Consider the following 56,895-nt stretch of genomic DNA (forward strand, 5'->3'; position numbering starts at 1 on the left):
ATCGCCTGGACCAGGCTGAACTTGGCCTGGCCCGCGAAGGGATGGTTCTCCTCGTCCTCGTGCTCGTCGGGCGTCCCGGCCGGAGCCGGCACATGGGTGTTGTAGCCATGGATGTCGGCGCCGAGCGTCGTCGGAACGATTCCGGCGGCGATTGCCTTCTTCGCAAGCCGATACGAGAAATGGCTGCCATGGCCGACATCGACTTTCAGGCCGCGGTCGAGCGCGGCCCGGATCACCGGATGCACCTCGCCTTCGCGGTTGACGAAACCGCCGGGATGGCGCGTGAAGGGATGGGCGAGGATGTCGCCCTCGCGCAGCAGCGGGATCACGCGGGTGAGGATGGTGTCGGCATCCTCGCCATTGGCGCCGCTCTCGGGCAGGCCCCAGAGCTGGCCGAAATGCACGTAGACCGGCAGGTCCGCCCGCTTGCCGATCTCCGCCGCCATCTCGATGACGCGAATGCCCCAGCGCGCGAAGCCGCCGATCTCGGCGTGAGCCTTGATACCACGCACGATGTCGAGATTGGCCGTCGCCGCTTTCACGGTCGCATCGATGTCGACGCCATCGGGGCTATAAAGCTGCGGATAGAAATGCCCCTCGAGGCCGCCGACGAGATAGGCGGAAAGGAACGCATAGACGCGCGAGATCGACGGCTCCGCGATGAAGTGACGAAAGCCGGGCAACGTCATGCAGGACGGGCCGCCCTGGTCGACCAGCGTCGTCACGCCCGACTGCACACCGACCATGTCGGGGTTCATGCCGAAGCGGCCGGAGACATATTGATAGACATGCGCGTGGGTGTCGATCAGTCCGGGCAACACGAGCTTGCCGCTGACGTCGACGACCTCCTTCGCGCTGGTCGGCAGGATGTCGGATGTGACCGCCGCGATCTTGCCGTTGCGGATGGCGACGTCCCTGATGCCGTCCACGCCCGAGGCCGGACAGATCACGCGGCCGCCTCGCAGCAGAAGGTCAAAGCTGGCAGTGACGGACATGCGGCTCTCCTCTATTCGGCACGAGCGGTCGACTCCGACGCTCGAATTGCGAAGCATGCTTCGTATTTTGACAAAAGCAAGCATCGTGCCATGATCAGGCGGTGGCGGGCGCACTCGAATCGAGCTAAGCGCGACGGAGTTTTGGTTTGGGAGAGCGTGCATTGCGGCAAGCGCAGAAGCGTCGCGGCGGGAGCAAGCACCGCCCTTGGCCATTGTCGCAACGTCCCGGCTATCTGATCCGGCGACTGCATCAGATTCACGTCGCGCTGTTTCAGGACGCCTGCGGTGCGTTCGAGGTCACGCCGCTGCAATACAGCCTGCTATCGGCGCTGGCGGTGCGCGAAACCGCCGATCAGACCACTTTGGCGGCCGATATTGCCCTCGATCGCACCACGACGACCGGCGCCTTGAAGCGGCTCGCCGCGCGACACCTGGTCGAGCGTGCGGTCAACAAGGACGACCGGCGGGCGCGATTGTGCCGATTGACACCGGCCGGCGCCGCCCTGCTGGTCAAAATCGAAGGTGCGGCACGACGGGCGCATCGTGCCACGCTCGGTGATCTGAGCGAACGGGAACAGGCGCTCTTCATCGAAATGATGCAGCGCATCGTGGCCGGCAACCCGAGTCGCGACAGTTCCGCTGCCCTATTCGATTGAGCGGCACTTGCTGCACGCTTGAGATCGATTGCTCAATTTATCATCGTACCGCTGCCCGGTCGTGCAATGGCACGATTTATGCTGCGACAATGCGAAGCGTGCTTCCTATTGGGGGATGTCATGACGGATTCCGAACTTCGCGCCGATCTTCATAGCATCGAGCCAATCCCGGATGCGGACCGGGACTCGACGGGGCCGCAGCAGATGTGGATCTGGGCCGGCGCCAACATCGCGCCGGTCAACTGGGCGCTCGGCGCGCTCGGCATCATCCTGAAACTCGGCCTGATGGAAACCATCGCTGTCATCGTGCTCGGCAACGTCGTCGGCTGCGCGATCTTCGCAACGTTCACGGTGATGGGGCACAAGACCGGCGTCAACCAGATGGTGCTGAGCCGATCGGCGTTCGGAGTCCGCGGCGCCCGGCTGCCGAGCATCCTGATGTTCCTGATGACGCTGGGCTGGATCGGCGTCAACACCTACTTCCCGGTCAAGGTCTCGATGGGCATCCTCGGCCAGTTCGGTGTTCCCGACACCTGGCTGGTCGAGATGATCGTCATCACACTGGTGATGATGGTGCAGGTGCTGATCGGGATCTACGGCTTCTATGCGATCCGCACCTTCGAGAAGTACACGGTGCCGCCGACCATCGCCATCATGGTGCTGATGAGCGTGCTGGCATGGACGCGTCCCGGCGTCGTCAATTGGAGCCTGACCACCTCGCTGCCGCCCGGCGCGCATCTGGCGATGCTGACGATGCTGATGACTGCAATCGGCGTCGGCTGGGGGATTTCCTGGGTCACCTGGGCCTCCGACTATTCGCGCTTCGTGCCGCGCTCGACGCCGTCGAAAGCCGTGTTCTGGTACAGCTATGTCGGCATGTTCGTGCCGACGGTCTGGCTCGGCATTCTCGGCGCGACCATCGCCTCGACGACGCTGGACACCGATCCCGCGAAGATGGTCAGCGCGGTGTTCGGCGGTCCCGTCAGCATCCTCGTTCTCCTGATGGTGCTGCATGGCCCGATCGCCACCAACATCCTCAACGTCTACTCGGCGACGCTGGCGGCGCTGAGTGCGGGGCTGAAACTCTCGCGCTTCTGGCTCACCATCATCGTCGGCGTCGCCGGCTATCTGGGCACCCTCTACTTCATCTTCGCGCCGTCGTTCGCGAAGGCGTTCGACCATTGGATGATCAGCCTCTTGTTGTGGATGAGCCCGTGGGCCGGCGTGGTGCTCGCCGACTTCTTCATCAAGCGCAAGGGCAGGATCGACGTCGCCGAGCTCTACCGCTCGCCGCAGACCAGCGCCTATGGCGACATCAACTGGGCCGGCATGATCGCGTTCTTCGCCGGCCTCGTCGCCGGATGGCTGGTGCAGGACGGTCTCGTCAGCGCGCTGCAGGGGCCGATCTCGATCAACCTGCTCGGCGGCGCCGACCTGAGCTGGCTGTTCGGGATCGGGGTCTCGGGCCTCGTCTATCTTGCGCTGGGCAAGCTCGTCACATCGCCCTCCTCGGTCGTTGCGAGCAGCACAGGCAGGTAGCGACGGCAGCAGCGGCATCGCCGCCCGGCCGGGTCGCGCGCAGGATCAGATCAGGCTGGACTTGCCGCGGCTGAGAACTTCGCCGGCGCCCTTTGCCCCCACAATCCGCCCCTGGTCACACACGACCCGGCCGCGGGCGATGGTCGTCACGGGCCATCCCGTGATCTCGAGTCCCTCCCAGGGCGTATAGTCCGCGCCGTGGTGCAGGTCGGCCTGCCGGATCGGCTTCTTCAGCTTCGGATCCCACAGCACGATGTCGGCATCGAAGCCGATTCCTATCGAGCCCTTGCGCGGATAGAGGCCATAGATCCGCGCATGGTTGGTCGCGGTCAGCTCGACGAACTTCTGCAAGCTGATCCGTCCCTTCGACACCCCCTCGGAGAACAGGATCGGCAGCCGCGTCTCGACCCCGGGGATGCCGTTCGGCACCCAGCGGAACGAGGTGCGCGCATTCGGCGTCAGCTTGCCCTTGGGATCGTCGTAGCGGAACGGACAGTGGTCGGACGAGAAGGTCTGGAACACGCCTGATGTGATGCCTTCCCAGATCGCCTGCTGGCTCTCGGCATCCCGCGGCGGCGGCGAGCAGACATACTTCGCGCCTGAAATGTCCATGTTCAGGCCCTTCATGTCGTCGGCCGTGAGCGTGATGTATTGCGGACAGGTCTCCGCATGCACCGGCAACCCGCGCTGCTGGGCCCAGCGCACCTGCTCCATCGCCTCGCGTCCGGAGACGTGGACGATCATGATGGGAACGCCGATCACCTCGGCATGGCTGATGGCACGATGCGTCGCCTCGCGCTCGACCGCCTGGGGCCGCGACACGCCGTGATAATAGGGCGCGATATGGCCTTCACGCTCCAGCCTGGTGGTGAGGAAGCGGATGGCGTCGTAGCCTTCGCAATGGACCATCACCAGCGCCTCCTCGCGGCGCGCGACATCGAACACCTCGAGCAGCTGCTTGTCGCTGAGCACGAGGTCGTCATAGGTCATGAACACCTTGAACGAGGTGTAGCCGTCCTTGACCAGCGCCGGCAGCTCCTGCCCGAGCACGACCGCGGTCGGATCGGAGATGATGAGATGGAACGCCGTGTCGATGTAGCACTCGCCCTCGGCGAGCGTGCGGTAGTTCTCGACACAGGTTCGCAGCGAGGTTCCTTTCTCCTGCAGCGCGAAGGGCAGCACCATGGTGTTGCCGCCGGCCGCCGCCGCGCGCGTCGCCGAGGCAAAATCGTCAGCCATCACCACGTCGGGACCCGACGGCTGGGAGATGTGCACATGGCTGTCGATGCCGCCCGGCAGCGCCAGCAGGCCGGTCGCGTCGATCTCGCGCGCCGCGCCCTCGATGCTGTCGGCGATGCCGACGATGCGGCCGTCACGAATGCCGATATCGGCGCGAAACTGGTCGCTGGCCGTCACGATGGTGCCGCCGCGAATGGCGAGATCGAGCTGCGTCACAGAAGTCTCCGTCACTTGATGACCGCCGATGTCTGGAATATCCGGCCCCACTTCGCAAGGGCCGCGATGTCGCCGCCGGCAAGGCCGAGGGTCCGCCACAGCGTGACCGCGACCGAGTCGAGCACGGCGATATCCAGCTCCCGTTCCAGCGAGGCCGCAAGCGCAGCACCGTCGAGATTGGTGCAGAGGATCACCACGGCGTCGGCGCCCTCCGCCGCCACGGCGCGAACCATGTCCGCGATCGTGGCAGGCGTGACCTCGCCGAAGGAGAAATTGTCGCGCAGGCCAAGATGCCGCTCGGCATGCGGGGTGATTCCCTCCTCCGCCCAGACATCGGCGATGCGCCGCTGCACGTCATCCGTATAGGGTGAGACGAGGCCGACACGTCCGGCGCCGAGCGCGCGCGCGGCCTCGATGCAGGCGAGCGTCGACGTCGTCGTCGGCGCGCCCGTGCGTGCCGTGATCGCCTCGCAAAAGCTCCTGTCGCGGCCGATCCCGAGCCAGCTCGCGGAGGTGCCATTCCAGGCGATGGCGTCGACCCTGGCATCGGCCAGCAGGTCCGCCGCCGGCAACATCACCGAGGCGTCAAATTGGCTCAGAGCCGCAGCATCGAGCGCAATCTCCGTGACGCGAAACCGCGAGAAATGCGCGGTGACATCAGCCACGTCGTGCAGCATGGCATTGGTGACGGGCTCCAGCACCGAGTTGGAGGACGGCGTGATCATGCCGAGGCGCTTGCGCATGTCTCTACCTTACGACGCCTGCGCAAGGCGCGTCGACTCCTCCCGGATCAGGGACAGGATGCGGCGCTTTGCGTCGTTGAATTCTGGACTCGTGATGTCGCGCGGGCGCGGCAGGTCGAAATTGACGGCCTCGCGGATCCGGCCCGGCCGCTTGGTCATCACCACGATCTTGTTGCCGAGCACCAGGGCCTCGTCGACGCTATGGGTGACGAACACGATGGTGCAGCGGCGCTTCTGCCAGATCGCGACAAGCTCCTCCTGCATTTCGAGCTTGGTCTGGGCGTCCAGCGCCGCGAACGGTTCGTCCATCAGGATGACGCTCGGGTTCATCAGCAGCGCGCGGGCGATGCCGACCCGCTGGTTCATGCCTCCGGACATCTCGGAAGGATGGTGATGCTCGAAACCGCGCAGGCCGACGAGATCGATGAATTCCATGGCCCGTTCGTGGCGCTCGGCCTTGGCGACGCCCTTGAGCTTGAGGTGGAAGGCAATGTTGTCGATCGCCGTCAGCCACGGCATCAGGGTCGGCTGCTGGAACACCACGCCGCGATCCGAGCCGGGCCGTTCCACCTGCTCTCCATCGACCAGTGTGCGGCCGGAGGTCGCCTGCTCGAAGCCCGCGATGATGTTCAGGAGTGTCGACTTGCCGCAGCCGGACGGGCCCAGCAGGCAGACGAAATCATTGGCCTCGATGTCGAGATCGATGTTGTCGAGCGTGAGCAGGTCACGGCCGCGCCGCTTGTCGGAAAACACCTTGACGATGTTGCGAAGCTCGATTGCCGCCATCAGCCCGCCCTGCCTTGCACGGTGGTCGTCTGCTGCCAGCGCAGCGTGCGCGCCATGATCGCCTTGAGGCCGAGATCGGAGAGATAACCGAGCAGCCCGATCGATATCATCGCCGCGAGCACGATGTCGTAGCGCAGGAAGTAATAGGAATCCCACAGCACGTAACCGAGTCCGCTTTTCACCGCGACCATCTCGGCCGTGACCGTCAGCATCCAGGCCGATCCGACCGCGATGCGCAGACCTGCGAAGATCGAGGGCAGCGCCGCCGGCAGCACGATGTCGGTCAGCATCTGCCGTCCGTTGGCGCCCATCATCGCCCCGGCGCGCACCAGATTGTGGTCCACGGTCTTGACGCCGTGGATGCTGTTCATCAGCACGGGAAAGAAGGCGCCGAGGAAAACGAGGAAGATCGCCGGTTTGTCGGCGATGCCGAACCAGATGATGGCGAGCGGGATCCAGGACACCGGCGGGATCGGACGCAGCATCTGCAGGGTCGGCTCCAGCGTCTTCTCGAACAGGCGCGACCAGCCGATCGCGACACCGGCGAGAATGCCGAGCAGGCTTGCCAGTGCGAAGCCACCGAAGACGCGCAGGGCGCTGGCCACCGCGTCGCGCAGCCAATGGCCGGAATAGGTCTGCGTGGTCTCGTCGAAGCCGAACACCCAGTCGCCGAGCGCATGCAGCACCGCGCTCGGCGCCGGCAGCAGCGCGGGCGGAAGCATGCCGCTGCGCGCGAAGGCTTCCCAGCCCGCGATCAGCAACCCAGGCACGACGAGGCGCTCGAGCCCCTGGAACGCCCGTGTCAGCCGAAGCCCACCCCTTGCCGGCGAGGCGTCAGTAACCGAGGTCATTCTTGACCTTTGCGGTGGCCTTTTCCAGGAACGAATAGTCCATGTTCTTCTCGGCTTCCGCGGAGACGTCCTTCGAGATGTACTTGAGATCGCGCATCATCGCGGCAATCGCGAGCGTCTGCGAACGATGGATGGCGGGATCGGGCGATGCATTTTTCAACGCCTCCGTCGCCACCGTCTTGTCGAGGCCCGTCAGCTTGTTGATGACCTCGATCCACGGTCCCTTGTCGGCGATCAGCTTGTTGTCGAGTTCGACCACGGCGCTGACGACGGCCTGCACGCCGGCGCGCTGGCTCGCGATCACGTCGGAACGGGTCACGATCAAATTGGTCAGATTTCCCGCGGCCTGGTCGTAAGGAAGCACGAAGTGCTTGCCGGCCCCCGCAAGCCTGATCTGCGAGGCGAAGGGCTCGACCGAGCAGATCATGTCGACCTCACCGCGCTGCAAGGCCGGCAGATGGTCCGACGGATTGGGAATGTTGATGAACTGGATGTCCTTGTTGGGGTCGATGCCCTGCTTGAGGAACGCGCCGCGCATGTGGATGTCCTGCGCGTTGCCGCGCGAGGCCGCGACCTTCAGCGGCTGACCGTCGCTCTTCGCCTTGAGAGCGGTTGCCTTGAACGCGGCCCAGTCTTCGGGCGGCAGGTTCAGCTTCGCGGAGGAGAGGCATTCCGAGCCGCCGTTGATCTGGCCGGACACGGCGACGACGTCAAAGCCTTTGTCGAGTGCGGTGATGTAATGGAGGTAGGTGACCTGCGCGACGTCGATGCTCTTTGAGACCAGGGCGGTCAGCACGTCGTTGCCGGAGTTGAAGCCGGTGGCCTCGACCTCGACATTCCTGGCCAGCCCCGGGATCAGCGACATCGGCAGGCAATGCGCGCATTTGGCAAAGCCGAGCTTGATCTTCGCGGTCTGCGCGATGGCGAGGTCGCCTCCGCCGAACATCGCCGCCATCACCACGAGGCCCAGTCGCAAACCCGTCCGCATCGCTTACTCCGTTTCGAAGGCGCGAGATCCGCGCGTCGCGCAAGATCATCGGTCGGGCTTCGCGGCAGCGCAACAGGGTTTTTGCATGCTGCATACAATTTACGCGTTGTGCCATTGTTTTCAGCTACATGTGTCGGTATTTTCGGCAAGCCAAGGAGCCGGAAACGGCTAGGATGAACTCGAAGCAACGAGGCGCGCGTGCAGCAGAAGTTGGACACCCCGAAGGGTCGAAAGTCGCCCAAACTCAAGCGGATGGGTCTGCACGAGCGCGCTGCCGCGCGGATGCGGACGATGATCATCCGGGGCGAGCTGCCGCCGGGATCGCAGACGCAGGAGACCAGGCTGTCGAAAGAGCTCGGCGTGTCGCGCACGCCGCTGCGCGAGGCGATGAAGGTGCTTGCCGCCGAAGGGTTGATCGAGCTCCGCCCGAACCGCAGCCCGCGCATCGCCGACATCGCAATTGAGAGCATCTCGGAATTGTTCGAGGCCCTCGCCGGCATCGAGCGGTTGGCCGCCGAGCTTGCCGCCGTCCGCGCGACCGATCGCGACCTCGCCCGCCTGCGCACGCTCCAGACCCGCATGGAGGGTCATCATCGCAACGGCAAACTCGACGAGTACTTCGCCATCAACGGTGAGATCCACAACACCATCGTCCGCATGGCGCGCAACACGCCGCTGCGCGAAGCGCACGAGACGCTGATCTCCCGGGCCGAACGCGCGCGCTATCTCGCGTTGGGTGCCGACAAGCGCTGGAGCAATTCGGTCGACGAACACGCCGGCATCCTCGCCGCCCTCGAAGCGCGCGACAGCGAAGCCGCAGGGCGCCTGCTCGGAGCCCATGTCCGCCAGACCGGCACCGCGCTGCTCGAGACGCTCGCTCCCAAACCCAAGCTGACGGCAGCGTGACCATGAAGCTGCTGCTGCTCAATCCCAACACCAGCGCGGGGGTCACCCAGTTGATGACCGATGTCGGGCAGCGGGCCGCCGCGCCCGGCACCGAGGTCGTCCCCTGCACCGCGACGCGCGGCGTGCCCTATATCGCGACGCGGACCGAGGCGCAGATCGGCGGCGCGATCGCGCTGGAAATGCTGGCCGAGCAGCACAGGAAGGTCGATGCCGCGATCATCGCCGCCTTCGGCGACCCCGGCCTGTTCGCCGCACGCGAGACGTTCGACATTCCCGTGATCGGCCTCGCGGAAGCCGCGATGCTGACGGCCTGCATGGCCGGGCGGCGCTTCGCCATCGTCACTTTCGCGCAGGCGCTGGGGCCCTGGTACGAGGAATGCGTCCGCGACCACGGGCTGCGCGAGCGCTGTGCCGGCATCCGCATGCTCGACACGCCGTTCCAGGCGATCTCCGAGGTCGGCACGGAGAAGGAGGACCTTCTGGTCGAACTCGCACAGCGCGCCGTCGTCGAGGATGAGGCCGATGTGCTGATCTTCGCCGGTGCGCCGCTCTCGGGACTTGCCGAACGCGTCGCCGACCGAATCCCCGTCCCCATCGTCGACCAGGTCGTCGCCGCCGTGAAGCAGGCCGAGGCGTTGGTGGCCTTGCGCCTGCGCAAGGCTACGGCGGGCACATACCGCCGGCCCGCTGCCAAGCCCACCATCGGACTCGCCGGCGCGCTCGCCGCCCGGCTCGAGCATCGCGACAGCTAGGGGAGCTTTGGCCGGCGATGCGAAAATCCCAATTCGTTTTCGATGGTACGGCCGAAGGCAAACAGGCGGGACTCGCCCCCCGGTGGCGCGATGATCTGGATGCCGAAGGGCAGCTCGCTCTCCCCTCGCGGCACCGGCAGGGTCAGGACCGGGAAACCGACCAGCGACACGATGAAGGTGACGGCGAGATAATCGATCGGTGTCTCCAGCGCCGCGCCATCGATCGCGGTGACATCGCTGACCTCGTTCGGCCACGGGAAGACCGAAGCCGCGGGCGCGACCAGGAAATCGGCACGCGCGAACAACTCGCGAAAGCTGCGGTAGATCGCAGTCCGCCGCCGCTCGGCGTTGAGGTAATCCTCCGCCGAGAGCTTGGCGCCCGCCTCGATATTCCAGATCACGGTGGGCGTGAGCTCGCCGCGGCGCGTTCTCAGCAGCTCACCATAGCTGTTGGCGATGTGGGCGGCACGAAGGGTTCGGAAGGCTTCGATCGCCCCGCCGCAATCGGGCGAGGACGAGACGATCTCGCCAGCACGCGCGAGCGCTTGGCAAGCATCGGCAAAACGAGCGCGGACGTCGCGCGAAACCGGCGCAACACCGAAATCAGGCGTGACTGCGATCCGGGAACGTCCAGCCAGGGGACGATGGTCCGCGGCGACGCCAGTCGAGAGCGGATCCTGCGCATCGCCACCAGCGCAGACCGACAGCGCCAGTTCGAGATCATCGACATCGCGGGCGAGGAAGCCGTGGCTGGCCAGCATGTCCCAGCCGAGCGGACGGCGCGGCGACGGGATTCGGCCGGGTGTCGGACGGATCGAGGCGACGTCGCAGAAGCTTGCAGGCGTGCGCACCGAGCCGCCAAAATCGGTGCCATGCGCCAGTGGTACCATACCGGCTGCGACGGCGACGGCGGAGCCGCCGGACGATCCGCCGGAGGTCAGCACACGATGGAACGGGTTGCGCGTCGGCCCGCACAATTTATTGGTGCAGACCGCGCCGAAGCCGAATTCCGGCGTGTTGGTCTTGCCGAGAATAATCGCGCCGGCGCGCCGCAGCCGCGCGACCACGAGATCGTCCTCGGCCGGCACGTGATCGCGAAACAGGACCGAGCCGTAGGTGGTCGCAAGCCCCGCGGTGTCGGTGAGGTCCTTGATCGCAATGGGCACGCCATGCAGCGGGCCGGTCGGCGCAGCCGCCGCGTCGCAGATGTCCGCCGCACGGCGGGCCCCTTCCGCATCAACAGTCACGAACGCCGCCAATTGCGCGTCCTTGCGTGCAATCCGCGCCAGATGCGCCTCGACGGCGTCACGCGAGGACAGCTCGCCCTTCGCAATGGCGCGCGCAAGGGCTGTGGCGGTGAGGTCGCAAATCGATCGAACCGAGGTCATCGGACTACAATGCCAAAACGCGCCGCAAAAAGCGACTGCGCCGGGCACGAGACTTGCTTTCTCCTCTGGGGCAACGGGAGGCAGCATCATGGCTGAAGCGCAAGGCGGACGTTCTCTCGTCGTGGACGCGGTCACCCACCGTTATCCGAGCGGCGCGCTCGCGGTCGAGAACATCAATCTCGACATCAAGGGCGGCGAGATCATCGCCCTGCTCGGCCCGTCCGGCTGCGGCAAGACCACGCTGCTGCGCATCATTGCCGGCTTCATCGCGCAGACGCAGGGACGCATCATCATCGGCGACGACATCGTCGATACGCTGCCACCGAACCGCCGCGCGGTGGGCATCGTGTTCCAGAACTACGCGCTGTTCCCGCATCTGTCGGTTATCGAGAATGTCGCTTACGGGCCCGCCGCGCGCGGCGTCGACAAGGCGACGCGCCAGCGCGAGGCGCAGCGCCTGCTCGAGCTCGTGCAATTGCCTGCGATGGCCGAACGGCTGCCGCGGCAGCTCTCCGGCGGCCAGCAGCAGCGCGTGGCGCTCGCCCGCGCGCTCGCGATCAAGCCGTCGATCCTGCTGCTCGACGAACCGTTTGCCGCGCTCGACAAGAATCTGCGGCTCGACATGCAGATCGAGATCAAGCGGCTGCAGCGCGTCTCGGGCATCACCACCCTGATCGTGACGCACGACCAGGAAGAAGCACTGTCGATGGCCGATCGCGTCGCCGTGCTCAGCCACGGCACGCTCGAGCAGTTCGGCACGCCATCCGACGTCTACGACCGTCCACAGACCCTGTTCGTCAATACCTTCGTCGGCTCCACCAACCGCATGCCCGGTGTCGTCGTGTCGGCGGATCGTACCGCCGCCAAGGTACGCCTCGACGCCGGCGCGGAGATCATCGCGCGGCCAGCGGCCGGCTCTCTCACCGAAGGCGGCCGCGTCACCGTCTGCATCCGCCCCGAACATCTGCAATTCGTCGGCGACGAGGCCGGCTTTGCCGGCGTCGTCGGCATGTCGCTGCCGCTCGGCGCCACCGTCGTCCACGAGGTCACCACCGCCGACGGCTCCGGCGTAAAAGTCTCCCAGGCGCGGATCGGCGAGACGCGTGCGCTGGAGAGTGGCGCTGCGGTCCGTCTCGCACCGCTCGCCCCGTCGCTCGCAAATGCCTTTCCTGCAACACTTTGAATCCAGTCTTTGTATAGAAGGAGTTCGACATGATCATGAACCGCCGAAGCCTGATGACGACCGCACTCACACTCGGCGCCATGAAGGCGTTTCCCGGACTGAGCTTTGCCCAGGCCCGTCCGCTGGTGTTCGCGACCTTCACCGGGAGCTGGGAGGAAGCGCACAAGGCCGTGCTGGTGCCGGCGTTCCGGAAGGCCAACGCCGATGCAGCGATGGTGCTCGACCCCATGCTTTCGGTCGACCAGATCGCGAAGGTGAACGCAGCCAAGGCCAATCCGCCGATCGACGTCATGCTGCACGATCCGGGTCCTGCCCTCGTCGCGGTCGGCCAGGACCTCGTCGAGCCCTACCCGGTCGAGAAGAGCACCTATTACAAGGACCTGATCGCCGAGGCGCAGGAACCGATGGGCCCCGCCCCGTTCTTCCAGGTGGTCGGCCTCACCTACAACCCGGAATCCGTCAAGACACCACCGACCTCGTGGGCCGATCTCTGGAAGCCCGAGTTCAAGGGCCGCGTCGGCATCACCAACCTCAACTCCACGCTCGGCACCGGCTGGCTGGTCGAGATCGCCAAGATGCGCGGCGGCTCGGAAGCCAATGTCGATCCCGCTTTCAAGGCGCTGGAGGAGCTGAAGCCCAATCTCGCCGCGGTCGCGGCCAACCCCGGTGCGCTCGCCACCTTGTTCCAGCAGGGCCAGATCGACATCTCGCCCGGCAACTTCAACGCCATCCAGATCCTGAAAGCGCGCGGCGTGCCGGTCGAGTTCGTGGCGCCGAAGGAAGGCGCCATCGCCTTCAAGACCACGATCCACATCGTCAAGAACTCGCCGAACCGCGAGCTTGCCTTCAAGTTGATCGAGGCTGCGCTGACGCCGGAGGTGCAGACCACTCTGATGAACCCGCCCTATCTGATCGTGCCGACCAATTCCAAGGTGACGATGGGCGGCGAGATCGCGCGCGTGCTGGCCAAGGATACCGCCGAGCTGAAGCAGAAATTCGTGTTCCAGGACTGGAAGAAGATCAACGAGCAGCGCTCGGCCTGGATCGAGCGCTTCAACCGCGAGATCAAGATCTAGCATATCGGGGGATCCGGCGATGGGCGCAGCACCGGCATCACGCGACGTGACATCCCACGGAATGGGGTTGGCAGCGCCGCTGGCGCTGTTCTTCCTGCTGTTCTTCGTCGCCCCGCTGCTGCAACTGCTCTGGCTCTCGCTGCACAACGACACGGCCGGGCTCCATTGGGGGCTCGGCCAATACCTGCACTTCCTCACCGATCCTTTCAGCCTCAGCGTGCTCGGCTCGACGCTGCTGCTCGGCGCCGAGGTGACGGCCGTGTGCCTCGTGCTCGGCTTTCCCGTCGCGTGGCTCTACCAGCGGGTCGGACCAAAGCTCCAGACCGTCATCATCCTGATCGTGCTGCTGCCGCTTCTGACCAGCGTCGTGGTCCGCACCTTCGCCTGGATCGTGATCCTGGGCCGCCAGGGCATCATCAATGCGACGCTGCAGTCGCTCGGCATGATCGATACACCGCTCAAAATGCTCTACACCCAGTTCGGCGTCGTCATCGCGCTGGCGCAGGTGCAGATGCCGTTGATGACGCTTCCGCTGATCACCGCGCTCGGCCGGATCGATCCCAATCTCGACGACGCCTCCTGCTCGCTCGGCGCCGGGAGCTGGCGTACCTTCTTCAGGGTCGTGCTGCCGCTGTCGCTGCCCGGGGTGATTGCCGGATGCACGCTGACCTACGCGGCCGCCATCACGGCCTTCATCACGCAATCGCTGATCGGCGGCGGGCAGATGCTGTTCATGCCGATGTATCTGTATCAGCAGGCCTCGACACTGCAGAACTGGCCGTTTGCGTCCGCGATCTCGATCATCTTCCTGCTCGCCGTGCTCGCGGTCGTCTCCGTCTTCACCACGCTCGGCCGCCTCTCGCGCGGCTATGGAGGCGCGTGATGGCCGGCCGCAAGCGCACTCTGGAAGCGATCAGCTTCGAGCTCGTGATGACGCTGATAGCTCTGATCGCGCTGATCATCATCATCGCGCCCTCGCTCGTGGTGCTGATCGTCTCCTTCACCAGCGGATTCTCGCTGCGATTCCCCCCGCCCGGCTATTCGCTGCGATGGTATGTCGAGCTGTGGAATGCCTGGCAGCTGCACTTCGCGGCGAAGAACAGCCTCATCGTCGCGCTGTGGGCAACCAGCCTGTCGGTCGTGCTCGGCGTCACGGCCGCGCTGGCGATCTCGCGGTCGCGGACGCTGTCGGCACGGCTGCTCGATTCCCTCTTCATGTCGCCGCTGGTGCTGCCGGCGCTGGCCTTCGGCCTTGCCGCCCTGATGCTGTTCTCGCTGGTCGGCCTGCCGGTGTCGCCGCTGACGCTGGTGATCGGCCACACCGTGGTCTGCGTGCCCTATGTCGTGCGCAACACGGTCGCGGCGCTCGCCCAACTGGAGCCGACCCTGCTCGAAAGCTCGGCGGTGCTCGGCGCCAGCCGCCTCTACACGTTCCGCCGCATCGTGCTGCCGCTGATCCGGCCGGGCATCATCGCAGGCGCCTTCATCGCCTTCATGTCGTCCTTCGACAACGTGCCGGTGTCGCTGTTCCTGCGCGATGCCGCGACCGACATGCTGCCGATCCGGATGTGGCAGGACCTCGAGGGCAAGCTCGACGTCACCATCGCGGCGCTGTCGGGCGTGCTGATCATCGCGACCGTCGCGCTGGTCGCGATCATGGAGCGCGTGACGGGCCTGTCGCGGCGGCTGACGAACTGATCAGGCGCCCCGAAACAGCGAATAGCCCCAGCGCGTGAATTTCAGCGGCAGGTGGAAATGCTCGTCAACGTTCTTGATGCGAAAGCGAAACGGCGTCACGGTCAGGAAGCCATCGCTGTCGCCGAAGAACTCGCCGAGATGAAACATCACCTCGTACTCGCCTGCCGAGATGCCCTCGCCTTGCGCAATGGGATGATCGAGCGCGCCGTTGCCGCCGAGCCGTCCGTCGGCGAGGCGCAGCTGCTCCGGATCGATCCGCCATATCTCGACGCGCAGCCCCTGCGCAGGCCGTCCGCTCGCCACGTCGACCGCATGAATGGAAATGCCGCCTGCCACCAAATTCCTCCCGTGAACGCAGCGCCATGGTAGACGCAAACACAGCCGTTCGGCCAGAGCCCGCGCTGCTGCCGGCCCTGGCAGCGATGACATGGCTCCAGGCCCTGGTGGCGCTTGCCCTGTTCGCGCCCGGCGTGATCGCGCCGCGCGCCCATATCGAGGTCTGGCAGCTTTCGCTGTTCTCCTGCGCAGTGTTCGCGGTCGGCATCCCCGCTTCGTTCTGGGGCGGCGGCTTCATCGCGAGCATGGGCTCGCTGCGGATGGCAAGCCTGTGCGCAGCGGCCATCATCGTCAGCATGGCGCTGGCCTCGCTCGGTTCGACGGCGGCGCTGCTCGCCGCCGGCCTCTGCCTGGGCCTCGCCTTCGGACCGGAAACACCTGCCAGCGCGGCGTTGCTGGCTCGGCTCGTGACGGCCGAGCGCCGCGCCTTCGTGTTCTCGGTCCGCCAGACCGGGAATCAGATCGGCGCCGTCTGCGGCTCGCTGGTCTTGCCCGCGATCGCCATCACGCTGGGACCTGTCTGGTGCTATGCGGCGGTCGGCGCGTGCGCGCTGCTGGCAATCCTGCTGTTCGAGCGACTGCGTCCGGCTTATGGCGCCAAGGCCGCACCGCCGCCGAAACTCGACCTCCGTGCGCGACTGGCGCTGGTGACCGCGGACCGGCGGATCGCGATGCTCGCGCTGGCCTCGATGCCGTTCAGCGCGATGCAGGTGTCGCTGAACACCGTGTTCGTCACGCTCGGCACCCGCGAGCTCGGGCTCAGCCATATCGAGGCCGGCATGGCGCTCGCCTGCGCGCAAGCCGGCGGCCTCCTCGGCCGTCTGGGCTGGGGCTATGTCGCGATGCGGCTCGACGCCTCACGCGGCGTCCTCGTCGTGATCGGGCTCGGCATGGCGTTCTGCGCCGCGCTGCTCGGCCTCGACGGCGCATCGCTCGGTCGCACCTGGCAGTTTGCGGTTGCAGCGCTGTTCGGCCTGACAGCCTCGGGCTGGAACGGCGTCTTCATCGCGGAGATCGCCCGCCTCGCCCCGCAGGACCGGATCGGCGACACCGCGGGCGCGGTGCTGACCGCCTCCTATGCCGGCCTGCTGGCGGCGCCTGCGCTGGTGTCGATCCTGGACGGTGTGGCCGGCCTTGGCGCGGCCTTCTTTGCCTTGGCGTGCCTGGCTCTCTGCGGCACAGTGGCGCTGATCCGGGGAGGCCATGACGAAGCCGGCACATAGCGCCCGCGAGATCGCAGCCGATGTCGCGGCCGGGCGGACGAGCGCCGCCGAAACCGCAAAGGCCGCGCTCGCGCGCATCGAGGCCGCCAAGGCGCTGAACGCGGTCGTCGCAACCGATCCTGCCCGCACGCTGGCCGATGCCGCGGCTGTCGACGAGCGCCTGCGCGCCGGCGAGACGATGGCGCTCTCCGGCGTCCCCGTCGTGGTCAAGGACAACATCTGGGCCGGCGGCTGGCGGGTGACGCAAGGCTCGCGCCTGTTCGCCGATTTCATCGCGCCGCAGGATGCGATTGCGATCGAGCGGCTGCGCCGGGCCGGCGCCGTCATCGTCGGCATCGGAGCGACGTCCGAGTTTGCCTGCAAGGGGGTGACGACCTCGCCGTTATATGGCCCGACCCGGCATCCTCTCGATCCCTCGCTGACGCCCGGCGGCTCATCGGGCGGTCCCGCCGTCGCCGTCGCGGCCGGCCTCGTGCCGCTCGCGATCGGCACCGATGCCGGCGGCTCCAGCCGCCGGCCCCCGGCCCATGTCGGCGTCGCCGGCTTCAAGCCGTCCTATGGCGCGATCCCCTATGGGCCCGGCTTCGCCGAGCCGTTCTTCGGCCTCTCCGTCATTGCACCGATCGCCGCCGACATTGCCGATATCGCGCTCGCGTTCGAAACGATGGCCGGCGTCGATGCGCGCGATCCGGATGCCGCGACGATCGCTCGCGACAGCGGCGAGCTCTCGGGCTTGCGCATCGCCTTCTCGCCGCGCCTTGGACTTGATGCCGCCGTTGATCAGGCCGTCGCCGACGGCGTCTCTCTGGCCGTCCAGCGTCTCGCCGCGGCTGGGCTACGGATCGCCGAATGTGATCCCGCCTGGCCTGCGGTCGCGACCGAAGAAGCCATCATGCCACTTCAACATGCCGGCCTCGCGGCGCTTTATGGCGATGTCTTCCGCCAGGATCCGAGCCTGTTCGATCCTGATATCGCCAACCAGATCGAGCGGGGGCTGTCGTGGTCGGGCGCAGAGGTCGCCGGCGCGCTGGTCGCAAGCGCTGCAATCGCCAGGGCATTTGCGGCGTTCCTTGGCGCGTTCGACCTGCTGCTGACGCCAACCGTTCCATGCGTCGCGTGGCCATTGACGCAGCTCGGCCCGGACACGATCGGCGGAAAGGCCGCAAGCCCGCGCGCCCACGCGACGTTCACGCCCTTTGTCAATCATGCCTGCCTGCCGGCGATTTCGATTCCATGCGGAACGGATCGGAGCGGACTGCCATTCGCCCTCCAGATCATCGCTGCGCGCGGACAAGACCGAATGCTACTTGGAGCAGCGCGACAGATTGAGGCGGTGCTGCGAACGCAAGTGCCGCCGTAGATGTTTCTCCCAACGCCTGCTCACATTGGCGGCCGTGGATCTCCCGGCGTACCGGTTGCGCAAAGCGACCTTCTAACCAGTTGAAAAAATTGAACTCTAAGCTCCAACCCGTCACGGGCAAGTTTGAGCTGGCTTCAGCCGAGAAAATCCAGGTTAATCAAGCGTCGGTGGCACGTCAGACGCTGAGGTTCGAGCCGGATGCGCAACACGTTTCCCGCGAAACTGTAGCATGGAAATTGCATCGAAGTCGGGCGAAACGAGCGCCGAATGAACCTTATCAGTCTCGACATCCGCATGCTTCGGTCCTTGATCTCGGTCGTGGAGACCGGCAGCATCACCGAGACGGCGCGGCGGCTCGGCCGGACCCAACCAGCCATCACCCTGCAATTGCAGCGGCTGGAGGTGCTGACCGGCAAGCAGCTCTTCCTGCAGGGCGGCCGCAGGATGACACTGACCGAGGACGGCACGACCGTCCTCACCTACGCCAAATCCATCCTGAGGTTGCATGACGAGCTGATTTCGCAGCTTGCGTCGCAGGAGATCGAGGGACAGGTCGTGCTCGGCACGCCCGACCTCTACGCGGCATTCATGCTGCCGCAGATTCTCAGCGTGTTCCGAAAATCCTTTCCGCGCGTCCAGGTCGAGCTCAACTGCGCGCTGTCGACGCCGCTGGTCGGCCTCGTCAAGCGCGGCGATGTCGACATCGCGCTCGTCACCCGGATGAACGATTTCACCGGCGGCCAAGTGGTGCGGCGCGAGCAGCTGGTCTGGATGACCGGCGAGCAGTCCGCCGCGCATCAGGAACGGCCGATCCCGCTCGCGCTATTGCCGCCGGGCAACATCTATCGCGACTACGCGATCGATACGCTGGAACGCGGGAATTTGCGCTGGCGCATCGCCTGTGTCAGCGAAAGCGTGGGCGGACTACAAGCCGCGGCCTTCGCCGGTATGGCCGTCACCGTGCTCGGCCGCAGCGCGCTGGTGCCGGCGATGCGCGAGATCGGGCCGAACGAGGGCCTGCCGCCGCTGCCGAAGATCGAGTTGCTGCTCTACAAGTCGAGCGGCGCCACGTCGAAAGCGGCCACCGCCCTGCACGACTATCTCGCGCACTATCTGCGCCTCAACGAAGAGCTCAGCGGCCGCGGGCCGATCGAATTGTCCTAGCGCAACGCCAGCTGCGGCCAGAACTTCGCCCAGGGCTGCGCCGCTTCGAACGCGGCGGCGATGCGGAAAAGCATGGGCTCGTCGAGCCAGGGCGCGATGATCTGAAGCCCGATCGGCATGCCATCGCGATCGAAGCCGCAAGGCAGCGTCGCCGCCGGAAGGCCGGCGAGATTGATCGGCCACGTAAAAGGTGACCAGCCGAGATGCTGATCGACCTTGCGGCCGTCGATCGTGCCGACGCCGATCTGCCCGGCCTCGAACGCGGTGACGGCGACTGTGGGCGTCACCAGCACATCCACACGCTCGAACAGTTTGACGAAGGCACTGCGCGCCTGACCGCGGCGGTAACTCGCTTCGATATAGTCCGTGCCGCTGTAGCTCCGTCCAGCGCTGACGACATCGCGATAGTCGGCTTCCGAACTTGCAAGATCGGCAGCAGTCTTGGTCGCGACGGCGGCCGCCTGCTCGGTGAACGCGATCGGCTTCAACGTATGCTCCAGGATGTCGGGATCGAGACCCGGGCCGTCCATGGTGACCTGTGCGCCGCAGGAATCGAGAACGGCGAGCGCCTTGCCAAAGGCCGCGCAGACATCGGGGCTGACGGCGGCGTAGCCGAGATCGGCGCTGGCTGCGATACGAATCCCATCCAAGCGCCCTGCGTCCGTATTGAAGCGACGCGCGGAGACGGGAACGCTTGCCGCATCGCGCAGATCGTAGCCCGCGATGACCTGCAGCGTCAGCGCGGCATCGGCGACGGTCCGCGTGATCGGCCCGGTATGCGCGAGCGAAGCCCAGGACGGCGGCGAGAAGCCCGGCGAGCGCGGCACGAGGCCGAAAGTCGGCTTCAACCCGAACACACCGCAAAACGACGACGGCACACGGATCGAGCCGACGCCGTCGGTGCCTATCGCGATCGGGCCGCAGCCGGCAGCGACGCCGGCCGCTGCGCCGCCGCTCGACCCACCGCTCGTGCGACCGGGATTCCACGGATTGCGCGTCGTGCCGGTGACCGGACTGTCGGCCGTTAATTTGTAACCGGACTCGCAGGTGGTGGTTTTGCAGGTGATGATCGCGCCCGATGCCTTCAGCGCCGACACGACGGCGGCATCCATCTCGGGCACAAAACTCTTGTTCATCGGCGAGCCGGCATAGGCTGGCACGCCCGCGACGAAGACCAGATCCTTGATCGTGACGGGCACGCCTGCGAGCGGACCTTTGGCTTCGCCCGCGCGCATCTCCCTGGTAAGTCGATCAGCCTCCGCCCTCGCCTGCTCGTACATCGGCGTCACCACCGCGTTGCAGGTCTCGTTCGCCGCCTGAAGGGCTGCAATCGTGTCGTCAACAACGTCACGCGGAGTGAATTCCCCGCGCCGGTAGCCGGCCATGATCTCGGTTGCAGAAAGCGCGCCGAGGCCAGTCGGCGCCGGCGGAAAGGCCGTTCGGCCGGAACCATCAGTCATCATCAACCCTAAAGAGCTAGCTTAGCGCCGCGTCGACGGCGCGCTTGGCCATGACCGTGACGAGATGCGCACGGTAGTCGGCTTCGGCGTGGATATCGGAGGTGAGACCGTCGGTGTCGATCTTGATCGCGGCGACCGCGGATGGATCGAAATTGCCCGAGAGCGCCGCCTCCATCGGTGGCACACGGAACACGCCGGAGCCCGCTCCGGTCACGGCCACGCGAACCTCGTCAGCGAACTTCGCGACGAACACGCCGACCAGCGCATAGCGCGAAGCCGGCGCCTTGAACTTCGCGTACCCCGCCTTGGTCGGCACTGGGAAGCGAAGCGCCGTGATGATCTCGCCGGGTTCGAGCGCGGTTTCGAACAAGCCGCGGAAGAACTTGTCGGCCGCGATTTCGCGCGTGCTCGTGACGATGGTCGCACCGAGACCGAGCACGGCGGCGGGATAGTCGGCCGCCGGATCGTTGTTTGCGACCGAGCCGCCGATCGTGCCGCGGCTGCGCACCGCGGGATCGCCGATCATGGACGCGAGAGCCGCGAGACCGGGGATCTTCGCCTGCACCAGCTTCGAGGCCGCCACCACCGCATGCGGTGTCATCGCGCCGACGACGATGGTGGCGTCGTCGTCGGTGATACCCTTCAGGTTTTCGAGCTTCGAAAGGTCGATCAAGGCAGGCGGACTGGCCAGCCGCTGCTTCAGCGTCGGGATCAGCGTCATGCCGCCCGCAACGAGCTTGCTGTCCTCGATGGAGGTCAGCAGCTTCGCGGCGTCGGGAAGCTGGTGCGGCTGGTGATAGGCAAATGGCCTCATTGATATTCTCCCTATTCCGCGGCGACCGGCAGCGACGCGTTTTGCAGCAGGCGCCAGATCCGGTTCGGCGTCGCCGGCATGTCGACATGGGTGACGCCGAGATGCGACAGCGCATCGACCACCGCATTGATGACGGCGGCCGGCGAGCCGATGGTACCGACCTCACCGCACCCCTTCACGCCCATCGGCGTATGCGTGCACAGTGTCGAATGGGTCGCGACCTTCATCATGGGCATGTGGTCGGCGCGCGGCATGCAGTAGTCCATCAGAGAACCCGACAGCAATTGGCCGGAGCCCTCGTCATAGACCGCGTTCTCGAACAGCGCCTGGCCAACGCCCTGCACGATGCCGCCGTGCAACTGGCCCTCCACGATCATGGGATTGATGACCGTGCCGACGTCGTCGACGGCCGTGTAATTGACGAGCGTCACCGTGCCGGTCTCCGGATCGACTTCGACCTCGGCGATGTGACAGCCGCCGGGATAGGTGAAGTTGACGGGATCGTAATAGGCTTGCTCTTCCAGCCCCGGCTCAAGCACTTCGAGCGGATAATCATGCGGCACGTAGGCGGCGCCCGCGATCTCCTCGAACGTCTTCATGCGGTCCGTGCCGGTGACGGAAAACCTGCCCGCCTCGAACTGGATATCGACCTCGGCAGCCTCGAGCAGATGGGAGGCGATCTTCTTGCCCTTGGCGATCACCTTGTCCGTCGCCTTCGACAGTGCCGCGCCGCCGACCACCAGGGAGCGCGAGCCATAGGTGCCCATGCCGAACTGCACGCGATCGGTATCGCCGAACACAATGTCGATATTCTCAAAGGCCACGCCGAGCTTCTCGGACACGATCTGCGCGAACGTGGTCTCGTGGCCCTGGCCGTGGTTGTGGGTGCCGATCATGACCGTGACCTGGCCGGTCGGATGCACGCGCACCGTCGCGCTCTCGTAGAGGCCGCCACGCGCGCCCAACCGGCCCGCAAAGCGCGATGGCGCAAGGCCGCAGGCCTCGACATAGGTCGAGTAGCCGAGCCCGCGGAATTTTCCCTTGCTGGCCGACGCCGCCTTGCGCACCCCGAAACTCTTCACGTCTGCCGCAACCAGCGCGCCGTCGAGACAGCCCATCGGATCGCCGGAATCGTACTGCACGAGCACCGGGGTCTGATACGGATAGGCTTCCTTCGGGATCATGTTGCGGCGGCGGATCTCGACGCGGTCAATGCCCATCTCGCTGGCTGCGACATCGACGATGCGCTCCAGCACGAAGGTGGCCTCGGGCCGGCCCGCGCCGCGGTAGGCGTCAACGGGCACGGTGTTGGTGAAGACGACCTTCACGTTGCAGTAGATCGCGGGCGTAGTATAGACGCCGCCGAGCAAGGGACCGTAGAGATTGGTCGGAATGTTCGGCCCGAAAGTCGAGAGATAGCCGCCCATATTGGCCAGCGTATTGACACGGAATGCGAGAAACTTTCCGGTCTCGTCAAGTGCGAGCTCGGCTTCGGTCACGTGATCGCGCCCGTGGCGGTCCGAGACGTAGCCTTCCGAGCGGCTTGCCACCCACTTGATCGGACGATGGACGCGTTTGGCGGCCCAGGTGATTACTGCTTCCTCGCCGTAATGGAACTGCTTGACGCCGAAACCGCCGCCAACGTCGGGGGCGACCACCCGCAGCTTGTGTTGCGGGATGTTGAGGACCAGCGCGCCCATCAGAAACCGCACGACATGCGGAAACTGGCTCGTGGTCCACAGCGTAAAGCGATCCGTGCCGGGTTCGTACTCGGCGATCGCCGCGCGCGGCTCCATGGGGTTGCCGATCAGGCGATTGTTGACCAGACTGAGCCTTGCGACGTGTGCCGCCTTCCGGAACGCCGTCTCGACCGCGGCCTTGTCGCCGAGCTCCCAGTCGCAGCAGATATTGTTCGGCACGTCCTCGAACAATTGCGGCGCGCCAGGCCGCACCGCTTCGAGCACGCCGACCACGGACGGCAACACCTCGTAGTCGACCTTCAATAGCTCGGCCGCGGCATTCGCCTGCTCCGGCGTCTCCGCGACGACGAAGGCCACCATGTCTCCGACAAAGCGCACCTTGTCCTGCGCAAGCATCGGGAAAGGCGGCTCCTTCATCGGAACGCCCTTGGCGTCGGAGATCCCCCAGCCGCAGGGCAGCGTGCCCAGCTTGTCGGTCGCGACATCCTCCCCGGTCAGCACGGCGACGACGCCGGGTGCGGCCAGCGCCGCGCTCTTGTCGATGCCGCGCAGCACCGCGTGGCCATGCGGCGAGCGCACGAACACGCCCGCCGTCATGCCGGGGCGCTTGATGTCGGAGACGTAATTTCCGCGTCCGGTGAGGAAGCGCTGGTCTTCCTTGCGCTTCGGTGCGGCGCCGATACCGATCACATTGCCCATGGTCACTCTCCCTTGGCGGCATTCATGGCGGCGGCGCCTGCCATCACCGAGACGACGATGTTCTGGTAGCCGGTGCATCGGCAGATGTTGCCTTCGAGACCGTGACGGACATCGGCCTCGGTCAGATCAGGCTTCCCGGCCGCGAGCGCGACCGCCGTCATCAGCATGCCGGGCGTACAGAAGCCGCATTGCAGGCCATGATGCTCGCGAAAGGCCTCCTGCATCGGATGCATCTGGTTCGAGCCAGGTGCGCCCTGAAGACCTTCGATCGTGAGCAACGTCGCGCCAACAAGCGCTGGCGCCAGCAGCGTGCAGCTTTTCACCGGCAAGCCGTCGAGATGGACCACGCAGGCGCCGCACTGGCTGGTGTCACAGCCGATATGGGTACCGGTGAGGTTGAGCTGCTCGCGCAGGAGCTCGGTGACGAGCGTCGCCGGCTCGACATCGACTGTGGTAGGCCGTCCGTTGAGTGTGAAGGATATCTGCACGATCAGCTCCTGTGCGCGACGGCTCTCTTAGGCGAGTGGAAGGGCGCTGCCCGTGGCCCAGGTGGCCATCACGACATCGCCGACGGTGAAGGGATCCGCGAAGAAGGTCTTTTCCGGCACATAGGCGACGAACCCGTCGTCCGGCACGGTGTCGAGCATGACCTTGACGAAATAGCCCTGGTATTCGATCGCCAGGACGCGGCTCGGCAGCGACGTCGTGCAGCCGGGCGGCAATTCCTTGCCCGACCTGACCAGCACCACGTCGTCGCGGCGCACGGCGATATCGACCTTGTCGCCGACGCTGACGGTCGAGCGCGCCTGAAGCGGCACCTCGATGCCATCGGGTGCGGCCTGCGCCAGCGTAAAGCTCGCACCGTTGACCTTCTCGACCCGCCCCGACAGCACATTCTGTCCGCCCATGAACTCGGCCACATAGCGATCGTGCGGATGCGCGTAGACCTCGCGCGCCGGCCCCGCCTGCTTGATCTTGCCCTGCTCCATCACCACGACGAGATCGGCGAGGGCAATCGCCTCGAGCTGGGTGTGGGTGACATGGATGAAGGTGATTCCGAGCTCCTGCTGCATCCGCCGCAGCTCCTGGCGCATCTGCACCCGGAGCTGCTCGTCGAGCGCGGAGAGTGGCTCGTCAAGCAGGAGCACGCGGGGCTCGGTGATCGCGGCACGCGCCAGCGCCACGCGCTGTTGCTGACCACCTGAGAGCTGCGCCGGCAGCCGGTCGGCGAATTGCGTCAGGCGCACCTTCTCGATCATGGCGTCGGCCGAACGCAGGCGATCGGCCTTCGGCATGCCGCGCACCCGCAGTGCAAAGGCGATGTTCTCGCGCACGGTCAGGTGCGGGAACAGCGCGTAGGACTGGAACATCATCGCGGTACGCCGCTGCACCGGCGCCAGCCCGACGACATTCTGGCCACCGATCACGATCTCGCCCGCGGTCGGATCCTCATGGCCGGCGATCATGCGCAGGATGGTGGTCTTGCCGCAGCCGGAGGGGCCGATGAAGCAGCAATAGGCGCCATCCGCGATCTTCAGGTTGACGGCATCGACCACGTAGGTCGCGCCGTCAAAGCTCTTGCAGACCCCTGCCAGTTCGATATCGCCGCGATCTCTCTTCATTCCCAGCTCAACCCTTTGCCTGGCCGCCGCGCTTCGTCTGGATCAGCACGATGCTGCCCAGGCTCGCACCGATGACGATGAAGGAGATGACGGTCGTCACCGTGCCGAGCGCGTAGAGCGATGGCGAGGTGACGTTCAAGGTCATGCTCCAGATTTCCAGCGGCAGCGTATTCAGCGAGCCCGCGGTCTGGAGACTGCGTGCGAACTCGTCGTAGGACAGCGTGAAACCGAACAGCGCGACTGCGACGAGGCCGGGCGCCAGCACCGGGATCATCACCAGCCGGATCGACTGCCAGCGGTTGGCGCCGAGATCGTAGGCGGCCTCCTCCCAGACGTGATTGAAGCGCGACATCACCGCGAACATCACCAGCACGCCGAACGGCAACGTCCAGGAGAGCTGCGCGCCGAGTGCGGACGTGTACCAGCTCGCGTTCAGCCCGAGGGCCTGGAACAGCAGGCCCGTGCCGAGGCCGAGCACGAGGCCCGGCGCAACCAGGCTGCCGATCATCATATAAAGGACGACAGTGTCGCCGCGGAAGCGTTTGCGAAAGCCGAGCCCGGCGAGGAACGAGACCACTACGGTGATGATGGTGACGATGACCGCCAGCTTGATGGAGCGGTCGAACGAGCCCTTGACGTCGCCGGTGCGTACCTGGGTGAAGAGATCGACGAACCAGTGCAGCGAATGGCCCTTCATCGGAAAGACGAGCCCGCCTCGGATATCCTGGAACGAGAGGATGTAGATGCAGAACATTGGACCGTAGAGAGCGAGCACGTAGAGCACAAACAACGTCGCCAGCACGTAGAACGTCCAGGGCCGGCCGCCCTTGTCCGGCGCGATCGCCTTGGTGGTGGCCGGCGCGACCGTCCGGGACGCGTCGGTTTTTGGCGTGTCGGCAAGAACGGCACTCATCGCGCGATCTCCTGCCTGATGTCGACGGTACGCAGGATCAGCGAGACGAGCGCGACCAGCACCAGCGTCAGCAGCACGGCACTTGCGGCTGCGGTCGGATATTGCAGCACGCCGACATCCTCATAGAACGCGCTCACCACCGAGGCCGAGCCGCCGCCGGACATCACCTTGACCACGAAGAAGTCGCCCATCACGATCGAGACCACGAAGATGGTGCCGAGCGCGATACCGCTCTTGGACATCGGAACCACGATCAGGCGCATGATGTCGAAACGGCTGGCACCGGCGTCGATCGCGGCCTCGATCAGCTTCTTGTCGATCCGTGCCATGGAATTGAAGATCGGCACGATCATGAAGATCGTGAGCTGGTGGACATAGGCGATGACCACGGCGAGGTCGGAGAACAGCAGCACTTCGAGCGGCTGGCGGATCACGCCCATTCCCAGCAGCACCTGATTGATCAAGCCCTCCTTGCCGAGCAACGGGATCCAGGAGATCATCCGGATGATGTTCGAGGTCCAGAACGGCACGGTGCAGAGCAGGAACAGGCCGATCGCAAACAACTGATTGCGGACGTGGAACGCCAGGAAATAGGCAACGAAGAAGCCGATGGCGAGCGTGAAGATCCAGGTCAGCACCGTGAATTTGATGGTCGCCAGGTACAGCTTCAACGTCAGCTGCGAGTGCAGCACTTCGGCATAGCTTGCCAGCGTGAATCCCGGCGTCAGCCCGCCGAAACCGTCGGTGGCGAAGAAGCTCGCAGCCAGCACGACCAGGATCGGCGCCACGAAGAACGGCACGAGCGCCAAGACGAGCGGCGATACATAGAGCCAGCCGGCGAGATTGGCGCGTGACGGAGTTTGAGCTGGATTTGGCTGCATAGCGGCAAACGCCTCGAAGTCGATCTTCTCGCACCGGCGCGTCGCCGCGCCGGCGCTAAGCTACGTGAGGGAAGCAGATTTCAGGCCACCTTGAAGTCGTTCCAGCGCTTGTTCATGTAGGCGGCCTCGTCCATCAGCGTGTTCCAGCACGAGATGTTCTTGACGCGATCGAGGAACGAGCCGCCGTCGCGCTTGGTGCCGGCCTTTTCCATGGGTACGCCGTAGGGGTCGTTGACCGCCTCCGGCGCGGGCTGGCCTTCGTACCAGAACGCCCATTCGGCCGGCGTCAGGAATTTCTTCGCGGTCGAGGGCACCGGGCTGTAGTAGCCGTAGCGCGCGACGAAGCCGCCCTGCCAACCCGACAGATACCAGTTGAGATATTCATAGGCGGCGTCGAGCTTCTTGCCGGAAAGGTGCTTCATCAGGCCCATGCCGTTGCACCAGCCGCGATAGCCTTCCTTGCCGTTCTTGACGTTCACGGGCGCGTAGACGCAGGGGATTTCCTTGACGCGCACCGCGGCAACCGCCGGCGACCACATCGACTGGATCACCACCTCACCCGCCGCCATCAACTGCACCGACTGATCGAAGGTGGTCCAGGTCGCGCGGAACTGGCCCTGCTTCTTCAGCTCGATCAGCTTGTTGCAGGTGAAGTCGATCTCCTCCTTGGTCATGTTGCCCTTGTTACCGTACTTGATCAGCCCGGCGCTTTCGAAGCAGAGCGCAGCGTCCATGATGCCGATCGCTGGCACGTCGAGGATTGCGGCCTTGCCCTTGAACTTGGGGTCGATCAGATCCTTCCACTCGGTCACTTCATGGCCGACGAGGTCGGGCCTGTAGCCGATGGAGTCGGCGTTGTAGACCTGCGGCAGGAAGGTCGCCCATTCGGTGACGCCGTCGTTCAGGTCGGTCGAGTCGGGCTTGGCGATGTACATGGCCTCATAGGGCGAGATGCCCTGGCGCGGGATCTTGTGGCCGTCGATCTCGCCCTTGGTGAAGATCGGAAGGATGTTGTCGAACTCCTTGATCTTCTTGACTTCGATGCCCTGGATCACGCTGCGCTTGGCGGCGAGCTTGGCCTGCCAGCCCTCGAGATCGGCGATGTCGACCGTATTAGGCTGGCTTATGAAGCGGTTGATCGCGGCGGAGGTGTCGAGGTTCTGCATCGTCACCTTGAATCCGAGATCCTTGGCGGCCTGGTCGCCGATCGCCTTCACCACCGAGTAGGACACGCCGACATGGCGCAGCTCGATGTCCTTGATCTCCTGCGCCCAGATGGTCGGAAATCCGCGGATCGCGTCCGACCCTGCGGCCGCGCCCGCAATTGCGGCCGCCCCCTTCAACAGCGTGCGCCGGCTCAGTTTTTTCGCCGATTTGTCGCTCGTCCCCGCCGGACCGGCAGTGGATTTCCCCTCGTCCCTGTCAAGCATGGCAACCCTCGTTGGCTACAATGAACGCTCGCTCCGATCGCCATTGATCGATCGCGACATATGATCAGTTGCGCGTGAGGCTATGGCTGGGATCTTGCGATGTAAAATTGGAAGTAAAAATTCGCGACATAAGCGCGACTAATGGTTCTGCGCTCTGCATTTCATCTCGGCATCCAGCCTAGGAAGGCAGCAACCGCCGGGCTGTCGACCGCCCCGCCCGCGCCTGCGCGACGATCGCACCGAGCTGCGTGTTCTGCGTCTTGCGGCCGTCAGCATCTTCGGTCGCTGACAGGCCTTCCACAGCGCTAGATGCCGCGATAGCGCTCGATACTGGACAGATCAGGCGCGATGCCGAGCCCCGGCTCGTGGTTCAATTCGACCGCGCCGTCCCTGACATTGAGGATGGGGCCGCATAGCAGATCGCGCAACGGATTGTCGTTGGCATCGACTTCCAACCAGCCATCGCCTCCGACGCCGGCAAGGAGGTGCGCGGACGCGAGTAGGCCGATGCCTCCGCCGAGATAATGCGGGCAAAACGTCTTGCCCGCCTTCAGGATGTCGCGAGCCAGGCCGGCACAGACGCTGAGGCCGCCCCATTTCGCGATGTCGGGTTGAACCACGCCGAGCACGTCGTCGGCCAGAACCTCCTTGAATGCGTCGAGGCTCGGAATGTTTTCGCCTGCTGCAATCGGCATCTTCGCCAAAGCGTGCAGCCTGCGCCATTCCTCGCGCGGACGATCGGCGCGGATCGGCTCCTCCAGCCAGCGCAGATCGAATTCGGCAAGCCGCGGCAGCATCTCCATGGCCTGCTCGACCGACCAGCCCTGATTGGCATCGCTCGCAAGCATGCCGGCGCCGACGATACCGCGCAGCGCGGCCAGATTGGCGAGATCGATCTCGGCGCCAAAGCCGACCTTCAGCTTCAGCGCACGATGGCCGCGCCTGAGCGCAGTTTCCGCCGTCTGCGCGGCGCCACCGGGATTGATGCCGCTGGCATAGACCTTGATCTTGTTCGATTGGCCGCCGAGGAACTGCCACAGCGGCAACTTCTCACGGCGCGCTGCGAGATCCCACAGCGCAAGGTCGATGCCTGAAATCGCCTGCGCGAACGGGCCGGGCTCGCCACATTGCAGCGCCAGCACCTCGGTCCCCCCTGTCAGCACCTCGAACGCCTGGACAGGACCGTCGAACTTGCGCCCGACAAGACCCGGCGCCAGCACCTCGTTGACGAGCCGGACGCGATGCTCCGCACCTGGCGCCGGAAAGTTCGACCAGGCTTCGCCCCATCCCTCGACGCCGTCTTCATCGACGGCGCGAACGAAGACGGCGGGACGGTTGAGCATCTTGCCGAACGATGTCACCACCGGCGTCGCCAGCGGATAGCGATAGCAGAACGCCTCGATCGATCGGATGGTGAAGCCGTCAGTCATGTTGCCGAGCCTGCGATGGGATGAACACGCAGAGCCACTATCTCAGTAGGCGCGCGCGAAGTCACCTTCCTGCTTGATATCAGCGAATGCCGGGAAACGCGCCTTCCACGGCGTGCCCTTGGCGGTGGTGAGTTTGTTGAGCCGTTCCAGCACGCCGAGACCGTCCTTGCGCAGGCTCGCGGACACCGCCGCACGGTCCGGGAAATTCTTCAGAACGGCGTCGAGCCAGATGGTGCGGCCGGCGAGGAAGCCGCTCGCCCCCGCGGCATAGGAGTAGTCGAGAACGCGCTCGAACTTCTCAGGGACGGCGCCGCCCGACAGCAGCACCCAGGGGATGCTCCGTTCGCGACAGATGTCGCCGATCGCATCGAACTCCTTCTGCGCGGCCTTCGCCTCCGCGCTGCCGTCGCGGGCCGGCAGGCCGCCCGCCGCAAGCGGGCTCTCCAGCTTGAGGAGGTCGACGCAATATTCCGGCTTGGCAAACTCGCGTACGCTGTCGATGACGAGGCTCGGCAGCTTGCCCGGCGATTCCGCATAGTCCGCGGTGTGGTTGGCGCTGCCGAGGAACGGATAGACCAGCAGCTCGAGCACATAGGGAATATCATGGCGGGCGCAGTCCTCGCCGATCTCGCGGACGAAACGCTTCTGATGCTCATTCACCGCGGCATCTGCATCCGGCCGGTACCAGGCCAGCACCTTGACGGCGTCGCCGCCCATCGCGCGGATCTTCTCCACGCTCCAATTGGTGATCGCGCGCGACTTGCGGCCGCCCGCGGTTTCCTCCACGCGGTGCTCCTCCAGAGTCATGATCAAGCCGCAACGCGGCGGCAACAGATCGATCGCAGCCGGCACCGCGAAATTCGGATCGAACAGCATCGAGCTGCAATGCGGCGCGAGGTTCTCGACGAGAAGGCGCTTGGCCGCCGTGACGTCGGAATACTCAACCTGCTCCCGCGCGATGCCTTTTGCCTTCGCGATGGCGTCGAACAACGGCGGCCGCTGGTCCAGCGCGACCATGCGAAAGTGGCCATCCGCGTCAGCAAGCCGTGCCAGGCCGCGGTTCTTTCCAATCGTTCTCATGGCGTCGTCCTCATGAATGCTAGACACTCGTTGATATCGGGGATTCCGTTGCGGCCACCGGCGTGGCGACATTTCATGGCGGCCGTGGCCGCCGAAAACGCCATGGCTGCGCGCACATCGAGGCCGACGCCGATCGCAAGCGCATAGGCGCCGTGGAAGACGTCGCCGGCGCCCGTGGTGTCGACGACCTCGACGGCATAGGCCGACTGCCGGTGCAGCTCGCCGTTCTCGTACCAGCTCACACCTCCCTCGCCGCGCGTGACGGCGATGACGCGGCAGCCGAAACGCGCGAGCGCTGCGAGACATTCATCTTTGGCCGATCCGGCAAAGGCGGTAAGCGCAGGTTCGGAGAAGATCGCATGATCCGTCAGCGGCAGCAGCCGCTCGAACACATCAGGCTCGGCCATGTCGCCGTCGAGCACCGTCGCAATGCCGCGCGCGCGCGCTTCGCGGAACAGTGTCGCTGCGCCCTCGACCCAGCGCGGATCGGCCAGCACCGAGGATGCACGGGCGACGGCTTCGAGCGGCAGCCAATCCGCGGCTTCCGGATAGAGTCCGCGGAAGTTGACGATCTGCCGCTCGCCAGAACCATCGACGATGACCCCGGAGACGGACGAGCGGCCATCGGGAAACAGGCGGAAATTCTCGACATCGACGCCTTCAGCGGCGAAGGCCGATTTCATCTCATGGCCGGCGGCATCGTGCCCTGCCCGCCCCCAGAACGCGACGGACGCGCCGAGCTTTGCGATCGCGACGCTCGCATTGGCGGCCATGCCGCCGCCAAGCGTGCCGTAGCCGGCCGCCTTGATCTTCTCGCTTCGCCCCGCGAACAGGCGATCGACGCGCCAGACCTGATCGAGCGCTGATAGCCCCAGGCAGATCACGTGCACGGGCCTGGTTTTGGACGCCACGCCCGCCAGCGCCGACAAATCGCCGATGTTTGCCGGCGCGCTCATCGTAAGACCTGCCCGTCGGCCGCATCGAACAGATGCGTCTTGCCCGGCTGCGGACGCAAGCCGATGCGATCACCGACCTTCGGCCGCAGCGACGGATCGACCCGCGCGATCGCGGAGACGCCGGCGAGATCGAAATGGATCAGCGTATCCGAGCCGAGCGGCTCGACCAGCTTGACATCAATGGCGATGCCATCGGCTCCATCCGCGGCGACGGCGAAATGCTCTGGACGAATGCCCAGCACGGCATTGCCGGCCTTGCCCAGGCGGGCTGTGATCTCGCCATCCAGCGGCACCACCGTTCCGCCCTGCGAGAGGACCGCACGCCCATCGCGCCATTCGACCGGAAAGAAATTCATCGCAGGCGAGCCGATGAAGCCGGCAACGAACTGGTTGGCCGGGCGCTCGTAGACCGTCTCCGGCGTGTCGTATTGCTGGATCGTGCCGCTCTGGAGCACCACGATCCTGTCGGCCATGGTCATGGCCTCGATCTGGTCATGCGTCACGAAGACCATGGTGGTCTTCAGCTCCTGCGACAGCGCCTTGATCTCGGCCCGCACCTGCCCGCGCAGCTTTGCGTCGAGATTGGACAGCGGCTCATCGAACAGGAACGCCTTGGGATTGCGCACGATGGCGCGGCCCATGGCGACGCGCTGGCGCTGTCCGCCGGAGAGCTCCTTCGGCTTGCGGTCGAGATAGGGCTCAATGTGCAGAAGCGCTGCGGCACGCCTCACGCGCGCGTCGATCTCGGCCTTCGGCACGCCGCGCAGCTCCAGCGCAAAGGACATGTTGTCGTAGACCTTCATGTGCGGATAGAGCGCGTAGTCCTGGAACACCATCGCAATATCGCGCTGCGCGGCCTGCACACCGTTGACGCGCTTGTCGCCGATATAGAGCTCTCCGGAAGAAATCGGCTCGAGGCCGGCGATGATGCGCAGCAAGGTGGATTTGCCGCAGCCGGACGGGCCGACGAAGACGACGAATTCATGGTCCGCGATCTCAAGATTGAGATCTGGGATCACGGTGAAATTGCCATAGCGCTTGACGAGGTTGCGGATCGAGATCGAGGCCATGATCGCTCAGTCCAGCGCCAGCACGGGCTTGATCAGTTCGCCCTTGGCGAAGCGGGCGAAATTCTCGGGCAGCGCCGACAGGCCGAATTCGCCGTCGACGAGGACGCGGTATTCGTCCTTGTACTTGCGCAGCAGCTCGACATTCGGCTCGAAATCGGAAACCGGGAAGTAGAAGGTCCGGATCATGTAGAAATCCTTGCGGCGGAACACCTTGCCTTCCTCGATGGTCCAGGGTGCGGCGTTCTCCCCGACCAGCACCAGGGCGCCGCGCGGCAGGACCAGCTCGATGCCGAGATTGCGGGCCGCATGCGCGCCGGAGCATTCCATGATCAGGGCGAAGCGCTTCGACGTATCGCCGACGGGGTGCGCCTTCGCACCGAAGGATTGCGCGATCTCGAGGCGCGCGGCGTTGGGATCGGCGACATGGACGTCATCGTAGCCGAGCGCGCGGAGCGCCAGCACCACACCGAGGCCGACAGGCCCTGCCCCCATGACCAGCACCGGACCGGCCTCGGCCGGCGGCACGACGCGGCTGACGAAGCGCACCGCATGGCCCGACGTGCCGATGGTGTCGAGCAGCAACGGCGCGAGGCTGTCCTCGATATCGTCAGGCACCGGCAGTAGGCAGTTCTCCGGAACGGGGACGTATTCGGCATAGCCGCCCGGCCTGTTCCAGCCGATCAGGCTGGAGACTTCCAGGCACATCTGGGTGTCGCCGCGCTTGCAGGCCGCGCAGCGGTCGCAGTGCAGCGGGATATAGACGGCGCAGCGCCGGCCATGCAGACGATGACCGGGCTGCTCGACCACGCCGAAGATCTCGTGGCCCGCGGTGAACTCGGCGCCCTTGTGCCAGAGCTTGAAGTCCGAGCCGCACAATGCGGTGCGCGAGACCCGCACGAGCACCTCGCCGGTGCCGAGGTCGGGCATCGCCACACGCTCGATGGTGATGCGGTCATTGCCGTGGAAGACCGCGGCCTGCATGATCGAATTGGGACGGGGTGATACATTCATCAGATAACTAGCCTTTCACCGCGCCGAGCGTCAGTCCGGAGACGAGCCAACGCTGAACCAGGGCCGCCAGCACCAGCGGCGGCAAGGCGATCAGCGTCGCCGCGGCCATCAGCGCGCCCCATTGCGTCGAGCCTTCGCCGATGAAGTTGAAGGCCGCCGCAATCAGCGTCTTGGTGTCGCCATTGGAGAGCACCAGCGCAAACAGGAAGTAGTTCCACGAGAACACGAAGGCGAGGATCGCCGACACCGCGACGCCGGATGCCACCAGCGGCAGCGCGATGCGCCAGAGGATGCGCGTAACACTGCATCCATCCACCTGCGCCGCCTCGAACACGCTGCGCGGAATACCGTCGAAGGACGGCAACAGCACCCAGATCACGATTGGCAACGTGATCACGGCATGACTGAGGATCAGCGCGGTGTAGGAGCCGATCATGCCCACCTGCCGGAACATGACGTACCATGGCAGCAGGAATAGCGTGCCCGGCGCCATGCGCGCCCCCAGCGTCAGAATTGCCGGCCACGAAATCCGCGTCCAGGAAACGGCAAAGGCGGCGGGGATCCCAAATAGCAGACCGAGCGCGGTCGAGCCGACGGTGACGATGAGGCTGTTGAGCGCGTAGCTCAGGAACGGCGTGGTCTTGGTCAACTCGACATAGTTTTCCAATGTCGGCGTGAAGATCAGCGTCGGCGGATAGGCGGTGACCTCGAAAGACGGCTTGAACGAGGACAGCACCATCCAGACCGTCGGCGCCATGATGATGATCCCGGCCAGCACGAGCTGCACCGTATTGAGCCAGCGGATCCAGCGGTCGGTGTTGGCGGCATCTGTCATGGCGTCACCAGGCCACCGCGCCGCGCAGGCGGTTGAAGGCGAGCACCGCGCCGAACACGATCGCCGTCAGCGTCAGCATCAGGGCGCTGGCATAGCCGATGTTGAAGAACTCGAAGCCGACCCGGAAGCCATAGATGTTGAGCGTGTTCGAGGCGTCGCCGGGGCCGCCCTGGGTGGTGATGTAGATGATGTCGAAGAAGCGCAGGAGGTCGACGCTGCGCAGAATGGCCGCGGTGACGATGGTCGGCAGCAGCAGCGGCAGCGTGATGCGCTGGAACGTCTTGAACGGGGATGCGCCGTCGATCTGCGCAGCCTCGTAGACGCTCGGCGGCAGCGATTGCAACCCGCCCAGCACGATCAAGGCGACGTAGGGCGTCCACTGCCAGCTGTCGATCAGAGCAAACGTTGGAATGACCCATGTCGGCGACGCCAGCCAATCCGATGGCGGCAGGCCGAACGCTTGCAGGACGTAGTTGGCCGCCCCCAGCGAGGGATCGAGAATCACCAGCCACATCATGCCTGCCACCACCGGCGGCATCATGAAGGGCGAGATGAACAGCGAGCGCACGATCCCCGGCAGGCGCTTGGCATGAAACAGCACCAGCGCGAGCCAGACGCCGAAGACGAGCTGCAGCACCAGCGACAGCACATAGAGGGCGATCGTCACCCACAGCCCGTGCCAGAACTCGTAATCGGAGACCAGCTTCGAATAGTTGGCGAGGCCGGCGAAGGACTGCTTGCCGGTCGAGGAGAAGTTCTGGAAGCCGAGCCAGATCGTATAGACGACGGGAAACGCGATCATCGCGACCGTGAAGATCACGGCCGGCGCGGAGAGCGCCGACATTTCCAGCTTCTGCCGGTCCTGCGCGAGTGTCGCAGCCGCATCAGACATGCGTGCGTTTCCTTGAGGAGTGAGGAGGTGCCGGCAGGCAGCGAGCCCGCCGGCCTCGAGGTGTTACTTCTGTGCGATCAGCGCATCAAGCGCCTTGTCGGCATCCGCGCAGGCCTGCTCGATCGGCTTCTGCTTCAGGATCAAATCCTGCACCGCCTGGCCGATGAACTCGCGCGATTCCGGATTGGCAACGATGGGATAGCCGACCTCGGACGAGCCCTTGGTGGCGAGCACGTCGAGCGCGGCCTGCCATTCCTTGCGGACCGGCTCTTCGTCGATCCACTTGCGATATTCGGGGTCTTTGGCGACGGACGGACGCGGCGGGGCAATGCCCTGCAGTGCCATCCTCTTCTGGACCTCGGGGCTGGTCGCCCATTGCACGAAATACCAGGCCGCTTCCGGCTGCTTGCTGCGCGAGGATACCGCCATGCCCCACCCGATCGTGGTCGGCACCTGGCCCGCCTCGCCTGCCGGGAACGGCAGCAGGCCGGTGTCCTTCAGCCGGGCGCCGCCTTCCATCACCGTGCGCAGCTCATTCGAGGATTCGAATGCCATTGCCGCGCGGCCGCTGCGGTACAGCGCTGAAATCTGCTGGAAGCTGTAATTGACGACGCCGGGCGGACCGAAATCGCGCAGCAACCGGCTATAGGTGTCGAGCGCTTCCTTGCCCTTGGCCGAGCAGAGGTTCGACTTGCCGCTCGCGATATACGTCCCGCCGATATTGTGCAGCATGTTGCTGAAGGTGTAGGCGATCGCGGGCTTGAGGCCGCGAGACACGAACGGCGTCACCGCGCTGTCGCAGGTCTTGATCTTGGCGGCGGCGGCCTCGACCTCCTTGATGGTCTTCGGCGCCTCGATACCGCACTTCTTGAAGATGTCGGTGCGGTAATAGAAGATCGGACCCTCGATGTTCATCGGCATGCTGGTGAGCTTGCCGCCGAAAGTCGCGGCCTTCAGCAGCGCCTGACTCAGCCCCGCCGGATCGTACTCCTTGGCGACCTCGTTCTTGGCCATCGCGGTGAGGTCGCCGTACCAGCCGGCGGCGGCGAACTGCTCGCCCTCGCGCGATGGCAGCGTCATGAATACGTCGACCTCGTCGCTGTTCGCATTCATGACGGTGACCAGACGCTGGCGCATCTGCTGTTCCTGATAGCCGTCGACCTTCAGGGTCATGCCGGTCAGCTTCTCGAAATCGGCCTTGTAGGTCAGCAGCGCCTGCGCGACCGGATTGTTGTTGGCGAGAAAGGTGACGGTCTTGCCCTTGAACTTCATCCAGTCGAAATCGGCGGCATGCGCCTGCGCGCCGGCAGCGGCAATCGCGAGAACCGGCAACGCGACGTGGGTCGCGAGCATCCTGGCCTTCATCGAACTCTCCTCCCGGCTGGCCGCCGTAAGCCGGCGGACCATTTTGAACATTTTCGAGCACAACTTGAAAACGGTTACAAAATAGACCTCCGCTCAGCCGTGTCAAGCGGTGGACACATCGTGCAATCTGCTGCAGTTTAGAGCCATTATCACAACCACGCGGCGCGACCCGCAGGATGTAACGTTACATTCATGAGATTGACCAACGCCAACTCCGTCAAACAGGGCATCCGCGCCGTTGCGGCTCGCGCCGGCGTTTCAACCGCCTCGGTCTCGCGCGCCCTCAACAATCCGGACGCGGTGAGCCCTTCCCTGCGCGCGCGGATCGAACAAGCCATCGACGCACTCGGCTACATCCCGCACGCGCCCGCCCGCATCCTGTCGTCGCGCCGTTCGCGCACGCTCGGCGCGATCGTGCCAACGATCGACAACACGATGTTCGCGCGCGGCATCGCCTCGCTCCAGCAATATCTATCGTCAGTCGGATACATGCTGTTCCTCACCACGAGCGGATATGATCTCGACGTCGAATTGCAGCAGGCGCGCAATCTGATCAGCCGCGGCGTCGACGGCCTCGTGCTGCGCGGAGATTGCCATCACGACGGATTGCGCAAGCTGCTTGCCGACAACGAAGTGCCCTTCATCAATGTCGGGATCTACCAGCCCGACAGGCCCTACCCTTGCGTCGGAACGGATAACGAAGCCGCAGCCCACCGCGCCGCCGCCCACGTCATCGAGCTCGGTCACCGCCGCATCGGAATCGTCTCGGCGCTCCAGCGCAACAACGACCGCGCCAGCGCCCGCGTCGCCGGTTTTCGCCGCGCGCTGACGGAGAACGGCCTCGAGCTTCCGCCGCAATGGCACGTCGAGGTGCCCTATACGCTGGACGATGCGCGCGAGGCGGCGCGCTATCTCCTCAACCTCAAGGACCGGCCAACGGCCGTCGTGTGCGGCAACGACGTCATTGCCTACGGCGTGTTGCTCGAGGCGGAACGCGACGGGTTCTCCGTGCCGCGCGATCTGTCGGTGGTCGGCTTCGACGACCTCGACTGGAGCCGCCATTTGCGCCCGAGCCTCACCACGATCCACGTTCCCACCGGCGAGACCTGGCAGCGCGCCGGCGAATATCTGGTGCGGAGCCTTGCCGGCGAGCAGACCATCATGCATCGCGAGATCGATTTCTCACTGGTGGTCCGCGAATCGACGGCTCCGCCTCCGAAGTCCCTGAAATGAGACGTCCAATGAATTCGAATTTTTCCCTTGCACCCGGCTTTCATGCCGTCGTGATCGGCGGCGCCGGGGACATTGGCGCCGCAATCAGCAATCAGTTTTGCGATCTCGGCGCGACGGTCACCGCAACAGGCGCGAACGACGCCGATCTGGCCCGCACCCTGCTGAAGCCGCGCGCCGGGCTCACGCTCGCGACGCTTGACGTCACCGACGACGACGCCGTCACGGCCTTCGCCGGGCAACACAGACGCGTCGACGCCCTTGTCAATTGCGCCGGGATTCTCGCGCGCGACAAGGAGTTCGAGATCGAGACCTTCATGAAAGTCCTCGACGTCAACCTCACCGGCACGTTCCGCACCTGCATGGCATTTCATCCGCTGCTCGCGCAAACGAAGGGTTCGATCGTCAACATCGCCTCGATGAATGCCACGCTGGCATTGCCGCGAATTCCCGCCTATTGCGCCAGCAAGGGCGGCGTCGTGATGCTGACCAAGGCACTGGCCCTGAAGTGGGCCGAGGACGATATCCGCGTCAACGCCGTTGCGCCCGGCTACATCGAGACGGCGATCAATGCCGCGGGCCGCACCGATCGGGCCCACTATCAGCGCATTGCCGACCGCACCGCGTTCAAGCGCTGGGGACAGCCGGAGGACATCGCCGGCGCGGTTGCTTTCCTCTGCATGCCGGCCTCGCGATACGCGACCGGAACGGTCGTCGCGGTGGACGGAGGGTTTCTCGCGGGCTGAGGCCCATCGCGCCTGCGGCCAGCGCTACGATTTTGCCGTGCCTGGCTCCGCCATCTTGCGATGCTGCTTTGCCAGCAGCTCGTTCGGGGTGACGTTGGCAACCGTGGTCTGGATCTTGTTCTTCAGCCCGGTGACGATATCGGAGTCCCCGCGCAGCATCGCATCGAAGCCCGCCTTGGCGACGTCGTAGGCGCCGTCCTTCTTCTCGGTACCGACCTTGGTGTCCATCATCCCGGCGCGGCGGAAGAACTCGGTGTCGGTGGCGCCGGGCATCAGGCAGGTGACAGTGACCCCGCTGTCACGCAGCTCCTCGCGCAGCGCGAACGAGAATGAATCGAGGAAGGCCTTCGAGGCATTGTAGACCGCCTGAAAGCTGCCCGGCGTGAAGCCGGCGATCGAGCCCGTGATCAGGATGCGCCCGGCATTGTGCCGGAGCATCTCATTGCCGACACGATGGATCAGATAGAGTGTGCCGGTGATGTTGGTGTCGACGAGGTGCCTCACCCTGGCAAAATCCTGATCGAGGAAGGCCTTTCCCAGTCCGACGCCGGCATTGGCAAGCAGCGCGTCGATCGGCCGATCGCCGATCGCGGCGCAGAGACTGTCGACGCCTTCGGTCGTGGCGAGATCGGCCTCGACCGGCTCCACGCTGCCGCCGAGCCTGCGCAGATCCACCGCCACTCTCTCGATCTCGGGCTCGTCTGCCGCGATGACGAGATTGAAACCGGCCTGAGCGCAGCACCTGGCGAGTTCCAGGCCAATACCGGTGGAGGCGCCGGTAACGACGGCGAGTTGATTGGCGGGCATGAGCGTGTCCTCGCTTGACTGTCGATCACGTCCAATCGCTGCCCCGCACTCTCGTTCCAAATTGCGCGCGCCGGTGCGGCGTGAAGATTTGCGCGCGACGATAGCAACCATCGTTCCTTGCTGGACTTGAATGCCAACTGGTTCAGCCCGGAGGACGGATGATGAAGGCGCTGGTTTGGCACGGCAAGGAGGATATCAGGTGCGACACCGTCACCGATCCGGAGATCCAGGACCCGCGCGACGCCATCATCAAGGTCACGAGCTGTGCCATTTGCGGATCCGACCTGCACCTGTTCCACAACTTCATCCCGGGTATGATGCCCGGCGACATCATGGGCCACGAGACCATGGGCGAAGTGGTGGAGGTCGGCTCGGGCGTCGACGGCAAGCTGAAGAAGGGCGACCGCATCGTCGTGCCCTTCACGATCATTTGCGGCGAATGCGATCAGTGCAAGCGCGGCAATTTTTCCGTGTGCGAAACAACCAACCGCAAGCGCCATCTCGCGGACAAGGCTTTCGGACACACGACCGCCGGCCTGTTCGGCTACACCCATCTGACCGGCGGCTATCCCGGCGGGCAGGCCGAATACCTCCGCGTGCCCTATGCCGACGCCACCCACATCAAGGTACCCGCCGGCATCCCCGACGAGCAGTTGCTGTTCCTCAGCGACATCTTCCCGACCGGCTGGCAGGCTGCCGTGCAATGCGACATTGAGCCGACCGACACGGTCGCGATCTGGGGCTGTGGTCCCGTGGGACAGATGGCGATCCGCAGCGCCATCCTGCTCGGCGCCAACCAGGTGATCGCGATCGACTGCCTGCCCGAGCGCCTCAGCATGGCGGAAGCCGGCGGCGCCACCACGATCAATTTCGAGACCGAGAGCGTCCTCGAACGGCTCAAGGAGCTCACCGACGGCAGGGGCCCTGAAAAGTGCATCGATTGCGTCGGCATGGAATCGCACGTGATGGCTTCCCTGCCCGACACGCTGCTCGACCGCGCCAAGCAGATGGTGATGGCGGAGAGCGACCGGCCCCACGTGCTGCGCGAGATGATCTATGTCTGCCGACCCGGCGGCGTGATCTCCGTGCCGGGCGTCTATAGCGGCCTCTCCGACATGCTGCCCATGGGCGCCTTCATGAACAAGGGCCTGACGATGCGAACCGGCCAGACTCACGTCAATCGCTGGACTGACGACCTGCTCCGCCGCATCGAAGAGGGCGAGATCGACCCGTCCTTCGTCATCACCCACACCGTCCCGCTCGAGCAGGGACCGGAGATGTACCAGGTGTTTCGCGACAAGCGGGACTCCTGCGTCAAGGTCGTACTCAGGCCCTGAAGGAGCAAGCCATGTTTCATTTCTCCAACATCGTCCGCACCGAGGGCGATCCGAAGATCGTCGAGGGCGGCCCGAGCCTGAAGCGCCCGGTGGATCAGCTCGCCCGCGCGCTCGGCTGGTTCAGCATCGGTCTCGGCGTCGTCGAGTTGTTCGCGCCCCGCCGCGTCACGAAAACGCTCGGCATGGAAGGCCATGAGACCATGGTCCGCGCCTTCGGCGTCCGCGAGATCGCGGCCGGGGTCATGACGCTGTCGGTCGAGAAGAACGCCGGCCTGTGGGCCCGCGTGGGCGGCGACGGCCTCGACGCCGCCGCGCTGCTCTCGGGACTGACGTCGGACAATCCCAAGAAGGGCAATATCGCATTGGCGCTATTGATGGTCGGCGGCATCGCCATGCTCGACTACCGAGCCGCGCAGGACACCAAGCCACGACGCCCGCCGCGCGATGCACGCCGCAAGCTGTATCCCAACCGCAGCGGCTTTCCCAAGGGCATCGAGAGCGTCCGGAAAGCAGCAAGGCAGATCACGGCACACGCCAAGGCATAGCGAGGTGAAGCACGGCAATGGGCGGGTTCAGTGATGAAGCTGCGTGGTGGCGATCCGCCGTCATCTACGAGATCGCACTGATCTCCTTCCAGGACTCGAACGGCGACGGCAGGGGCGACCTCGCCGGCCTGATGTCGCGCATCGACTACCTGAAATGGCTCGGCGTCGACGCCGTGTGGCTGACGCCGATCTACAAGAGTCCGTTCCGCGACCTCGGCTACGACATCTCCGACTATTGCTCCATCGATCCCGCCTTCGGCAGCCTGGAGGAGTTCGACCAACTGCTCGAAGCGCTGCACGCCTCGGATATCCATCTGGTCCTCGACCTCGTCCCCAATCACACCGCGGACAATCATGCATGGTTCGTCGAGAGTTCCAGTTCGCGCAACAGCGCCAAGGCCGATTGGTACATCTGGGCTGATCCTGCCCAGAATGGCGGCCCACCCAACAATTGGCTGAGCCGCTTCGGCGGCAGCGGCTGGGAATGGTGCGCGGCGCGGCGGCAATATTACTATCATTCCTTCCTGGTCGAGCAGCCCGACCTCAACTGGCGCAATCCGGACGTGAGGGCCGCGATCGCCGATGCCATGCGTTTCTGGCTCGACCGCGGCGTCGACGGCTTCCGCGTCGATGCCAGCGCGGTCCTGATCAAGGACGTGCTCTTGCGCGACAATCCAGCCAATCCCGATGCCAGGGGCAAGCCGCCGCCGCAGCGTCAGACGCCCGTGTTCACCGACGACCGGCCGGAGACGATGGAGTGCATCGAGTTCATCCGGGAGGTGATCGACGAATATCCGGGGCGAATGCTCTGCGGTGAGGTCCAGGGCAAGACCGACCGCATCGGCCACTTCTACGGTAACGACCGGCCGCGGCTGCATCTGCCGCTCAATTTCGCCCTGCACGATTCGCAGTGGGACGCCCTGTCGCTGCAGGCAACGATCGACGCCTATTTCAACGCCATCCCTGAACATGCCTGGCCGGTCTGGGTGGTCGGCGGCCACGACAAGCAGCGGATCGCGAGCAAGATCGGCGAGGCGCAGATGCGCGTGCTGGCGATGCTGCTGATGACGCTACGGGGAACGCCGTTCTTCTTCATGGGCGACGAGATTGGCCGCAAACGCGTTCCCATTCCGTCCGACCGCGTCCACGATCCCTTCGAAAAGCTCGTGCCGGGATTTGGCCTTTGCCGCGATCCCGAACGCGCGCCGATGCGCTGGGACGCCAGCGCCGGCGGAGGATTTACCAGTGGCGATCCGTGGCTGCCGCTCGAGGCCGGCGGCACGCCCAACGTCGCCGAGCAACAACGCAACGAACGGTCGGTGCTTGCGCTGTTCCGAGCATTGATCAGGCTGCGGCGGGAACATGCCTGCCTGCGCGAAGGTGGCCATGAACCGTTGCGATCGCAGAACGATGTTCTCGCCTACAGGCGGACCGACGGCCGGAGCCAAATTCTGGTCGCGCTCAATATCGCCGGCGAGCCGCGGAAATGGCAATGGCTCGGTCGCGGTCGCCTGCTGACGTCGACGCATCTCGACCGGCCCTCGGAAACATGGCCTGAAGCATCGATCCTGCTGCGAGGCAATGAAGGCGTAATCATTAAACTCGAGGTCCGGTGACGGCTGCAGGAACTATCCGCCCGTACGGGAGTCTCACCGGCACTTCCGGCATGAGTGCGGAGACAGATCATGGGCAAGACGAAGCATCTTCAGCGGCGGATCGCCGGCAAGACCAGACAAGCCATCGGCGAAATCATCGGCGACCAGGATCTGCACGATGACGGCAAGGCGCAAGCGCAGCGCGACCGCCAGGAACAGGACGAGCAGGCCAACCACGACAGGCCGAGTGAGCTCAATCCGCTGAAGAAACTCAATCAGCTCACATGACCGCCGGGTCGCCGCCGATGCCTTCCTGCAGCGCGGCGTACCGACGAAGGCGCGTCGGACGTCACCGACGGACGGCAACGATCGCACCGGCTCCGCGATAGGAACAAACGAATGCACCGCCTATTGGGGACACATCTTCTACTGTCCTCCGAACACCGAGAGCCCCCATGTATCACCACGTCAAGAAACTGATGTTCACCGTTCGCGTCGATGAGCCGGACCCCCGTTTTGGCAACATGCTTCTGGAGCAATTCGGAGGCGCCAACGGCGAACTCGCAGCCGCGATGCAATATTCGATACAAGGCCTGAACTGCGAGGATCCCGACCGCAAGGACCTCCTGATGGACATCGGCACCGAAGAGCTCAGCCATCTGGAAGTCGTCGGCACGCTCGCGCGGATGCACCTCAAGCCGTCGAAGTTCGATCGTCAGGCCGCCGAGGCGGATCCCCTGATCGCGATCGCGGGCGGCGGCGGGGTCAACCTCTTCAACTCGCAGGGCAATGCCTGGACCGCGGACTATCTAAAGATCACCGGCGAGCTCGACGTCGACCTGCGCAGCAATATCGCTGCGGAGGCGCGGGCGAAGATCGTCTATGAGCGGCTCATCAATTTCTGCGACGACGCCGGCACCAAGGACGCGCTGCAATTCCTGATGACCCGCGAGATCACGCACATGAAGGCGTTCGGGCTGGCGCTCGAGAGCATGGGCAAGCCGTCGCTCAGCATCGGCCGTATCGCGCCGACTCCAGGCCTGGTCGACCAGTTCTTCAACGATTCGACCGGCAGCGGAGATCACGGCGAGATCGATACACGCGGGCCCTGGAACGAGGGAGGCGACTGGGTCTTCACGGACTCGCCCGCGATCCAGGCCGGCGAGCCCGGCCCCGCCACCGCTATCGTTACCGAGAGTTCGTCGCCAATGGACGAAGCCGGTCTCGGCGATCTCCTGATCGATGAGCTCCGCGACATCCTGCATGCGGAAAAGCAACTGACCAAGGCGCTGCCCAAAATGGCGGAAGCAGCCCGCTTCGATCAATTGCGCGAGCTGTTCGAGCAGCATCTGGCAGAGACCGAGGCCCAGGTCGAGCGCATCAACGAGTGCTTCGAGATGCTCGGCAAGTCCGCACGCGCCAAGCCCTGCAAGGGAATGATGGGTCTCGTCGAGGAGGGTCAGGAGATCATGGCGGAAGGCGAGGACAAGGAGGATGCGGCCGCCGACCTCGCCCTGATTGGAGCGGCGCAACGTGTCGAGCATTACGAGATCGCCGCCTACACGACGGCGCGCAATCTCGCCCAGCAGCTTCGCCACAGCGCCGTGGTCAGCCTGCTATCGAAGTCGCTCGCCGAAGAGGAAAACTCGGATCAGCTCCTCAATCAGGTTGCCCGATCGTTGATGTCGGTGGCGAAGATGCCGGCCGCGGTCGAGCAGACGGAGTAGCCTCAACGCTCGAGGTTAAATCAGCGGAGGTCCCTGCCGCAAATTCATGTGCCGGTTGACGTCCTTGTAAAGGAGGTAGCGGAACCGGCCGGGGCCTCCCGCGTAGCACGCCTGCGGGCAGAACGCGCGTAGCCACATGTAGTCTCCGGCCTCGACCTCCACCCAGTCCCGATTGAGGCGATAAACCGCCTTGCCCTCGAGGACGTACAACCCGTGTTCCATGACATGCGTCTCGGCAAAGGGAATCGTGGCGCCCGGCTCGAACGTCACGATGTTGAGGTGCATGTCGTGGCGCATGTCGGCTGGATCGATGAAGCGTGTGGTTGCCCATCTCCCTTCGGTGCCGGGCATCGCCACGCGGTCGATCGCGTCCTCGTTGGTCACGAACGCCTCGGGCACGGCCAACCCAGGCACGCGCTGGTACAGTTTGCGGATCCAGTGAACCTGCGCAGGAGCCTCGCCGCGGTTGCGTATGGTCCACACGCAGCCGGCGGGGACATAGGCGAAGCTGCCGGGCCTCAGCTCATGTTCTCCGTTCGGCAAATTGAGAATCAGCTTGCCGCCCACGACGAACAACGCGCCCTGGGCATCCTTCTCCGGCTCGGGCTTTTCGCTTCCGCCGGCCGGCGCGATGTCCATGAGATAATGGGAGAACGTCTCGGCGAAGCCGGACAGCGGTCGCGCCAGGACCCAGACGCGCGTGTTGTCCCAGTGCGGCAGATGGCTGACGACGATATCGCGTTGCACGCCGCTGGGGATGACGGCGTATGCATTGGTAAAGACCGCCCGGCCGCTCAGAAGGTCCGTCTGCGGCGGCAGGCCGCCCTGCGGGATGTGATAGGTTTGCGACGACATCATCAAGCCTCGTGAAATTTACCGGTGCGACGCGATCGATCCGGGATCGAGCTGCATCTCCTGGCTCAGCCAGCATTCTTCGAGATTATCGCCGCCCCCCGCCCGGTCGACAACGAGGAACGAGCTCGCGTCCTCGAGAACCAGCAGCGGATGGTGCCAGCAGTTCCGGGCATAGTTAACCCCCTGGCGTCCATTTGCAACGAACGCCCGATAGCTCGAGACCACGAGCGGGTCCGCGCAAACGACGGCCAGCCAGCTCGCTCCGTTCAAGGGCATGAACATCTGGCTTCCGAGCGGATGGCGCTCCATCAGGCGGATGGCGATCGGCGCGGGCCGTACTGAGGCGACAAACCAGCTGATATTGATCCGCCCGCCTTCCGCGGCGATATCGATATTGGCGAGCCCGTTGTAGCGCTCGGCAAATCCCTGGTTGATCGACAGGGGCGTCATCCCTTCCGTTTCGACGACGTCTCCGAACGGCGCGAACGCCCGCTTCGTCAAAGGTTCGATCGAGAGTGTCACCATCGCCAAGTCCAAATGCCTCCACGTTCAAGGGGTCTGCAGACTCGCGACGGGAGCCTCCGCACCGACTGGATCGGCCCGCAGATCTTCTCCCGAAGGATTGATCTCGCCGTTCAGGATGCGGTGCGCCTTGGCGTGATCGAGGTCTCCCTCCCAGGAGGCGACGACGACCGCCGCAACGCAGTTACCAACATAGTTGCCGAGCGCGCGGGCGATGCCGATGAACCAGTCCACCGACAAGATGAGCACCAGTCCGATCGCCGGGATGGCCGGAATGGCCGCCAGTGTCGCGGCGAGGACGACGATGGCCGAACCCGGGACGCCATGAGCACCTTTCGAGGTCAACAATGCGACGCCGAGAATAGCCAGGAGATCGCCCGTGGCAAGCGGCGTATTCGTCGCCTGCGCAATGAAGACGGCCGCCAGGGTCAGGTAGATGGAGAACGCATCCAGATTGAACGAGTACCCGGTGGGGATCACCAGACCGACGGTCGATCGCTTGATCCCGAGCTGCTCGAGCTTCCGCATGGTCTGAGGAAGCACGCTATCGCCCGCGGCCGTCCCTAGAACGATCAGCAGCTCTTCGCGGAGATAGGCCAGCAACTTGAACAGGCTGAAGCCGGAAAGCCGCATGATCGCGCCGAGCACGACGACCACGAACAGAATCACCGCCATATAGAACAGGGCAACCAGGCCCCCGAGCTGCTTGAGCGAACCGATGCCGTACTTCCCGACGGTGAAAGCGATCGCACCGAAGACGCCGATCGGTGCGAGCCGGACGACGAAGTTCATCATCTTGAAGATGATCTCGTTCATCCGCTCGATGAAATCGACGACTGGCCTCGCGCGCTCGCCGCACAATGAAACGGCACACCCGAACATGATCGAGACGATGAGGACCTGCAGGACGTCGCCGGAGCTGAAAGCTCCGACGAGCGTCGTGGGAATGAGTTTCATCAGGAATTCGGAGACGCCTCCGCCGGAGACCTGAGCCGCCGTCTGGCTGAACCCGCCGATCGCCTTGGCGTCCAATGTGCTCGGGTCGATGTTCATCCCGGCACCGGGCTGGAAATAGTAGGCGAGCGCGAGGCCGAACACCAAGGCGATGGTGGTGACGATCTCGAAATAGACGAGCGAACGAATTCCGACCCTTCCGACCTTCGTGAGGTCACCGGCCGCTGCAATTCCGTGCACGACGACGCAGAACACGATCACGGGCACCAGCATCTTGATGAGCTTGATGAAGCCGTCACCCAGCGGCTTCATCTGCAATGCGACGTCCGGATAGGCAACGCCGAGCGCGATGCCGGCGGCGAGCGCGAGGACGACTTGGAAGAAGAGTGACTTGAATATCCTGGGCATGGCTTTCCTCGCTCGCCGGGCTTCCATCTGGCTTGGTCGGCCGCAGCCTTCGCCATTCTTGTCGTTGGCGGCGAGGTCGCCGCGTACGGAGCCTTTGGTCGCGGCAGGACGCCGGCATGCTCCATCGGCCATTCGTTGACCAGGTGCGACATCAAGTCCAATATATAGAACGACACGATTGATAGGTTTTCACTATGGATCTCCGCCAGCTCCGTTACTTCATCGCGGTTGCCGAAGAGCGCAGCTTCACCCTCGCCGCCCGGCGGCTGAACATCTCGCAGCCGCCGCTCAGTCAGCATATCCAGACCCTGGAGGCGGAGCTCGGGACCCAACTGCTCTACAGGACCAGCCGCAGGGTCGAGTTGACCCAGGCCGGTGAAGCCATGCTCACGCGAGGACGCGCCATCCTGCAACAGGTCAAGGTCGCGGAAGACGAGGTTCGCTCGATTGGGGCCGGCCTGATCGGAACGCTCGATGTCGGAGCGACCGGCTCCATTCTGCGCGGCCGCCTCGCTGAGCTGCTCGCGGCGTACCGGGAGGTCGCTCCGCAGGTCAAGATGACGGTGCATGAGCAAGCACCTGCTCTGCAGATCGCGGCACTTCTCGGCCGCACCACCAACATCTGTCTCATTCGCGGCATTCCCGCCGAGCGCGACCTGACCAGCCAGCTTGCATGGCGAGAAGAGGTCGTTCTCGCAATGCCGCACACTCATCGGTTGGCGCGCCGCAGGCGCATCGCCCTCGGTGATCTTGCATCCGAGGATCACGTCGTCCTCGATCCCAACAGCTCCGACTTCGCACGGTACGTGCAGACCTGCTGTGTCGATGCCGGCTTCCTGCCAAAAGTGTCCCAACAGGTCGTCGACGCCCAGTCGATCCCGAGCTTGATTGCCGCCGGTTTTGGCGTGGCGCTCGTGCCGCAGTCGATTGCGCGTTTCACGACCGCCGACATCGTATTCCGTCCGATCAGGCCCTCACCGCCCACGGCCGACGTGTTTCTGGTGTTCAGAGCGGACGAGACGTCGATGGTGGTGCACAATTTCGTCAAGCTGGCGCTTCGGTATCTGAATCAGCGCAAGGGCTAGTGGTCGATCCTTCGAGGCTCGTCGAAGAAGCGAGCACCTCCAGCGACAACGGCTCTGCCGTTGCGCGGGGGTGACGGGGATGGATTGAAGCTCGCCGCTCCACATCGTCATTCTTCAACTCATATTTCAAGTTGCAGACACGCCATCGCAGCCTCGCGGCGCAATTCGCCCGAGCTTTGCTTCATGTCTCACCCTCAAGACCAAGAGGGCGCAGGGAAGGCCGGGGTGCCAGCTCGCACCCGCGGTCCGCTGCGCGACATGCGCACGCAGGAAGAACCGCACAGCAGCATACAGGTGGTGCCGATCACTCGGCCTTCCCTGCGCGATGGTCGGACGGCTTATGCCGTGCTCTCCCGGGAGCCGAACTTTCCTCTGGCCTCCCTCGCCCCGCGAATTGGATGATGCAGTCTGCCCGGTCGGGCTCGCTCGCATCTTCGAACGACTTGACCGTGGCAACGACGGCCAGGACCACACGGTTTTGCCGTACGCACGGCCCGCCATGTCGCCGCAGTATTCCCAGCTCTGTCGACGGAGCTGAAAACTTACAGCGAGACGAAGCCTGGCAGCGCCGTCGTCCGCACGCGGTTACGGGCTCACAGGGACTACCCGCCCTGCCCGCACCTCTCGTGCCGACGCTGCCGCGTCCACCGCAGACCCGGCTCGCGAAAATGACGACCTCATGATCGCCCCTCTTGAGTGAGCCGGGATGCACGACACATACGCCGAAACCGAATTTCGGTAAAGTGGAATATTTTCGCGCGAGTGGATTGACAGAGGCCGACACAGGCGCGATCGCGCATCAGCCCGGCAAACCTAGAACGCTCCGGCGATCGTGAGCCGGAACGTCATGGGCTCCACGGGGTGCAGCACGTAGTCCATCACGCCATTCTGACAGACTGCCGCTGGCGCGGTGCCCGATGTGCAGAGGTTGTAGAGCGTGTCGGTCCTGAGCAGCGACCCATAGGCATAGGTGATCTGGTTCGCCCTCGTGTTGAAAAGATTGAGCACGTCGAGCTGAAGGCGCCAGCCATTGTCGATGCGATAGCCGAGGCGGCCGTTGAAGATGCTGGTCGCGGAGGAGCGGAACGCGTTGTCCTCCGTCAGTGGGCTCGACGCCAGATAGCGCCAGCGCAACGTTCCGAACCAGCCCGTCTTCTCGCCCAGCGTCACGCCGGCCGACGCCACCATCGCCGGCGCATTCGGAATGTAGTTGCCGGGCGCGTTGCCTATTTGCGCCTCCGGATAGCCGGCGAGCGAGGCATAGATCTCCGCCTGCTCGCTGTTGTAGCCGCGGAAACGCGCATGGGTCATGGCGAGATCGGCGTCGATGTCGATCCATGACAGCGGCCGGTAATGGTTGGTCCATTCGAAGCCGTAGCGGCGGCTGGCGCGGGTGGCCGAGGTGTCGCCGGCATCGCCGGCGAACAGGATCTCGGAATCCTGGTCGAGGATGAAGAGACTGAGCGAGCTGTCGAGGCCGGGAACGATCCTGCTGCGCACGCCGACCTCCGCCCCCTTGGTACGAACCAGGAGCGGCGACGGCGTCAGCCTGGTCGCGGGATCGCTCGGGTCTTCCGTCGTGGTCGCACCGCGGGCATCGTTGGAGTGCATGCCGTAGCCCGCGCCGAGGAAGAACTCGGTCTGATGGAACGGCCCCAGCACCATCCTGAATTTCGGGCTGCCGAGCGCGGCGTCGGCGCGGCCGGAATTGTTGGCGTTGAACCGGGAGGTCACGTCCGCCGCATAATAGTCGCCGCGCCAGCCGACCGTCGTTCTAAGCCAGTCGGTCCATCGCACCGTGTTCTCGGCGAAGAGGCCGACACTGCCCTCGCCGACCTTGTCGCTGCGGACGTTGGAGAGAAAATCGCGCCGGAACGTGTTGGTGAGGGCAAGATCGATCGCGTCATAGCGCGACTGCAGACCGAAGGTGGTCTGCATCGGCAAGCCGGCCAGCGAGCCGTTCAGCGTGCGCGAGATGTTGGCGCCGGCCATCAGACGGTCGTCATGCTGGTGGAACTGGTCACCAAACACGGGATCGCTGAGGTAGTAGGTGAAGTTATTGAAGAGATCGAGCTGGCTCTTCACGACATAGGCGTTGGCCTTCCACGACCCCGCATCGTCGCTCTGCGCAACGCGGCCCGAGAGTGCAAAGCGGTTGGTGTTGCCGCCGTCGCTCGGATCTTCCGAGCCGAAGCGGCTGAGAAAGCCTGCCGCGATCGCGCGCTGCGGCACCTGGTCGGTCGAATTCCATGCGTTCGTGTAGGCCATGCCGGTGATGGAGACGCCGTCGGTCGCGGTGCCCTGGCTGTAGCGAACCAGACCGTTGAGCTTGCGGACATTGTCCGGATGGTCCCACGGGCCGTTGTAGGTGCCGATCTCGCCGGCCACGAGCAGCGCGCCGTCACTCATCTTCGCGGAGTCCATGCCGAGGAGACGCCGGTAGCCGAAGCTACCCACGCTGACCTGCGCCAGTCCCTTGGTGCGGTCGATCAGGCCGACATGGACGCTTCCGACCGAGGCGAAATCGCCTTCCTCGGCGAAGTACGGACCCTTGCGCACATCCACCGCGGCGATGGTTTCCGGGATCAGCCAGTTGAGATCGGCATAGCCCTGGCCGTGCGCATGGGTGCGCATGTTGACGGGGACGCCGTCGACGGTGATGGCAAGGTCGGTGCCATGGTCGAGATTATAGCCGCGCAGGAAGTACTGGTTGGCTTTGCCCTCGCCGGAATGCTGCGTCACGATCAGGCCCGGCACCGCCTCGAGCGCTTCGCCCGGCCGCGTGAATGGGCGTGCATTGAGCTCTTCGCCGGAGATGGTGATCTCGCTGGCCATGCCGGGCCGGCTCCTTGCACCCGAGGCGACGCTGCTCCCGTCCGAGACTTGCGCCGCCGCAGGATACACAAGGACGCGGTCTCCGGCGGGGGTCGGCTTGCCGGAGCGTCGCGACGCGACCGGCTTTCTGCGCGTCGCCATCTCAGCACCGCCAATCTGGATTGGCGGCAGCTCGCGCAAGGCGTCACTGCTCTGCGCGAACACACGACCGTCATCGGCGAGCAGCACCAGGGCCGACAGAGCCGTCAGCGCGGCTCCGCCACGACCGGGCTCACGCCGCTTCGGTCGCATCGGCGCATCCCAGAGCTTTGGTCGCGGCCCGGTGCCGTCCGCCCGCAAAGACGCGACGATAGAGCACGACCGAGACAAGCCAGGCGATTGCGAACAGTGCGATCACGGCGAAGCCGACATTGGCGAGCGACTCGTTGAGACCTTCGACCAGCGCCCACACGCCCCCGGAGAGGCCGAACCGGTCGGCGGCCAACCCGAGCGCCTCGATACCGCCGATCAACAGCGCGACTGCCACGGAGGCGCCGGTGATCGTGAGGTTGTACCAGAGCTTTCGCAGGGGATCGACGAACGCCCATCGATAGGCACTCACCATCAGCGCGGAGTCGGCCGTGTCGACCAGCGCCATGCCGGACGCGAACAGCGCAGGGAAAACCAGGACATCCGCGACCGAGGCGCCGCGCGCGGCTTCGGTCGCGGAGATGCTGAGCAGGCCGATCTCGGTCGCCGTGTCGAAGCCGAGACCAAACAGGAAGCCGAGCGGATACATGTGCCATGGCTTTGTGACCAGGCGGAAGAGCGGACCAAACAGCCGCGCGAAGAAGCCACGATTGGCGAGCAGCCTCTCGAGACCCTCGGCGTCGTGGACGCCCTGCTCCCGCGCCGCCCGAAACGTCCGCCACAGGCTGACGAAGATGACGAGATTGATGGCCGCGATCACCAGCAGGAACAGTGCCGACACCGATGTGCCGATGAAGCCGCCGATCTCCTCGAGCAGGCTGTCGCCGCCAAGGCTCACCACGCCGAGCGCAAGCAATATGGTCGCGACCACAACGACGGTGGAATGGCCGAGCGCGAAATGGAGGCCGACGCTGTGCGGCGCGCCGCCGGTCTGCATCAACTTGCGCACGACGTTGTCAATCGCGGCGATGTGGTCGGCGTCGACGGCGTGGCGCAGACCGAACACCCAGGCCAGCAGCGCAGTCGCCAGCACCGTCGGCCGGTCGCCGAACAGCGCGAAGGCCCAGGCCCATGCGGCGATGTTGGCGACGATGAGCCCCCCGAACAGCACCAGCGTTCCGGGTTCGATCGCCCTTAAAGTCCGTCTCACCGCTTGCTCCATCCACCCGATCCGGCAGTATGAGGTTTATCAAGAACCCTCATACTGGCAAGAGCAAGGAGCCGCGCCAGTTTCGAGCCTAACGGCCCGAAAAGCACACCGAAACGGAATTCAACTCATTGATCCAATGGAGACTTTCCTAGTCCGGGGCGTCGCCGCGCCGGAGCGGAATGCTGGACTGCGTTTCACGCAGGCGCGGCGACTACATGTCCACCGTCATCGACAGCAGATAGGTGCGCGGTGCTCCCAGGAAGAACGTTCCGAACGACGCCACGCTCGACCAGTAACTCTCACCGGTCACATTCTGGATGTTTGCGCGGAAAACCGTCTTCTTGCCGTTGATCGCCGTGGTGTAACGCGCGCCGAGATCGAGCCGCGTCCAATCCGGGATCGGCTGCTTGTTCGCGCTGTCGACGAACTGCCGGCCGGTGTAGATGACGGCGCCGTTCAAGGTGAGATCTCTCATCCATGGCAGGTCCCATTCCGCCCCGATATTGGCCTGAATGGTCGGAACGCCGATCGGCGTATTGCCAACATTGGTCGCGACGGCGGTCTTCGTCAGGGTGCCATCCAGGAACGAAAGACCTCCGAGGAGACGAACATCCGGCATGAGCTCGCCGTAGATGTTGACCTCGAGGCCGCGGACCCGTTGCTCTGCGGTCGCCGCGAAGCGCCCGGCGGACAGCTCGCCGCTCGCCTTCGATATCTCGAAGGCGCTGAAGGTGGTTGCGATCCGGCCGAACTCCACCTTGATGCCGGCCTCGTACTGCTTGGCGACGTAGGGCTGCAGCACTTCACCGAAATTGGTGGCGGTCTGTGGAGCCACGTCGCCCTTGGCGAGACCCTCGACATAGTTCGCGTACAAGGAGACATGGTCGAGGGGCCGGACGACGAGGCCGACCACCGGGGTGACGGCGGTCTTGTCATAGGACGTCGTCGGCGTCCCGACATTGGAGGCATAGTTGTTCGCCTCGATGCCCTGGCGCCGGACGCCCAGGGTCAACAGGATGCGCTCGTCGAGCACGGACATGGTGTCGGCAATCGAAAGCCCCGTGAGCTGACTGTCCGAAAGTCGGGGCCGGTCGCTGATCTCGTTGGCAAATTGGGTTGGCGCGACGGTCGGATTGTAGATGTTCGACCCGACCAGACTGCCGTTGGTCAGCCGCCGATGCAGTGCGTCATGGTAGACCGAGGCCTGGAAGGCGACGGCATGATGCACGAAGCCGGTATCGAAGCGGGCGCGGACGCCGCCGTCATAGGTGGTTCGATCAATGCTCAGTCCGAAGTACTGAGGCGTCGAGGTCGTGTTGCCGTTCGCGTTGACGATGGTCGGAAGGCCGAAAAAGCGCTCGACATTGGTCTTGGAGCCGCCGACGTCCGCAAACAGCGTGACCTGGTCGCTGAGATCGTACTCGGTCCGCAGCAACGCCGATTTGTCGGTGATGTTCGACCATTCCCAGGGCTGGGTCACGTTCAACTTGCCGTCCGGCGCCTTCGGCACCTGCAGGCCGGGAGCCATCAGAAACGGACGCGACGGAGCATCGAACCGGTCGGTTTGCGCGATGAGATAGAGCCAGGACCTGAACCGCTCGCCTTGATAGTCGAGGGCCAGCGATCCGACGCCCGTCGTTTCGGATTGGCGATCGATCGGCGTGTCGCCGCCGCGGAGGCTCCCGGTGGCCCGTACGCCCCATTCCTTGCCGCTGCCGTAACGCCTCGCGACATCCCAGTGACCGCCGAAGCGTGCGACCGAGCCGTAACTTGCGGTCAATCGGGTCAGATCTTCTTCCGCACGCTTCGGCACAACGTTGATGACGCCGCCGACGCCGCCATTGGGAGCCATGCCGGAGAGCGCGGCCGAGGGACCCTTGAGCACTTCGAGGCGCTCGACGTAGTCCGTGAAGATGCGATAGGTCGGCGCGATTCCGTAGAGGCCTTCGAAGGCGAACTCACCATTGTTGCCTTCGTTGATCGGGAATCCACGAATGTTGAAGGAATCCACGATACCACCCGTCGGGTGGGAGCTTCGCACGGACGGATCGAGAATCAGCGCGTCGGCACCCGTGGACGCCTGCCGATCCCGAATGAACTTGTCGGTGTAGCTCGTCACGTTGAACGGTGACTTCATGGTGTCGGTATTGCCGAGCAGTCCCAGCCGCGCGCCTCGCGCGACCTCGCCGCCTGCAAAGGCGGGAGCGACCCCCGATTGCGGTCGCGCTGCGGCTGTTTCGGTTTGCGGGGCGCCACGCGCCGGGGCCCGCCGCGAATTCGATCGGGCCCGGACATCGTTTCGCTTGGTCGGCGCACGGCGGGCTGATTGTTGAGCCGGAGCATCGACCGTCACGGGCGGAATGGAATTGCCGCCTTGCGGTGTCTGGGATCGCGCAGGCGATTCGAACCACGCGAGCAACGCAACTCCACCCAGCAGCGCCGCACCAAAGCGGACTACCGTCTCAACTCCACCCATCCGTCGCATCAGGAAAGCCCCTCATCAATGGCCCTCTCTAGAAACGCGCCATGGTGACGGCAACGAAAATGCGTGTGCTGCGATTTAGAATGTCTCGATCATCGATGACAGCAGTGGAAAACACGTCTGGAAGGATTCCAAGGATGCTTTGCGGTCGCGCACAGAATGACGGGGCATGCCGAGGTTGTGAGTCCGGCTTCCGGCGGCGGCTACGGCCGGGTCAGGCGGCTGCCGCCGAGGGACCCGACTTGGTCATCACACACGATTGTGGCGACCGGAAAACGGGGACGAGCGACTGCGGGATTAAGACTCTGGTAATGATACGAACGTGATTGAACGCATGAATGCAAATCGTACACCGGCGGTGTCTAGCCCGTAACGACCCTGCTATAAAGCAGAGTGACGGCTCGATCGATCGTCGCGAATTGCCCGGTTTCCCTGATTGCGCATGAACAAGCTTACCAACAGTTTCGACATCGTCATCGAGCAGTCGTTCGACTTTCTGTCTCCGGACTATGCCGAGCTGTTTGATCGCTCGACAGCCACCGCGTTCCAGCACCCGATCTGGCTGCACTGCCTCTACACCAGGCTCGCGCCGGAAGCGGGCGCGGCACCTCTGGTCGTCGTGGTCCGCCACCGTGCGACGGGAGCGCTTGCGATGGTGCTGCCGCTGCTCCGGATCCGGCGCGGTCCGATCCGAACCGTCGAGTTCGCCGACCTGCGGGTCTCCGACTATCTGGCGCCGGTCTGCAGCCCGGAATTGTTTTCGCAACTGCTCGACGACGCGGCTGCATGCGCGGAGATACGGCGCCTCGTTCGTCCATTCGATCTGCTCCGAATGACCAAGTTGCCCGACGGGCGGCTTCCGATCGAGAACCTGCTGGCTGCACCGCGCCGCGCGACGATGGACACCAACGCCTACGCGACGGTACTCGTCGCTCCGTTCGAGCAATGGCGGACGAGTACGATCGATCGCTCCTATCAGAAGGAGCTCGCAAAGAAATATCGTCAGCTCCAGAAGAAGGGCGTGCTGAGCTTCTCATGCTGCAACGACAGCCCCTCCGTGCTCGAGGCGCTGGAGGTGATGAAGAAGTTTCGCGGCCCACGCTTTCAGGCGCAAGGCGACGGTGATCTGCTCCAGCGTCCCGAATATTTCGGCTTCTATTCCGACGTGGCC

At 64.8% G+C, this 56,895-nt stretch carries 51 protein-coding genes (2 of these 51 only partly in view); 20 read left to right on the plus strand and 31 right to left on the minus strand.

Annotated elements, in window-relative coordinates; all coding sequences use genetic code 11:
* Positions 1-995, minus strand: partial view of an amidohydrolase/deacetylase family metallohydrolase gene (locus RX330_RS24530; protein ID WP_317240147.1) — the 5' portion only. Its footprint begins 283 nt before the window's first position; only the first 995 of its 1,278 coding nucleotides appear in the window; the start codon lies at positions 993-995; its stop codon lies beyond the left edge, outside the window.
* Positions 996-1,156: 161 nt separating this feature from the next.
* Here RX330_RS24530 and RX330_RS24535 point away from each other — a divergent pair, with 161 nt between their 5' ends.
* A complete protein-coding gene (locus RX330_RS24535; protein ID WP_317240148.1) occupies positions 1,157-1,651 on the plus strand; it encodes a MarR family winged helix-turn-helix transcriptional regulator in 495 nt (164 codons plus the stop codon).
* A 120-nt stretch (positions 1,652-1,771) separates the two neighbouring features.
* Complete coding sequence (locus RX330_RS24540; RefSeq protein WP_317240149.1) at positions 1,772-3,190, plus strand: cytosine permease; 1,419 nt, start codon at positions 1,772-1,774, stop codon at positions 3,188-3,190.
* Between the two features lie 45 nt (positions 3,191-3,235).
* Here RX330_RS24540 and hydA read toward each other — a convergent pair whose 3' ends face one another.
* The 5 genes from hydA to RX330_RS24565 are packed head-to-tail and all read right to left on the minus strand — an operon-like array spanning position 3,236 to position 8,013.
* A complete protein-coding gene (gene hydA, locus RX330_RS24545; protein WP_317243964.1) occupies positions 3,236-4,645 on the minus strand; it encodes a dihydropyrimidinase in 1,410 nt (469 codons plus the stop codon).
* 11 nt (positions 4,646-4,656) lie between these two features.
* Complete coding sequence (locus tag RX330_RS24550) at positions 4,657-5,388, minus strand: aspartate/glutamate racemase family protein (protein ID WP_317240151.1); 732 nt, start codon at positions 5,386-5,388, stop codon at positions 4,657-4,659.
* A 9-nt stretch (positions 5,389-5,397) separates the two neighbouring features.
* The gene (locus RX330_RS24555; RefSeq protein WP_317240152.1) at positions 5,398-6,174 is read right to left on the minus strand and encodes an ABC transporter ATP-binding protein; all 777 of its coding nucleotides are present in this window, start codon (positions 6,172-6,174) and stop codon (positions 5,398-5,400) included.
* Positions 6,174-7,025 (minus strand): ABC transporter permease, encoded by an 852-nt coding sequence (locus RX330_RS24560; protein WP_317240153.1) that lies wholly within the window; start codon positions 7,023-7,025, stop codon positions 6,174-6,176. Before RX330_RS24560 ends, RX330_RS24555 begins: the two co-directional genes overlap by 1 nt.
* Positions 7,009-8,013, minus strand: coding sequence for an ABC transporter substrate-binding protein (locus RX330_RS24565; protein WP_317240154.1), 1,005 nt, complete (start codon positions 8,011-8,013; stop codon positions 7,009-7,011). Before RX330_RS24565 ends, RX330_RS24560 begins: the two co-directional genes overlap by 17 nt.
* Positions 8,014-8,211: 198 nt before the next feature.
* On the opposite strand from RX330_RS24565, the gene RX330_RS24570 reads away from it, so the two are divergent.
* A complete protein-coding gene (locus RX330_RS24570; protein WP_317240155.1) occupies positions 8,212-8,919 on the plus strand; it encodes a GntR family transcriptional regulator in 708 nt (235 codons plus the stop codon).
* A gap of 2 nt (positions 8,920-8,921) precedes the next feature.
* Positions 8,922-9,671, plus strand: a complete 750-nt coding sequence (locus tag RX330_RS24575; protein WP_212092971.1) for an aspartate/glutamate racemase family protein — start codon at positions 8,922-8,924, stop codon at positions 9,669-9,671.
* Here the strand turns inward: RX330_RS24575 and RX330_RS24580 are convergent.
* Positions 9,668-11,059 (minus strand): amidase, encoded by a 1,392-nt coding sequence (locus RX330_RS24580; protein ID WP_317240156.1) that lies wholly within the window; start codon positions 11,057-11,059, stop codon positions 9,668-9,670. The genes RX330_RS24575 and RX330_RS24580 overlap by 4 nt on opposite strands.
* An 88-nt stretch (positions 11,060-11,147) precedes the next feature.
* On the opposite strand from RX330_RS24580, the gene RX330_RS24585 reads away from it, so the two are divergent.
* The 4 genes from RX330_RS24585 to RX330_RS24600 are packed head-to-tail and all read left to right on the plus strand — an operon-like array spanning position 11,148 to position 15,016.
* Positions 11,148-12,242: an ABC transporter ATP-binding protein gene (locus RX330_RS24585; RefSeq protein ID WP_317240157.1), complete on the plus strand. Its 1,095-nt coding sequence runs from the start codon at positions 11,148-11,150 to the stop codon at positions 12,240-12,242.
* A gap of 29 nt (positions 12,243-12,271) precedes the next feature.
* On the plus strand, positions 12,272-13,318 hold the full coding sequence (locus RX330_RS24590; RefSeq protein ID WP_317240158.1) for an ABC transporter substrate-binding protein: 1,047 nt from the start codon (positions 12,272-12,274) through the stop codon (positions 13,316-13,318).
* Positions 13,319-13,337: 19 nt separating this feature from the next.
* Entirely contained in the window at positions 13,338-14,201 is an 864-nt protein-coding gene (locus tag RX330_RS24595) for an ABC transporter permease (protein ID WP_212092936.1), read from the plus strand.
* Positions 14,201-15,016 carry an ABC transporter permease gene (locus tag RX330_RS24600; RefSeq protein ID WP_317240159.1) on the plus strand — a complete coding sequence of 272 codons (816 nt, stop codon included), beginning with the start codon at positions 14,201-14,203 and terminating at the stop codon, positions 15,014-15,016. Before RX330_RS24595 ends, RX330_RS24600 begins: the two co-directional genes overlap by 1 nt.
* Here the strand turns inward: RX330_RS24600 and RX330_RS24605 are convergent, their stop codons facing one another.
* Entirely contained in the window at positions 15,017-15,352 is a 336-nt protein-coding gene (locus RX330_RS24605) for a hydroxyisourate hydrolase (protein WP_317240160.1), read from the minus strand.
* A 26-nt stretch (positions 15,353-15,378) separates the two neighbouring features.
* Here RX330_RS24605 and RX330_RS24610 point away from each other — a divergent pair, with 26 nt between their 5' ends.
* From RX330_RS24610 to RX330_RS24620, 3 genes are all read left to right on the plus strand, one after another.
* Positions 15,379-16,575, plus strand: coding sequence for an MFS transporter (locus RX330_RS24610; protein WP_317240161.1), 1,197 nt, complete (start codon positions 15,379-15,381; stop codon positions 16,573-16,575).
* Positions 16,556-17,935 carry an amidase gene (locus tag RX330_RS24615; RefSeq protein ID WP_317240162.1) on the plus strand — a complete coding sequence of 460 codons (1,380 nt, stop codon included), beginning with the start codon at positions 16,556-16,558 and terminating at the stop codon, positions 17,933-17,935. Before RX330_RS24610 ends, RX330_RS24615 begins: the two co-directional genes overlap by 20 nt.
* A gap of 267 nt (positions 17,936-18,202) precedes the next feature.
* Complete coding sequence (locus RX330_RS24620; protein WP_212092941.1) at positions 18,203-19,099, plus strand: LysR substrate-binding domain-containing protein; 897 nt, start codon at positions 18,203-18,205, stop codon at positions 19,097-19,099.
* On the opposite strand, the gene RX330_RS24625 is transcribed toward RX330_RS24620, so the two are convergent.
* From RX330_RS24625 to RX330_RS24700, 16 genes are all read right to left on the minus strand, one after another.
* Positions 19,096-20,559 (minus strand): amidase, encoded by a 1,464-nt coding sequence (locus RX330_RS24625; RefSeq protein ID WP_317240163.1) that lies wholly within the window; start codon positions 20,557-20,559, stop codon positions 19,096-19,098. The genes RX330_RS24620 and RX330_RS24625 overlap by 4 nt on opposite strands.
* Positions 20,560-20,575: 16 nt before the next feature.
* Positions 20,576-21,373, minus strand: coding sequence for an FAD binding domain-containing protein (locus tag RX330_RS24630; RefSeq protein ID WP_317240164.1), 798 nt, complete (start codon positions 21,371-21,373; stop codon positions 20,576-20,578).
* A gap of 11 nt (positions 21,374-21,384) precedes the next feature.
* Entirely contained in the window at positions 21,385-23,772 is a 2,388-nt protein-coding gene (locus RX330_RS24635; RefSeq protein WP_317240165.1) for a xanthine dehydrogenase family protein molybdopterin-binding subunit, read from the minus strand.
* A 2-nt stretch (positions 23,773-23,774) separates the two neighbouring features.
* A complete protein-coding gene (locus RX330_RS24640; protein WP_317240166.1) occupies positions 23,775-24,260 on the minus strand; it encodes a (2Fe-2S)-binding protein in 486 nt (161 codons plus the stop codon).
* A gap of 27 nt (positions 24,261-24,287) precedes the next feature.
* Positions 24,288-25,394 (minus strand): ABC transporter ATP-binding protein, encoded by a 1,107-nt coding sequence (locus RX330_RS24645; protein WP_317240167.1) that lies wholly within the window; start codon positions 25,392-25,394, stop codon positions 24,288-24,290.
* A 7-nt stretch (positions 25,395-25,401) separates the two neighbouring features.
* A complete protein-coding gene (locus RX330_RS24650; RefSeq protein ID WP_317240168.1) occupies positions 25,402-26,307 on the minus strand; it encodes an ABC transporter permease in 906 nt (301 codons plus the stop codon).
* Complete coding sequence (locus tag RX330_RS24655) at positions 26,304-27,188, minus strand: ABC transporter permease (RefSeq protein WP_317240169.1); 885 nt, start codon at positions 27,186-27,188, stop codon at positions 26,304-26,306. The genes RX330_RS24650 and RX330_RS24655 overlap by 4 nt, the downstream gene beginning before the upstream one ends.
* 80 nt (positions 27,189-27,268) lie before the next feature.
* Positions 27,269-28,618, minus strand: coding sequence for a PotD/PotF family extracellular solute-binding protein (locus RX330_RS24660; RefSeq protein WP_317240170.1), 1,350 nt, complete (start codon positions 28,616-28,618; stop codon positions 27,269-27,271).
* Between the two features lie 305 nt (positions 28,619-28,923).
* Positions 28,924-30,048 (minus strand): mandelate racemase/muconate lactonizing enzyme family protein, encoded by a 1,125-nt coding sequence (locus RX330_RS24665; protein WP_317240171.1) that lies wholly within the window; start codon positions 30,046-30,048, stop codon positions 28,924-28,926.
* 42 nt (positions 30,049-30,090) lie between these two features.
* Positions 30,091-31,128: a tagatose 1,6-diphosphate aldolase gene (locus RX330_RS24670; RefSeq protein WP_317240172.1), complete on the minus strand. Its 1,038-nt coding sequence runs from the start codon at positions 31,126-31,128 to the stop codon at positions 30,091-30,093.
* Positions 31,125-32,084, minus strand: a complete 960-nt coding sequence (locus RX330_RS24675) for a sugar kinase (RefSeq protein ID WP_317240173.1) — start codon at positions 32,082-32,084, stop codon at positions 31,125-31,127. The genes RX330_RS24670 and RX330_RS24675 overlap by 4 nt, the downstream gene beginning before the upstream one ends.
* Positions 32,081-33,154, minus strand: coding sequence for an ABC transporter ATP-binding protein (locus RX330_RS24680; protein ID WP_317240174.1), 1,074 nt, complete (start codon positions 33,152-33,154; stop codon positions 32,081-32,083). The genes RX330_RS24675 and RX330_RS24680 overlap by 4 nt, the downstream gene beginning before the upstream one ends.
* A 6-nt stretch (positions 33,155-33,160) precedes the next feature.
* Entirely contained in the window at positions 33,161-34,165 is a 1,005-nt protein-coding gene (locus tag RX330_RS24685) for a zinc-dependent alcohol dehydrogenase family protein (RefSeq protein WP_317240175.1), read from the minus strand.
* A 7-nt stretch (positions 34,166-34,172) separates the two neighbouring features.
* A complete protein-coding gene (locus RX330_RS24690; protein ID WP_317240176.1) occupies positions 34,173-35,000 on the minus strand; it encodes a carbohydrate ABC transporter permease in 828 nt (275 codons plus the stop codon).
* A gap of 4 nt (positions 35,001-35,004) precedes the next feature.
* The gene (locus tag RX330_RS24695) at positions 35,005-35,892 is read right to left on the minus strand and encodes a sugar ABC transporter permease (protein ID WP_317240177.1); all 888 of its coding nucleotides are present in this window, start codon (positions 35,890-35,892) and stop codon (positions 35,005-35,007) included.
* Between the two features lie 63 nt (positions 35,893-35,955).
* Complete coding sequence (locus RX330_RS24700) at positions 35,956-37,257, minus strand: ABC transporter substrate-binding protein (protein ID WP_317240178.1); 1,302 nt, start codon at positions 37,255-37,257, stop codon at positions 35,956-35,958.
* Between the two features lie 192 nt (positions 37,258-37,449).
* On the opposite strand from RX330_RS24700, the gene RX330_RS24705 reads away from it, so the two are divergent.
* Both RX330_RS24705 and RX330_RS24710 read left to right on the plus strand, forming a co-directional pair.
* Positions 37,450-38,490: a LacI family DNA-binding transcriptional regulator gene (locus RX330_RS24705; RefSeq protein WP_317240179.1), complete on the plus strand. Its 1,041-nt coding sequence runs from the start codon at positions 37,450-37,452 to the stop codon at positions 38,488-38,490.
* An 8-nt stretch (positions 38,491-38,498) separates the two neighbouring features.
* Positions 38,499-39,233 carry an SDR family NAD(P)-dependent oxidoreductase gene (locus tag RX330_RS24710; protein WP_317240180.1) on the plus strand — a complete coding sequence of 245 codons (735 nt, stop codon included), beginning with the start codon at positions 38,499-38,501 and terminating at the stop codon, positions 39,231-39,233.
* Between the two features lie 24 nt (positions 39,234-39,257).
* Here the strand turns inward: RX330_RS24710 and RX330_RS24715 are convergent, their stop codons facing one another.
* Positions 39,258-40,040, minus strand: coding sequence for an SDR family NAD(P)-dependent oxidoreductase (locus RX330_RS24715; protein ID WP_317240181.1), 783 nt, complete (start codon positions 40,038-40,040; stop codon positions 39,258-39,260).
* A gap of 161 nt (positions 40,041-40,201) precedes the next feature.
* Between RX330_RS24715 and RX330_RS24720 the strand changes: the two genes are divergently transcribed.
* The 5 genes from RX330_RS24720 to RX330_RS24740 all read left to right on the plus strand — a co-directional run bounded on the left by RX330_RS24720 (position 40,202) and on the right by RX330_RS24740 (position 45,244).
* Positions 40,202-41,377, plus strand: a complete 1,176-nt coding sequence (locus RX330_RS24720; RefSeq protein WP_212092961.1) for a zinc-dependent alcohol dehydrogenase — start codon at positions 40,202-40,204, stop codon at positions 41,375-41,377.
* Positions 41,378-41,388: 11 nt separating this feature from the next.
* Positions 41,389-41,922, plus strand: coding sequence for a hypothetical protein (locus RX330_RS24725; protein ID WP_212092962.1), 534 nt, complete (start codon positions 41,389-41,391; stop codon positions 41,920-41,922).
* A gap of 17 nt (positions 41,923-41,939) precedes the next feature.
* The gene (locus tag RX330_RS24730) at positions 41,940-43,538 is read left to right on the plus strand and encodes an alpha-amylase family glycosyl hydrolase (protein WP_317240182.1); all 1,599 of its coding nucleotides are present in this window, start codon (positions 41,940-41,942) and stop codon (positions 43,536-43,538) included.
* Positions 43,539-43,607: 69 nt separating this feature from the next.
* Positions 43,608-43,805 carry a CsbD family protein gene (locus RX330_RS24735; RefSeq protein WP_317240183.1) on the plus strand — a complete coding sequence of 66 codons (198 nt, stop codon included), beginning with the start codon at positions 43,608-43,610 and terminating at the stop codon, positions 43,803-43,805.
* Between the two features lie 167 nt (positions 43,806-43,972).
* Positions 43,973-45,244, plus strand: a complete 1,272-nt coding sequence (locus RX330_RS24740) for a DUF892 family protein (protein ID WP_212092965.1) — start codon at positions 43,973-43,975, stop codon at positions 45,242-45,244.
* A 15-nt stretch (positions 45,245-45,259) separates the two neighbouring features.
* Here RX330_RS24740 and RX330_RS24745 read toward each other — a convergent pair whose 3' ends face one another.
* The 3 genes from RX330_RS24745 to RX330_RS24755 are packed head-to-tail and all read right to left on the minus strand — an operon-like array spanning position 45,260 to position 47,983.
* The gene (locus RX330_RS24745) at positions 45,260-46,099 is read right to left on the minus strand and encodes a bifunctional allantoicase/(S)-ureidoglycine aminohydrolase (RefSeq protein WP_317243965.1); all 840 of its coding nucleotides are present in this window, start codon (positions 46,097-46,099) and stop codon (positions 45,260-45,262) included.
* Between the two features lie 18 nt (positions 46,100-46,117).
* Complete coding sequence (locus tag RX330_RS24750; protein ID WP_317243966.1) at positions 46,118-46,624, minus strand: ureidoglycolate lyase; 507 nt, start codon at positions 46,622-46,624, stop codon at positions 46,118-46,120.
* Positions 46,625-46,648: 24 nt separating this feature from the next.
* The gene (locus tag RX330_RS24755; RefSeq protein ID WP_317240184.1) at positions 46,649-47,983 is read right to left on the minus strand and encodes a C4-dicarboxylate transporter DctA; all 1,335 of its coding nucleotides are present in this window, start codon (positions 47,981-47,983) and stop codon (positions 46,649-46,651) included.
* 194 nt (positions 47,984-48,177) lie between these two features.
* On the opposite strand from RX330_RS24755, the gene RX330_RS24760 reads away from it, so the two are divergent.
* Complete coding sequence (locus RX330_RS24760) at positions 48,178-49,068, plus strand: LysR substrate-binding domain-containing protein (protein ID WP_212092968.1); 891 nt, start codon at positions 48,178-48,180, stop codon at positions 49,066-49,068.
* 813 nt (positions 49,069-49,881) lie between these two features.
* Here RX330_RS24760 and RX330_RS24765 read toward each other — a convergent pair.
* The 3 genes from RX330_RS24765 to RX330_RS24775 all read right to left on the minus strand — a co-directional run bounded on the left by RX330_RS24765 (position 49,882) and on the right by RX330_RS24775 (position 55,727).
* On the minus strand, positions 49,882-52,194 hold the full coding sequence (locus RX330_RS24765) for a TonB-dependent receptor (protein ID WP_317240185.1): 2,313 nt from the start codon (positions 52,192-52,194) through the stop codon (positions 49,882-49,884).
* The gene (locus RX330_RS24770; RefSeq protein WP_317240186.1) at positions 52,175-53,254 is read right to left on the minus strand and encodes a HoxN/HupN/NixA family nickel/cobalt transporter; all 1,080 of its coding nucleotides are present in this window, start codon (positions 53,252-53,254) and stop codon (positions 52,175-52,177) included. Before RX330_RS24770 ends, RX330_RS24765 begins: the two co-directional genes overlap by 20 nt.
* Before the next feature lie 199 nt (positions 53,255-53,453).
* Entirely contained in the window at positions 53,454-55,727 is a 2,274-nt protein-coding gene (locus RX330_RS24775) for a TonB-dependent receptor (RefSeq protein WP_317240187.1), read from the minus strand.
* 439 nt (positions 55,728-56,166) lie between these two features.
* Here RX330_RS24775 and RX330_RS24780 point away from each other — a divergent pair, with 439 nt between their 5' ends.
* On the plus strand, positions 56,167-56,895 hold the 5' portion of the coding sequence (locus tag RX330_RS24780) for a GNAT family N-acetyltransferase (protein WP_317240188.1). The gene runs 408 nt beyond the window's last position; only the first 729 of its 1,137 coding nucleotides appear in the window; its start codon is at positions 56,167-56,169; the stop codon falls past the right edge of the window.

The organism is Bradyrhizobium sp. NDS-1 (genome assembly GCF_032918005.1).
GTDB classification, from domain to species: domain Bacteria; phylum Pseudomonadota; class Alphaproteobacteria; order Rhizobiales; family Xanthobacteraceae; genus Bradyrhizobium; species Bradyrhizobium tunisiense.

What these genes read in the sequence shown, in the direction of transcription:
- RX330_RS24765 (WP_317240185.1), bottom strand. Translation starts at nt 52,194, where the DNA reads ATGCGACCGAAGCGGCGTGAGCCCGGTCGTGGCGGAGCCGCGCTGACG.
- RX330_RS24585 (WP_317240157.1), top strand. Translation starts at nt 11,148, where the DNA reads ATGGCTGAAGCGCAAGGCGGACGTTCTCTCGTCGTGGACGCGGTCACC.
- RX330_RS24550 (WP_317240151.1), bottom strand. Translation starts at nt 5,388, where the DNA reads ATGCGCAAGCGCCTCGGCATGATCACGCCGTCCTCCAACTCGGTGCTG.
- RX330_RS24705 (WP_317240179.1), top strand. Translation starts at nt 37,450, where the DNA reads ATGAGATTGACCAACGCCAACTCCGTCAAACAGGGCATCCGCGCCGTT.
- RX330_RS24590 (WP_317240158.1), top strand. Translation starts at nt 12,272, where the DNA reads ATGATCATGAACCGCCGAAGCCTGATGACGACCGCACTCACACTCGGC.
- RX330_RS24655 (WP_317240169.1), bottom strand. Translation starts at nt 27,188, where the DNA reads ATGCAGCCAAATCCAGCTCAAACTCCGTCACGCGCCAATCTCGCCGGC.
- RX330_RS24770 (WP_317240186.1), bottom strand. Translation starts at nt 53,254, where the DNA reads ATGGAGCAAGCGGTGAGACGGACTTTAAGGGCGATCGAACCCGGAACG.
- RX330_RS24645 (WP_317240167.1), bottom strand. Translation starts at nt 25,394, where the DNA reads ATGAAGAGAGATCGCGGCGATATCGAACTGGCAGGGGTCTGCAAGAGC.
- RX330_RS24610 (WP_317240161.1), top strand. Translation starts at nt 15,379, where the DNA reads ATGGTAGACGCAAACACAGCCGTTCGGCCAGAGCCCGCGCTGCTGCCG.
- RX330_RS24600 (WP_317240159.1), top strand. Translation starts at nt 14,201, where the DNA reads ATGGCCGGCCGCAAGCGCACTCTGGAAGCGATCAGCTTCGAGCTCGTG.
- RX330_RS24650 (WP_317240168.1), bottom strand. Translation starts at nt 26,307, where the DNA reads ATGAGTGCCGTTCTTGCCGACACGCCAAAAACCGACGCGTCCCGGACG.
- RX330_RS24715 (WP_317240181.1), bottom strand. Translation starts at nt 40,040, where the DNA reads ATGCCCGCCAATCAACTCGCCGTCGTTACCGGCGCCTCCACCGGTATT.
- RX330_RS24730 (WP_317240182.1), top strand. Translation starts at nt 41,940, where the DNA reads ATGGGCGGGTTCAGTGATGAAGCTGCGTGGTGGCGATCCGCCGTCATC.
- RX330_RS24580 (WP_317240156.1), bottom strand. Translation starts at nt 11,059, where the DNA reads ATGACCTCGGTTCGATCGATTTGCGACCTCACCGCCACAGCCCTTGCG.
- RX330_RS24565 (WP_317240154.1), bottom strand. Translation starts at nt 8,013, where the DNA reads ATGCGGACGGGTTTGCGACTGGGCCTCGTGGTGATGGCGGCGATGTTC.
- RX330_RS24740 (WP_212092965.1), top strand. Translation starts at nt 43,973, where the DNA reads ATGTATCACCACGTCAAGAAACTGATGTTCACCGTTCGCGTCGATGAG.
- RX330_RS24670 (WP_317240172.1), bottom strand. Translation starts at nt 31,128, where the DNA reads ATGAGAACGATTGGAAAGAACCGCGGCCTGGCACGGCTTGCTGACGCG.
- RX330_RS24620 (WP_212092941.1), top strand. Translation starts at nt 18,203, where the DNA reads ATGAACCTTATCAGTCTCGACATCCGCATGCTTCGGTCCTTGATCTCG.
- RX330_RS24630 (WP_317240164.1), bottom strand. Translation starts at nt 21,373, where the DNA reads ATGAGGCCATTTGCCTATCACCAGCCGCACCAGCTTCCCGACGCCGCG.
- RX330_RS24685 (WP_317240175.1), bottom strand. Translation starts at nt 34,165, where the DNA reads ATGAATGTATCACCCCGTCCCAATTCGATCATGCAGGCCGCGGTCTTC.
- RX330_RS24555 (WP_317240152.1), bottom strand. Translation starts at nt 6,174, where the DNA reads ATGGCGGCAATCGAGCTTCGCAACATCGTCAAGGTGTTTTCCGACAAG.
- RX330_RS24775 (WP_317240187.1), bottom strand. Translation starts at nt 55,727, where the DNA reads ATGCGACGGATGGGTGGAGTTGAGACGGTAGTCCGCTTTGGTGCGGCG.
- RX330_RS24575 (WP_212092971.1), top strand. Translation starts at nt 8,922, where the DNA reads ATGAAGCTGCTGCTGCTCAATCCCAACACCAGCGCGGGGGTCACCCAG.
- RX330_RS24560 (WP_317240153.1), bottom strand. Translation starts at nt 7,025, where the DNA reads ATGACCTCGGTTACTGACGCCTCGCCGGCAAGGGGTGGGCTTCGGCTG.
- RX330_RS24660 (WP_317240170.1), bottom strand. Translation starts at nt 28,618, where the DNA reads ATGCTTGACAGGGACGAGGGGAAATCCACTGCCGGTCCGGCGGGGACG.
- RX330_RS24680 (WP_317240174.1), bottom strand. Translation starts at nt 33,154, where the DNA reads ATGGCCTCGATCTCGATCCGCAACCTCGTCAAGCGCTATGGCAATTTC.
- RX330_RS24745 (WP_317243965.1), bottom strand. Translation starts at nt 46,099, where the DNA reads ATGTCGTCGCAAACCTATCACATCCCGCAGGGCGGCCTGCCGCCGCAG.
- RX330_RS24625 (WP_317240163.1), bottom strand. Translation starts at nt 20,559, where the DNA reads ATGACTGATGGTTCCGGCCGAACGGCCTTTCCGCCGGCGCCGACTGGC.
- RX330_RS24690 (WP_317240176.1), bottom strand. Translation starts at nt 35,000, where the DNA reads ATGACAGATGCCGCCAACACCGACCGCTGGATCCGCTGGCTCAATACG.
- RX330_RS24750 (WP_317243966.1), bottom strand. Translation starts at nt 46,624, where the DNA reads ATGGTGACACTCTCGATCGAACCTTTGACGAAGCGGGCGTTCGCGCCG.
- RX330_RS24540 (WP_317240149.1), top strand. Translation starts at nt 1,772, where the DNA reads ATGACGGATTCCGAACTTCGCGCCGATCTTCATAGCATCGAGCCAATC.
- RX330_RS24695 (WP_317240177.1), bottom strand. Translation starts at nt 35,892, where the DNA reads ATGTCTGATGCGGCTGCGACACTCGCGCAGGACCGGCAGAAGCTGGAA.
- RX330_RS24665 (WP_317240171.1), bottom strand. Translation starts at nt 30,048, where the DNA reads ATGACTGACGGCTTCACCATCCGATCGATCGAGGCGTTCTGCTATCGC.
- RX330_RS24760 (WP_212092968.1), top strand. Translation starts at nt 48,178, where the DNA reads ATGGATCTCCGCCAGCTCCGTTACTTCATCGCGGTTGCCGAAGAGCGC.
- RX330_RS24700 (WP_317240178.1), bottom strand. Translation starts at nt 37,257, where the DNA reads ATGAAGGCCAGGATGCTCGCGACCCACGTCGCGTTGCCGGTTCTCGCG.
- RX330_RS24735 (WP_317240183.1), top strand. Translation starts at nt 43,608, where the DNA reads ATGGGCAAGACGAAGCATCTTCAGCGGCGGATCGCCGGCAAGACCAGA.
- RX330_RS24595 (WP_212092936.1), top strand. Translation starts at nt 13,338, where the DNA reads ATGGGCGCAGCACCGGCATCACGCGACGTGACATCCCACGGAATGGGG.
- RX330_RS24615 (WP_317240162.1), top strand. Translation starts at nt 16,556, where the DNA reads ATGACGAAGCCGGCACATAGCGCCCGCGAGATCGCAGCCGATGTCGCG.
- RX330_RS24675 (WP_317240173.1), bottom strand. Translation starts at nt 32,084, where the DNA reads ATGAGCGCGCCGGCAAACATCGGCGATTTGTCGGCGCTGGCGGGCGTG.
- RX330_RS24720 (WP_212092961.1), top strand. Translation starts at nt 40,202, where the DNA reads ATGAAGGCGCTGGTTTGGCACGGCAAGGAGGATATCAGGTGCGACACC.
- RX330_RS24710 (WP_317240180.1), top strand. Translation starts at nt 38,499, where the DNA reads ATGAATTCGAATTTTTCCCTTGCACCCGGCTTTCATGCCGTCGTGATC.
- RX330_RS24635 (WP_317240165.1), bottom strand. Translation starts at nt 23,772, where the DNA reads ATGGGCAATGTGATCGGTATCGGCGCCGCACCGAAGCGCAAGGAAGAC.
- RX330_RS24755 (WP_317240184.1), bottom strand. Translation starts at nt 47,983, where the DNA reads ATGCCCAGGATATTCAAGTCACTCTTCTTCCAAGTCGTCCTCGCGCTC.
- RX330_RS24725 (WP_212092962.1), top strand. Translation starts at nt 41,389, where the DNA reads ATGTTTCATTTCTCCAACATCGTCCGCACCGAGGGCGATCCGAAGATC.